The sequence below is a fragment of the Streptomyces sp. GSL17-111 genome, assembly GCF_037911585.1.
GTDB lineage: Bacteria > Actinomycetota > Actinomycetes > Streptomycetales > Streptomycetaceae > Streptomyces.
This window is the reverse complement of the sequence record NZ_JBAJNS010000001.1, coordinates 3,683,324-3,739,289: the sequence shown is the minus strand read 5'-3', so window position 1 is coordinate 3,739,289 and position 55,966 is coordinate 3,683,324. Positions and strand designations below refer to the sequence as shown.

Genomic DNA, 55,966 nt, shown 5'->3' with positions numbered 1-55,966 from the left:
CACGCGCTGGTGCAGGCCGCGTCCTTCGCCTCGGGCCGGGCGGACGGCGTGCTCGTCCCCGGCTCGCACCTCCCGCTGCCGGACGCCTTCCTCGACCGCGCCTTCGAGTGCTGGGCGCACGCCGCCGACGTCGCCGAGGCCGTCGCCTACCCGCACGGCAGACCGGCCGCCGGCCACCTGCACCTGCTCGTCGACTTCGCCGCGCGCACGCTGCCGAAGGTGCTCGCCGCCCGGCGCCGGGCCGGGCTCGCCGCGCCCGTCCGGCGGCTCACGGAGGCGGGGACGGCGGGCCGGTCGCTGCACCTGGAGATCGAGGGCGCGGGCGGCGGCCACTGGTACATCCCGCTGGACTCCCCCGGTGCGCTCGGCACCAAGGAGTCCGCCGTGGCGCACGTGGCCCTGGACGGGCTGGAGTTCTGCCAGTTGGCGGCGGGGCGGGTGAGCCCGCGTGACGCGGCGGCCGGTGCCGAGGGCGACTCCGAGGCCGTCCGCGACGTCCTCCTCGCCACGGCCTCGCTCTCCCGCCTGTAGGGGGTGCCGGGCGAGCCGGTCAGGCGAAGACGACCGTGCGGTTCCCGTTGAGCAGGACGCGGTGCTCGCTGTGCCACTTCACGGCCCGGGCGAGGGCCTGGCACTCGACGTCCCGGCCGATGGCGACGAGCTGCTCGGGGGTGACCTCGTGCCCGACGCGCTCGACCTCCTGCTCGATGATCGGCCCCTCGTCGAGGTCGGCCGTCACGTAGTGGGCCGTGGCGCCGATCAGCTTCACGCCCCGGGCGTGCGCCTGGTGGTAGGGCTTGGCGCCCTTGAAGCTCGGCAGGAAGGAGTGGTGGATGTTGATGATGCGGCCGGCCAGCGCCTTGCACAGGTCGTCGGAGAGCACCTGCATGTAGCGCGCCAGCACCACCAGTTCCACGCCCTCCTCCCGCACCAGCCGCAGGAGCCGCGCCTCGGCCTCGGCCTTGGTGTCCTTGGTGACGGGGATGTGGTGGAAGGGGACGTGGTAGGAGCCCGCCAGCTCGGCGAAGTCGGTGTGGTTGGAGACGACGGCGGCGATCTCCACCGGCAGCGCGCCGATGCGCGAGCGGAACAGCAGGTCGTTCAGGCAGTGTCCGAACTTGCTGACGAGCAGCACGATCCGCATCTTCGCGGCGGCCTGGTGCAGCTCCCAGTCCATCTGGAACGAGTCGCCGATGGCGGCGAAGCTGGCGCGCAGCTTCTCCAGCGTGACCGGCGGCTCCGCGCTGAAGTGCACCCGCATGAAGAACAGCCCGGTGTCGTGGTCGCCGAACTGCTGGCTGTCCTCGATGTTGCAGCCGGTCATGAACAGGTAGCTGGAGACGGCGTGCACGATGCCCTGCTTGTCCGGGCAGGACAGCGTCAGGACGTACTGGTCGGCTGCGGCGGCGGGCGGCGACGGGCTCATGGGCACAAGGGTGGCACACCCCGATCGGTCCGGCGGACCGGCCCACGGCCCGCCGGACGCGTCGGGGCCGTGGGCGGCGGCCCGGCCGTCAGGCGGAGCGCAGCATGATCGCCAGGACGTCGAGGGACTTCGGCGGCTCGTCCGGGTCCTCGCCGTCGTTGCCCGCCAGCAGGACGTGTGCGGCGCGGGCGGCCTGGAGCGCGTCCGGCCAGGCCGGGTGCTCCAGGTAGGCGGACACCGGTGCGTCCGCCCCCACCTGGTGCAGGATGCGCAGCACGCGGAGCACGACGGCGTCCACGGCCGCCGCCTCCCCGGCGTCGCGGAACACCGAGCCCACGTACTTCTCCGCGGACCAGTGGTCCAGCCAGGTGTCCTCCACCAGGCGGTAGACGGCGTCGGTGACGTCCCCGTAGCCGGGGCGCCCCTCCAGCCAGTGGGTCTGCTGGAAGACGGGATCGGAGAGCATGTGCAGGGCTGAGCGCACGTTGCTGCGCCAGCGCCACCACGGCATGTCGTTGACCGGCATGCCGCCCATGGTGCTGGACCGACGGGCGCGACGGGAAGAGCTGTCCTGTGCTTGCACGGTCATCGATCGTACGTTCGTCCGTGTCGCGGCCCGAGGGGAGGGGTCCGCGCTCTTCACCCGGAGGTCGCCTACCGTTCGGTGGACATCACTCATGCGTTACATGCCGCCCGGCAGGGTCGCTTGTCATGACCGCCTCGCGCGAGCCCCGTGCCCCCCGCCCCCGACTCCGGACCGCCGTCTCGGCCGCGCTCGCCGTCGCGGCCGTCGGCACCTCACTGACCGGCTGCGGCACCCTCTCCGCCGCCGAGAACGACCCGATCACCGTCATGACCCTGGCGCCGATCGACACCAAGGCCACCAACATGCCCGGCATGACGGCCACCGCCACGGCGTACGCCCGTTGGGTCAATGCCAACGGGGGCATCAACGGACGCGAACTGAAGGTCGTCACCTGCAACGAGGGCAACGACGGCGTGCAGGCCGCCGGCTGCGCCCGCAAGGCCCGCGAGGTCGGGGCCGTCGCCGTCGTCGGCTCCTACACGACCCACGCCCGCACGATCATGCCCGCGCTCGAACTGCACGGCATCCCCTACCTCGGCGGCTACGGCCTGACCGAGGAGGAGTTCTCCAGCCCGCTGTCCTACCCGGTCAACGGCGGCCAGCCCGCTCTGGTGGCCGGCAGCGGCCGGCAGCTCGCGGAGCTCTGCGACGAGGTCGCCCTCGTCCGGCCGGACACGATCGCCGGGGACGAGCTGCCCGGCCTGTTCAACGCGGGCCTCGCCACCCGGGGCGAGGCCGGGCCGGCCGTCGACGTCCCCGCGCCGGAGGACTCGGCCGAGTACACCCGGGAGGCGCGTACGGCGCTGCGGGCGGCGGGCGTCCCCGAGGCGTCCGAGGGTGCGGAGGCGTCCGACGCGGGCCCGGACACCGGAACGGGCCCGGGGAACGGCGGTTTCAGCACCATCGCCGACTCCGACGGCGCCGACGGCGCGTGTGTGGCCGCCGCCCTCGGCGGGCGCACCGGCACCTTCATCGACTCCTTCAGCCGGCTGCGGGAGACGTCCGCCGAGGTGACGTTCGCCTCGGTGCTCGGCAGCGTGGAGCAGTCCCTCGTCAACCGCACGGGCGGCGCGGACAGCATGCTGGAGGGCTCCTACGTCACCAGCTGGTACCCGGCGAGCCAGGAGCCGGTGTGGGACGAGATGCGCGCCGCCACCACCGAGCACGCCTTCGGTGACAACCGCATCGACACCGCCGATCCGGGCGTGCAGACGACGTGGGTCGCCTACACGGTGCTGCGGTCCGTCCTGGAGGACATGGAGGGGCAGGAGATCACCCACCGCACCGTGCACCAGGCGCTCGACGCCACCGGGCCCGTCAGCACCGGCGGCATCACCCCGGACCTGAGCTGGCAGTACGAGGACCTGCTCGGCTCCCCGAGCTACCCGCGCATCGTGAACTCGATGGTCAACTTCCAGCAGGTGCGCGACGGGCAGCTCGTCGCGGCGCGGCAGAACCCGGTGGACATCGGCCGCACGCTCAACCAGATCACGGTCGGCTGACCGACCCCGCCCGCTTCCGGCCGACGGCGCAGTCCGCAGGCACCGGCCCGCCTCGCGCGCCGGTGCCTGCGGACAGGTCAGAGCTGGGTCGGCTGGCGTTCGCTCAGACCGTGCTCACGGGCGATCGGGTTCCACAGCGCCGCCGCCTCCTCCTTCGCGGCCGTCGCCTCCCCGCTGCTGCGGTTGCCCGCGCCCAGCGCTTCCGTCGTCCTGGCCTCACCGCCGGGGCAGCCGCCGGAGCCCGCGACGTCGTCGGCCCACTGGGCGTAGTGGTCGTCGGCCTCGGCCGACGCCTTCCAGGCGGCCGTCAGCTGGTCGGTCAGCGCCTCGTGGTCCGGGAGGCGGTCCAGATCGAGCTCGTCGAGGCGGTCCACGAGGTCGTTGCGCTGCCCGGCGGCGTCCCGCAGGTCCTTCGCCGCCTTGCCGAGCTTCGTGCACTCCTTGATGTTCTCCACCGAACTGATCACGGTGTCACGGCTGTTGTTGCTGTCGGCGAGCAGGGCGTCGAGCGCCTCGGCCTGTTCGGCTGCCGTGTCACCGGCGGGTTCCTCCGGCTCGGTCGAGGGCGCCGCGCTCTGCCCCGGCTCCTCCGTGGGCTCCTCGTCCCCGCCGCTCAGCGCGGCGCCGGCGGCCAGTCCCGCGGCGACGATGACGAGGGCGGCGGCGGCCACGACCAGGAGCGGACTCCGGCGCCGCCCTTCGGTGCCGTACGGCTCCTCCGGTCCCTGCGGGCCGCCGGGACCGGGGCCGGGCACACCGGGGCCCGCCGGGCCGCCGGGCGGCTGGGCGTGGCCGGGGTGCGGCCGTCCCGGCTGCTGCGGGTAGCCGTAGCCGGAGCGGGCCTGCGGGTAGCCGTAACCGGCCCGGCCCGGCGCGGACGGGCGTCCGGGCGCGGCGGGCGCCGCTCCGTCGGCGGGGCGGAACAGGCTGTCGAACTCGGCCGGCGGCTGCCGGTCCTCCGGGGTTCCGGGCCGGATACCGAAGGGCTTCCCGGGCGGCGGCTGCTGGGCGGCGGGCGGCGGTGCGGCCTGCTGGGCGGACGGCTGGGAGCGGTGCTTCCCGGCCCGCTGCTGTCCGGGGACGCGGCGCAGCTGCTGCGTGCTCTCCGGACCACCGTGCGGACCACCGGACGACGCCGCGTCAGCTCCCGGGCCGGGCACGCCCTGCGGCGGCAGGAGCTGCGTCTCGTCGGCCGGGCCGGGAGCGGCCTGATACGGCGGCACGGAACCACCGTAGGACGGCCCACCGGACTGCTGCGGCGGCAGCAACTGCGTCTCGTCCGCCGGGCCGGGAGCGGCCTGATACGGCGGCACGGAACCACCGTAGGACGGCCCACCGGACTGCTGCGGCGGCAGCAACTGCGTCTCGTCCGCCGGACCCGGAACGGCCTGATACGGCGGCACGGGCTGCGTGCCGGGGTGGGGCGGCAGCAGTTGCGTCTCGTCCGCCGCGCCGACACCCGGGGTGGGCGGCGGCGGGCCGGCGGGCGCGGGCGGCGGGTGCGCGGGCGGCGGGCCGGCGGGCGGCGGCGGCACGGCGGCCGACGGTCCCCAGGGCTGCCCCCAGGGCTGCCCGCCCGCCGGCGGGGCCGGCTGCGCGTGCTCCTCGGTCCTCGGCGGCCACGGCTCGCTGTTCGACGGCAGGACGACACCCTCACGCGGCTCGTCGCCGTGCCCGCTGTGCGCTGTCACCGACGCACTCCTCACACCTTGCAGCTGTGCACCCGAGCGCTCATCCCACCGGCGCGGATGGCGCGTTGACCTTCGGCCCCGTGATCGGGGCATCGTCGGCTCACGCTACCGGGTGACTCGCACACACGACCACGTCGTCCCCCGCAAGCCCGCTCCGGCCCCGGCTCAGGCGGGCGGACCGGCGGCCGACCGCTCGGTGAACTCCCGCACGGCGGGCTCGGCGGCGAACGGCTCCAGGCGGCGCCGGAAGGCGTCCAGGTACTCCCGGCCGCGCGCGGAACGCAGCGTGCCGAGCAGGGTGAGGGCCTCGGTCCCGGTGTGGCACGCGAGGTCGATCTCGCGCTGCCCGGCCTGGGCGTCCGCGAGCAGCAGCAGTCCGATGGCGCGGCGCCGGGTACGGCCCTCCGGGTGCAGGGAGAGCGCCTCCTCGGCCCGGCGCCGGGCGGGGTTCGGCCGGCCGAGGTCGCGGTGGCAGTGGGCCAGCTCGTCGGCGAGGTAGGCGGCGTCGAAGTGCGCTATCCAGGGCGGGTCGTCCCCGGCGTCCGTCGCCGCCTCGGCACGCTCGAAGGCGGCGAGGGCCCGTCCGGCGGCCCGGCGGCAGGCGGCCGCGTCGCCCTGCACGGCGTGGCCGCGCGCCTCGGCGGCGTGGAACATGGCCTCGGTGCGCGGGGTCACATGGCCTCGGGCGCCCTCCTGCGCCGCACGGGCGAGCTGGGCGACCTCCCGGGGGCTGCCGAGCGACGCGGCGAGGTGGCTCATCCCCGCTGCCAGGACGTAGCCGCCGTAGGCCCGGTCACCGCCCGCCTGGGCGAGGCGCAGCGCCTGGATGTAGTGCCGCTGGGCCGGCCCGGGCCGGCCGGTGTCCACCGCCATGTACCCGGCCAGCTCGGCGAGCCGGGCGGCGGCGCGGAAGAGGGCACGGCCGACGGCGTCCCGGTAGGAACCGGTCAGCAGCCCGGCGACGACGCCGGCCAGGTAGTGGGAGAGGACCGGGCGTACGTGCCCGCTGCCGAAACGGTGGTCGAGCGCGGAGAGCGCCTCGGTCGTCGCCGTGACGGCCGCGACGTCCGCCATGCCGACGCGGGGTCCGACGGTCCGCTCGACGCCCGCGTCCGGCGGGCCGATCAGCCAGTCCCGGGAGGGTTCGACGAGGGCGGAGGCGGCCACGGGGCGTGCCGTGACCAGCTCCCGGCGGCCGGTGTCGAGCCGCCACAGCTCGCACGCCTCCTCCACGGCGGCGGCGATGTTCTGCTCGTAGCGCAGGCCGAGCCCGGCGGCGGGGTGGCGCGGACCCGCCATGCCGATCTCCTCCACGCTCACCGGGCGGCCCAGTTTGCGGGCCAGGGCCTCGGCGATCACGGCGGGCGCTCGGCCCCGTGGCTGCTGGCCGCGCAGCCAGCGGGCGACGGACGTCTTGTCGTACCGCAGGTCGAGCCCGTGCTCGGCTCCGACGAGGTTGACGCGACGCGCCAGCCCGGCGTTCGAGCAGCCGGCCTCCTCGATGAGCGACCCGAGGCGTTCGTTGGGCTGCCGGGCGGTCAGGTGGCGCGGGGTCGGTGGTGCGGTGGCCATGGCGGTCCCCTCGGTCCGACGACGTGCACCGGGGGTGGCTACCCACACGCACCGCCTCGGCCGGGTCTGCGCCCCCGTCCGTGCTTCCGTGCGCCGCGAGGACCTCCGCGTGCTCCGGCGTGCCCTGGGCTGCCCTGGCCATCCCTGGGCGGTGAGACTGCCGTAACGATGCACCTCCGGTGCGGTGCCGAGCGGCCGTAACCCCTGCCGTGGCGCGGAGTTGTGATGTGCGTGGAAGAGACGATCGCAGTCACCCCGGCGGGCACGCCCGCGCAGCCGTCCCCGCACGTGCCCCGCCAGCCGGCCCCGCCGCACGGCGACACACCGCTCGACCACGCCGTCCGGTACGCCGGGGAGCGGCACTGGGACGTCCTGCCCGGCACCTGGTTGGAGATCGTCGACGGCGTGCCGCGCTGCACCTGCGGCGCGACGGGCTGTCCGGCACCCGGCGCCCACCCCGCCGAGCCCGGCTGGGCCGCGCACGCGACGGGCAGCGGGTCGGCCGCGCGTCGGCTGTGGGAGCGGTCGCCGTTCGCCTCGGTGCTGCTGCCGACGGGCCGCACCTTCGAGGCCGTCGACGTGCCGGAGGTCGCCGGGTGCCTGGCGCTGGCCCGCATGGAGCGCATGGGGGTGCCGCTGGGCCCGGTGACGTGCACGCCGCTGGGGCGGATGCTGTTCTTCGTCCTCCCCGGTGCGGCGGCGAAGGCCCACGACCTGATCCGGCGGCTGGGGTGGTCGCCGGGAGCGCTGGACCTGACGACGCACGCCGCCGGGTCGTGGGTCGCCGCGCCACCCACCCGCGTCGGGGTGCGCGGCTCGGTGCAGTGGGCGCGGCGTCCGACGGCCGCGAACCGGTGGCTGCCGGACGTGGAGGAGCTCCTCCCGCAGCTGGCCTACTGCTGCGGTCAGGAGGCGGCGGCGTCCCGCCGGGGCTGACGGTGCACGCGCCGCCCTCGCCGTCCTCGTTGCCCTCGCCACCTGTGCCGAACCGGCGGCGGCGCGGTCAGGGCAGCGTCGCCGACAGGAAGGGCTCGACGGCCGAGCGCCACGCCTCCGGCTGGTCGTAGTGGAGGAGGTGCCCCGCGTCCGGCACCTCCGCGTACGCGCCGTCCGGCAGGACGCGGACCATCTCCTGCGCCTCGGCACGGCCCAGCTCCCCGTCGATGCCACGGACGACGAGGGCCGGGCAGCGGACCTGGGCCAACTCGTCCCAGTGCGCGTCGTGCACCCAGGCCTCACGGGCCATCAGCATCTGCCGACGGGAGAACACCGGACGCCAGCCGTCGGCCCGTTCGGCCATGACCTCGGCGTAGAACTCGCCCCGGGAACGGCTCGGCCGCTCCAGCGCCGGGTCGTCCTCACCGAACCACTTCCGCACGTCGGCCTGGGTGGCGAACGGCAGCGGCCAGGAGCGGTACCACGCCTCCCACTCGCGCTGGGACTGCTCGCCGAGGGCGGAGGCCCGCATGTCGGCGATGACCAGGGCACGGACGAGGTCGGGACGGCGCGCGGCGAGCTGCCAGGCGGTGAGCGCGCCCATGGAGTGGCCCACGAGCGCGACGGGCCCGAGACCGAGCTGCTCGACGACGGCCTCGGCGTCGGCCACGAAGGCGTCCCGGTCGAACGGGCCGTCCTGCGGCTTGTCGCTGCGCCCGTGCCCGCGCTGGTCGAGCCCGACGGCCCGGTAGCGGGACGACAGCCAACGGGCCGTCGTCGCCCAGTGGGACGCGCGGCCCATCAGACCGTGCAGTAAGAGCACGGCGGGCCGGTGCTGCTCCTCCGACGCGGACGCCGCCGGCCGTTCCCCGCCGGGGGGCGCCTTGGGCGGGTCGTCGAACTCCCAGGCGGCGAGGCCGACTCCACCCGCACCGGTGACATCGATGCGTCGCACCATGTGACCCGACACCCCCATCCGGAAACTGGCTGGAAATCCGCTCTACGACGCTTGCCCTGGCTCCGGGCGGGGAACCGCCCCGCGCCCTCGGGGCACACCCCACGGTATCGAACGACCATTCGAACATGCTCGGAAGGAGCGCAACTTCCCACCTTCGAGTGACGGCTGATCGCGGTTGACGCTCCTCCCGCCGGGGAGAGACGTAGTGGGAGGCGGGCGCCACACGGAACCGGGAGGTATCGGGCGCCCGAGGGAGGTGGCCCGGGATGCTCGGGGATCCGGGCCGCGCCCGGCCGGGGGGGTGCAGGGAAGCGGGGCCCCGGTCGCGTGCGGCGCCGGGGCCTCCGTGACGAGCCGTCCGACCACGTCTCCCCCTTCCGCCCGACCGGTGCGTCAGATGCGTTCAGGTGCCAGGGTGTCACGCCACGCACTCGGCCGGACGCAATCCGGTCAAGTGCCCGAGGAAAATACGCCTGTTGACGCAGCGTCAGCCCCGCCGAGACACCGCCGAGACGTCACCGAGGCATCGCCGCAGGTCGGGCGACCCGCGCCGCCTCGGCGTCCCCCCGGAGCGGGCGCCTGAGCTCAGCGCTTGGCGACGAAGACGTGGGACGCGACCTCCCCCTGGAGCTCGGCGGCCTCGCCGCCGCTGCCAACGTGCACGGCGCCCCCCGAACCCGGCGTCACCGTCACCACGGAACCGGGCTGCACGCCCGCTCGCCGCAGCGTGTACATGAGCTGGGAGTCCGTCTGGATCGGCTCGCCGATGCGCCGGACGACGACGGTCTTGCCGTCCGGACCCGGGGCCAGGTCGGCGAGGCTCACCATCGCGTCGGCCAGGAACGGCTCACCGTCCCCCGACTCCCCCAGCTCCTCCAGGCCCGGAATCGGGTTCCCGTACGGGGACTCGGTGGGGTGCCGCAGCAGCTCCAGCACCCGGCGCTCCACGGCCTCGCTCATCACGTGCTCCCAGCGGCACGCCTCGGCGTGGACCTGCTCCCACTCCAGCCCGATGACGTCGACGAGCAGGCACTCGGCGAGCCGGTGCTTGCGCATGACGCGGGTGGCGAGCATGCGGCCCTCGCCGGTCAGCTCCAGGTGGCGGTCCCCGGCGATGGTCAGCAGACCGTCCCGCTCCATCCGGGCCACCGTCTGGCTGACGGTCGGACCGCTCTGGTCCAGGCGCTCGGCGATGCGGGCACGCATGGGCACGACGCCTTCTTCCTCCAGCTCCAAAATGGTGCGGAGGTACATCTCGGTGGTGTCGATGAGTCCTGACATCTGGTCTACGTGCCCCTCGTCAGCTGGTGCGGTGGCCCTGGCCTCAATTCTGACGCATGCGGCCGACAACCGTTGCCACCGTGGGCACACGACGGGCGGGCGGTGGGGGCGCGCCGACGCCACGCGGGGGGCGCGCACCGGCGGTGCGGGCCCTCTGGTCCAGACCTCTTCGGTCCTCTAGCGTGAGCGCCATGAGCGCGAGTGAGCTTGCCGACCGGTTCTTCGACGGTGCGATCGGCCTGCTGGAGCAGGTCAGGAAAGGGGAGGCGGAGTCCGTCACCGCGGCGGGCACGCTGCTGGCCGACACCGTGGCCGACGGCGGCCGGCTGTTCACCTTCGGCGCCGGGCACTCCTCGCTCGTCGCCCAGGACGTCGTCTACCGGGCCGGCGGGCTGGCCGTCGTGAACCTGCTGACGGTCCCCGGTGTCGTCGGCGTCGACGTCCGCCCCGCGACGCTGGGCAGCGCCCTGGAGTGCGTCGACGGCCTGGCCACGGCCACCCTGGACGCCTCCCCCGCCCGCGCCGGGGACGCCCTCGTCGTCGTCTCGCTCTCCGGCCGCAACCCGCTGCCCGTGGAGATGGCGCAGCACGCCCGGGAGCTGGGGCTGCGGGTGATCGGTCTGACGTCGGCCGCCTACGCGCGGGAGACGGCCTCCCGGCACGCCTCGGGCACCTTCCTCAAGGACCACTGCGACGTCGTGCTCGACTGCCGCGTCCCCGTCGGCGACGCCACCCTCACACATCCCGGCATCCCCGCGCCCTTCGCCCCCGCCTCCACCGTCGTCGCCTGCGCCCTGCTCCAGGCCGCCGTCGCCACGGCGGCGGGCGTCCTGGCCGAGCGGGGCCTCACCCCGCCGCTGCTGCGCTCCGGCAACGTCGACGGCGGGCACGCCTGGAACGAGCGCGTGATGACGGAGTACGCGGACCGGATCTTCTACCGCGACTGAGCCGCCGGGCCGCCGCGCGGGCGGCGCTCCCCGCGCACCGCCTGCGACAGGTCCACGGCGGCCGCGATCCGCACCGCGATGTCCTGCGCGTACACGGTGTCGGCCCGGTCGAAGTTGCGCCGGGCCGGACCGCGCAGGAAGGTGACGACGCCCAGCGTCCGGCCCCTGCTGCGCAGCGCCGCGCACAGCCCGTACGCCGTCCCCTCCGGCCACGAACGGGCCGCCGCCCACTCCGGTGAGGTGCTTCCGCCCGCCCCCGCGCGCACCGGGCCGCCGTGCTCGAACGCCTGGAGGGCCGGGTGGTTGGCCATGTAGGGGACCGGCAGACCGCTCTCCGGCGTCGGGTGCCAGGCCGAACCGCCGGGCGCGTGCGCCGTCCGCACCAGCCGCGCGCCGGCGGCCAGGTCCAGCAGGGCGTGGTCGGCGTACCCGGCGAGGGCGAAGTCCAGGTGGGCCGCCGCCGCCTCCATCGGGTCCTCGCACTCGGCCGCCGCCCGCGCCGCCCGGTGCAGCTGGCTGTCGCGGAAGCGCAGCCGGGCGGCCTGCTGCTCGGCCAGCTTGGTCTCGGTGATGTCGTGGAACAGCCAGGCCACCCCCAGCGGCACCGGCTCCTCCGCCAGCGGCGAGGACAGCCGCAGGAACCCGCTGCGCCAGCACCGCCGCAGCGGCGGGTCCACCGGGCCGTCGCCGTGCGGCCGCAGCGTGACCCACAGGTCCGCCGGGGCGGGCGGGGTGCCCTCGGCCAGCACGTGCTGGAGCGCGCTCTCCAGCTCCTCCAGGCCGTTGCTGATGGCGTCGCCCAGCGGCCGGCCCAGCAGCGTCGAGCGCCGCACCCCGAAGGCCCGGGCCGCGTGCTGGTTGACGACGGCCGGGCGCAGGTCGGCGTCGACGAGCACCACGCCCCACGAGGCGTCGTCGAACAGCGCCTCGCTCAGCGCCACCGACCGCTCCAGGTCGATCTGCGTGTGCACCTCGCTGAACGCGCAGTAGACGCCCGCCGGCTCCCCGGCCGCGTCCCGCACGACGGAGGACTGGGTGCGCACCAACACCCGGCCGCCGTCCTTGGTGACCAGCGCGAACTCGTACACCTGGCGGCCCGCCGTGCGCATCGGCGCCAGCAGCCGCTCCTCGACGTCGGCGGCGTCGGCCGGACGGACCGCCCAGCCGCTCAGGCCGCGCCGCCCCACCGCCTCCTGCGGGCTCCAGCCGAGCATCCGCTCGGCCTCGCGGTTCCAGTGGGTGACGACGCCGTCGCCGTCCAGGGCGAACAGCGCGGCGTCCATGCCGTCGAGCAGTGCGGCGAGCAGACAGGAGCCGTCCGGGCCCTCGGGGGCGGCGGAGGTGCCCTCGCCGCCGTCGGCCGTCGGTTCGGAGTGGGTATCGGGTTGAGCGGACATCTGCACCCCCGGCGGCCCGGCTCGTGACCGTGCCGCTCTGCTGCTCGAAGCGGTGGACTCCTGGGCCCGCGTGTACGGGCGATTACGTGCACGGGGCACGCACCCTCATTCAACGCGAACGTGACGCAACGCACACCCCGTTCGGGGAAATTGTTGCGCCTCCGAAATTTCGTTGCCCGCTCCCGGGGAGCGGAGTTAGCGTGCGGGCACACGAGAAAGGAGGTGATCCGGAGAATGTATGACCACCGGACGCGTGAGGTGACTGCGGCCTAAGGGCCTGCCGTCTCGCTCAGCGCAGCCGGCTCAGCCCGGCTCATATCCACGCAGTCACCCGGCCTGCGGGTCGCCGGTACGTCCGACCGGCCCCCTGCCGCCACGGCGGTCAGGGGAAGCGACCCGCAGGCCGTCTGCGTTCCCGTGGCTCCCTGCGCCCCTGCGGCGCTCACGGGCACAGCCGCTCGACCGTCCAGCCCCCGCCCTCGCGGCGGTAGCGCAGCCGGTCGTGCAACCGGTTCTCCCGGCCCTGCCAGAACTCCACCGTCTCCGGGACGACGCGGAAGCCGCCCCACTGCGGCGGCGCGGGCACGTCCTCCCCCTCCGGGTAGCGGGCGGCCAGCTCCGCGTAGAGCGCGTCCAGCTCCTCCCGCGACGCCACCGTGGACGACTGCTCGCTCGCCCACGCCCCGAGCTGCGAGCCGTGCGGACGGGTGCGGAAGTACGCCGCCGTCTCGGCCCGGCCGATCCTGGCCGCCCGGCCCGCGACGATCACCTGCCGGGCGATGCCGTGCCAGGGGAAGAGCAGCGACACCTGCGGGTTCGCTTCGATGTCTCGGCCCTTGCGGGAGCCGTAGTTGGTGTAGAAGACGAACCCGGCCGCGTCGTACGCCTTCAGCAGCACCGTGCGGGAGCTCGGGCGGCCCTCGGCGTCCACGGTGGCCAGGACCATCGCGTTCGGCTCGTGCAGCCCGGCCGCCTCCGCGTCGTGGAACCAGTGGCTGAACTGCTCGGCCGGTTCGGCGGCCAGATCACGTTCCAGGAGGCCGGCGCTGCGGTAGTGGGCCCGCATCGCCGCCGGGTCCAGCGCGCGGCGGGCCCGCGCCGCGGCGGACTCGGCGACGTCCGCCGCAGCCTGCGCCACGAAGGCGGCCTCGATCGACGGGTCTGCGTGGTGAGGGTGATCCTGGGCGTGAGACACGCCTCTCATCTTGCAGCAACGTTCCGGCCCGGGGACACGGGACCAGGGGCCGGACGGAGGATGCGGACGGTCACGACACCGGACGCCCGCGGGCTCGCCCGCTCGCAGGGCCCGCACCGCTGATCCGTCTGTGATGGCCCAGTCTTCCCCTTCTCCACACGCTCTACACCCGGGAGAACCCGATCACCGCGTGTGCCCCTTCTCACTCACCTCCCCGAGGTGACGAACCGGCGAAAATCACCGACCGTGAAGGGACCGGGGGCGCCGGGCGCGGCTATCGTGTTCGACCGCGCCCGAGGCGGGGAGATCACCCGCGCGCGCACCATCCGGATCTCGGCAATGGACCGCAAGCCCTCGGCACAGTCGGCAGCGGAGCCGTTCCGACCCACGCAGAGGAGCCGCCTGATGTCCGATTTCGTCCCCGGACTCGAAGGAGTCGTCGCGTTCGAAACGGAGATCGCCGAACCCGACAAGGAGGGCGGCGCCCTCCGCTACCGGGGGGTCGACATCGAGGACCTGGTCGGCCACGTCTCCTTCGGGAACGTCTGGGGGCTCCTGGTCGACGGCGGCTTCAACCCCGGACTGCCCCCGGCCGAGCCCTTCCCCATCCCCGTCCACTCCGGTGACATCCGGGTGGACGTGCAGTCCGCCCTCGCGATGCTCGCCCCCGTGTGGGGCCTCAAACCGCTGCTGGACATCGACGCCGAGCAGGCCCGCGACGACCTGGCCCGCGCCGCCGTCATGGCCCTGTCCTACGTCGCCCAGTCCGCCCGTGGCCAGGGCCTGCCCATGGTCCCGCAGCGCGAGATCGACAAGGCCGACACGGTCGTCGAGCGGTTCATGCGCCGCTGGCGCGGCGAGCCCGACCCCAAGCACGTCGCCGCCGTCGACGCCTACTGGACGTCGGCCGCCGAGCACGGCATGAACGCCTCCACCTTCACCGCCCGCGTCATCGCCTCCACCGGCGCGGACGTCGCCGCCGCCCTCTCCGGGGCCGTCGGCGCCATGTCCGGCCCCCTCCACGGCGGCGCGCCCTCGCGCGTCCTGGGCATGATCGAGGAGATCGAGCGCACCGGCGACGCCACCGCCTACGTCAAGCAGCAGCTCGACAAGGGCGAGCGGCTCATGGGCTTCGGGCACCGCGTCTACCGTGCCGAGGACCCGCGCGCCCGCGTCCTGCGCCGCACGGCCAAGGAGCTCGGCGCCCCGCGCTTCGAGGTCGCCGAGGCCCTGGAGCAGGCCGCCCTGAGCGAACTGAAGGCCCGCCGCCCCGACCGCGTCCTCGCCACCAACGTGGAGTTCTGGGCCGCCATCGTCCTCGACTTCGCCGAGGTACCGGCGCACATGTTCACCTCCATGTTCACCTGCGCCCGCACGGCCGGCTGGTCCGCGCACATCCTGGAGCAGAAGCGCACCGGACGCCTCGTGCGCCCCTCCGCCCGCTACACCGGCCCGGGCCGCCGCGGCCCGGAGGAGATCGACGGCTTCTCCACCGTCGCCCGCTGACCCCTCCCGCGCCCGTCCCCCGGCCGTGACCCGTCCCCCGGCCGGGGGACGCCGCCGCCCGCGCCGTCCGCCAAGCCGGTGGCCGCACCGCGTGGCGCTCACCGGCCCGTGCCACCGCCTGGTTACCTCACCGGGGCGATGTGACGCGCGGGCTCCGGCGGCTTCCCCTTCCCGCCCGTGCGGTCGGCGGAGACGAGGGAGACGGACATGTCCACCACGCTGCTCACCGGCGGCACCGTATGGGACGGGCTCGCGGACCGGCCGATCGGCGCCCGGGACGTCCTGGTCGAGGACGGCCGGATCAGCCGGATCGCCGAGCACGTCGCCGCACCGGAGGGCGCGGAGGTCGTGCCCCTGTCGGGTCTGACGGTCACCCCCGGGTTCATGGACTGCCACACCCACGTCTCGATCACCCCGGATCTCCTGTCGGTCCTCGCGCTCTCCTCGGCGGCCGGGGTGCTGCGGACGCTCCCGGTCCTGCACACGCTGCTCATGAACGGGTTCACCACCGTGCGTGACCTCATGGGCGCCGACCCCGGCTTCGGCCTCGTCGCCCTGCGCGACGCCGTCGCCGCCGGGATCGTGCCCGGCCCGCGCCTGCTCGTGGCACCGCACATGATCTCCGCCCGAGGCGGGCACGGCGACTACGCGGCCGTGCTCAACCCCGACCTCCAGGGCCGGCCGCGCCTGCTGGAGCTGGCCGCCGCCGACGGCCCCGACGAGATCCGCACCCGCGTGCGCGAGGAGATCCGGGGCGGGGCCGACTGGATCAAGTTCGCCGCCACCGGCGGCTTCTCCAGCCCGTCGGACGACCCCGCGCAGACCACCTACACCCAGGAGGAGATGAACACCCTCGTCGAGACCGCCCGCGACCTCGGCCGCCCGGCGACCCCGCACGGCTACGGTGACGAAGGCGTGCAGCGTGCCGTACGCGCCGGGGTGCGCAGCGTCGACCACGGGAACCTGGCCTCGCGCGACACGCTGTGGATGATGGCCGACGAGGGCGTCTACCTGGTCCCGACCCAGTTCACCGTCCTCCACAGCGCACGGAACGTCGACGACGACGCCTACTGGGTGGGCAAACCCGCGAGCAAGCGCCGCAAGTTCGCGCGGTACCGGAAGGCGCTCTTCGCCTCCGCCGAACACCTCGCCGCGAGCGAGGTGAGGATCGCCTTCGGAACCGACGCCGGGATGTTCCCGCACGCGGAGAACTGGAAGGAGTTCCCGATGATGGTGTCGAACGGGATCGACCCCGCCCGCGCGCTACGGGCGGCGACCAGCGTCGCGGCGGAACTCCTCGGCCTGGACGACCTCGGGGTCCTCGCGCCGGGCAGGATCGCCGACATCATCGCCATGCCCGGCGACCCCTTCACCGACCCCGAGGTCACCGGGAAGGTCGCCTTCGTCATGAAGGAAGGCGTCATCCACAAGCGGCCCCGGCCCCCGGCCTGACCCTTCCGCCCGCCCCGGACGTCTCAGGACGTCTCAGAACGTGGTGGAGGATGGCCACCATGCCGACCGAGCCAGCCGACATCCCCCTGAGCGAAGACGAACTGCGCGGCGTCACCGGCTACGCGGCGGAGTGCGCGCGGAGAGTGCTGCCGGTCTTCGAAGCACACGTCCCCGGCGACGCCCGCCCACGCGAAGCCGTCGACGCCGCGTTCGTCTTCGCCGAGGGCGGGCGGCGCACAGCGGCGCTGCGCCAGCGCGCCTGGGCCGCCTACAAGGCCGCCCAGGAAGCCGCGCCGGCCGCCGCCGTCGACGCGGCACGCGCGGCGAGCCATGCCGCCGCCGCGGCCTACCTCCACCCCAAGGCCAGCGCCCACCAGGTCAAACACGTCCTCGGCGCTGCGGCCCACGCCGCCCGCGTCGAGGAGCTGACGTCCGGGGAGCACGAGGACGTCCCCACGGGAACGCTCGACTGGGCGCGCGACCACGCGCCGCCCGCCGTCATCGCGGTCCTCGGCCGCCTCCCGCACGCCCCCTCCGGAGGCGGCCGCGTCGGCGAACTCCTGCGCACCCTCGACTCCGCCCTCCGCACCCACCCGACACCGACCGGCCCCTAGGACGCTCGGGCGCCCCGAAACCCTGAGGTCTGCACGTCAGCGGCCGACCGGACACCAGAGCAGCGGGGACCCGTACACGACGCCGGCCGCCCATCACCCGCCGTCAGGCGCGGGGCTGCTCAGCCGGTGCCCTCAAGCCCCATGAGGACCGCGTACGCGGACTCGGCCCGGCGGCCGGGTGCGGCGTCGGGGCGTGCGTGATCCAGGAAGCTGTGGGTCTCACCGTGGTGGAGGATGCGGCCCTGGTCCATGAGCGAGACGGTGTCCGCCTCATCGGCCAGATCGGCGATGTCATGGGTGGACATCAGAACCGGGATCCTGCCCGCGACCTCCCGCACCACGTCTCGGAACACGGTGCGCTGATGCGGGTCCAGACCGGCCGTGGGCTCGTCGAGAAGGATCACCCGCGCGTCGTGGGCCAGGGCACAGGCGATGCCGACCCGGCGGAGCTGGCCTCCGGAGAGCTTGGCCGTCCTCCGAGCGCTCTGCTCGGCGAGACCGACCTGGTCGAGGGCGGTCTCGGCGCGCTCCCACGCGCGGGCCCGGCTCTCGCCCTTCAACCACGCCACGTAGGCGACGTATTCACGAGCGGTCAACTGCCGTGAGGTCGGGACCCGCTGAGGCAACCAGGCCACATGGCGCCGGTACTCCCGGTCGACCGACGTGAGGGCGGAATCCTTAAGCCGGACACGGCCGGCCAGGGGCTCCACCGTTCCGGCCAACAGGGACATCATGGTGGACTTTCCCGCCCCGTTGGGGCCGAGCAGAATCGTCAGGCCGCTGCCGGGGACTTCGTAGGTGAAGCCGGACAGGACGGGACGGTCCCAACGGTGGTACCGGAAGGTGACACGGTCGAGCAGCAAAGTCATCGGTCGGTCCTAGAGGCGAAGCAGCGGAGGGAGAGGATCCCGGCCAGGAAGACCGCGGCGGCCGTCACGGCGGCGTGGGTGACGTGAGCCGCCTCGGTGACGATGACCCACGGGTAGGGGTCGTTGCGACTGCGGCCACCGAGGAACATGGCCTGAGTCATCCAGAAGACCGGGAGCAGGGGCGCGCGGTGGCCCATCAAGGGCCACGCGCCGAGGGCGAGCCCGCAGAAGAGCAGGTTGTTCCGAGCAGCCATCAGCATGGCTTCCGAGCCCAGAAGGGGCATCACCGCGGCCACTGCCGTCGCGACGACGGCGAATCCGGACACGAGCACGAGGTCGCGCGTATCGATGCGGCGGACGGCCGAGCGCTCCACCGAAGGCATCCGCCGTTCGAGGCAGGCGATCAAAGCGACGCTCGGGATGAGGGCGACGAAGTTGCTGAGCTCCGTCGCCATGGCGTGACTCCCCATGAACGAAGGGAAGACCACCGCCACACCACCGGTCATACCGACACCCAGCACGAACGCGAGGAGAGCCCCGGGCAGCAGCCCCAGGACGCCTCGTTGCCGTAGCCACCAGGTCATGGTCAGCGACCCCCCGCACAGGCCGATTGAAGCTGTTGGACGTACCACTGCCTCTGCTCCCGTAGCGGCAGTCCGTTGACTCTGGCCATCTCGGACAGCAACTCTTCCTTGGTTTGGCCTTGGCTGAACTCCCGGGTCTCCCGGGCGAGCCACGCCATGTAGTGCTTCTCGACCCCTATGGTTCGGGCCACCCAGAGGGTGTTGAAGTGCAGCACGTCCCAGTTCGGTTTCTCGCACGGCGTGCCGACCACGGAAATGGCCACGCCCTCCCGAAGGACTTGATGCGCGCTACCAGGCACCAGGTCGAGCGTCCAATCCTCCCCGTCGGTATCGATCTCTCGGACGTCTGCCACGGAGATGTCGGTGATGCGTCGGGGCTTCTGAACGATGATCCCCCCGGCCGCCAACCGGTCAACCATTGCGCGCAGTTCGATGTGTACGTCACCGATGTGATCGGAGCCGGCTTCCGGCAGGCAGATCGTGGGTTCGTCCCCCTCGCAGACGACAGGAGCCAACCCCTTGGCGGTAGGCGGGGCCGAGCGCCAGTCCAGCGTGATGCCCCAGGCACCGGCCAGGCCGCCGACTGCGATGGCGAGCGCCAAGGCGACGGAGCGGACATGATGCCCGCGCGGACCAGCCAGCACGACGCAGGCAAGGGCCAGACTGACCGTCGGCAGAACCGCTGCTGCCGTCATGGCCTGGGAGTAGGCCTCGCCGAATCCCACCCACCCAATGGATCCCGTGACATGGTGCGCCCAGAACCGGTCCGTACCGAGCGGAAAGCTGACGCCGATGAAAACCGCCACCGATACGAGGGGTGCGGAGTACAGGGCGTGAAGTCGGCGCCCGACCACGAAGCCGATCACGGCATGAGCGGTGAGGAGAACCACCACGATGGCCAGGAGGTGCAGTGCGTACAGATCGGGCAGCACCCCGACCACCCAAAGCCCACCTGCCATGACTCCGCCGGTCAGCAGCGACAAGGACACGACGGTCACGAGGACCGGTCGCGCTGCGATGCGCCACGTGGGTTGAGTGGCGCCCACCTCCCAGGTACCGAGCGCCCTGAGCCGGGACGCCTCCACTGCGCTCAGCCCTGCCGCGGCAGCGAGGGCCATCGGAACGGGGGCATGGAGCGCGTACGACGCTGCCTGAGCCGCCCACGGCAACTCGATGAGATGCTCGATGTTCCGGGTACTCGTGAGAAACACGTAGGCGAAGAAGAGGCCGATGAAGGGAATGGCCAGCACGGCGGGGTGGGTACGCAGAGAAGTCGAGAATCGCATGAGGCCTCATATGGACAGCAGGAACGGGCCTCCGGGTGCCCTGTGCGGAGGCGCGGCAGGATCAGCCGGCCCGGGTGGTGTCATCGTGCAAGGTGTGTGACGTGGGCGGCACACGCACTCCACCCGGAAATCCGGACGATCCCCCGATGAAGCCCACCTGTGCGGAACGGCCGCCTCCCGGCGTTGTGTGAGCCACACGTTGGCCCGTTCCCCAGCCCCTGCGTCGATGTGGAAACCCCGAGCCCGCCCTCGTCACCATGGATCTGCACGCGGTGATGTGCTGTGCGTTGTGCACGGTCACCTGTACGCGATGCTGAGCTGCACCGTTGATGGGGAGTCGAACCCCGCGCTGCCCTCCACGCGCCAGGAGTGAGCCGGAATCCGCCGGCTCCCGGTATGTGCACGCCTCCGTGACGACTACCTGCTCCACATCGTGGCGCTCTGCCAGAACGCTCACTCCAGCAGATCGACCTCCCAGTTCGTGCGCTGGATGCGCACATCGAGCTCCCGGATCTCCCGTGCCAGTACGTCAGCCTGCTGGCGCAGTTCGGCAACCGGGAGTGCGGAGAGCATCTTCAACTCGGAACGGAGTTGCCGACCGTATCCCCGCTCACCCGTACCCGCCGCCGCGTCCGCCGCAGCAGTGACCACCGAGTGGCGGAGCCGCAGCGTGTCCCGTCGAGCGAGCGCGTCGGTGAGTGTGCCGTCCCGGCCCATGCTCGTTGCCGCGTTGGTGCGGTTGATCCGCCTGATCAGCCCTTCGAGGCCGGTCAGGACCTCACCGACCTCGCTCAGCAACTGGGCCGCGTCCTCGGCCGGGCTCTCGCCCTCCTGATGCCGCGCGCTGTTCACGATGCGCGTACGTAGTTGCTCCACACGACGCGCCGCCTCGGCCCGTTCCGCCAACGCTTCCGCGAGCTTCACTGTTCCGTTGCCTTGTTGTTCCTCAACATCGCCCGAGAATACGGAACACGGTTCGAGTCCACGGCTCCGGGTTGACGATGCCCGCCCTCCGGCCGCTCGGTGGCACGGCCGCTTCAGCGGCCGACGGGGCGCCGGGGCAGGGGGGACGAGTAGACGACACTCGTCGTGACGGGACCCAGGCCGCCGAGGCGGCCGGTCACCTCTTCCAGGTGGCGCATGGACCGCACCGCGACCTTGATGACGAAGCAGTCGTCGCCGGTCACGTGGTGGGCCTCCAGGACCTCCGGCATCACCGCGACGAGGTCGTGGAAGGGCTTGTAGTTGCTGTTCGGGTAGCGCAGCCGCACGAACGCCATGATCGTCAGCCCGACCTTCTCCGGGTCCACGACCGCCGCATACCCGCTGATGACCCCCGCCTCCTCCAGCCTGCGCACGCGCTCGGTCACCGCGCTCGCCGACATGGAGACGGCACGCGCGAGGTCGGCGAAGCTGGCCCGCCCGTCGCGCTGGAGGACGTCGAGAATGCGCCAGTCGATGGCGTCGAGGGAAAGCCCGGTCATAAGCGGAGTCTTCCAGGGATTCCCCGGCCAGATCAAGAACAGGCCGTGGGATCGACCTTCGAAACCCTTCCTGTGCTCCGTAGATTCACGGTTGTCCATGTCAGCCGGGCCATGCTGCCCGGCCTCAGGAAAGGCCCGAACCATGACGACGACCGTCCCGAACGCCGTCCTGCGCGTCGCCCCCGCAGACCCCGCCGAGGCCGTCGCCCACTTCCGCAGCTCACTGCGCCTCTACGCCGACGTGTCCGACGTCGCCGCCGCACTCGCGGCCGACGCCGACCCTGGCTTCGTACTCCTCGACTCCCGCTCCCCGGACTCCTGGGACCAGGGACACATCCCCGGCGCCGTCCACCTGCCCACCGCGCTGATCTCCGAACAGGCCGCGGACCTGCTCGCCCCCTCGGTTCCCGTCATCACCTACTGCTGGGGCCCCGGCTGCAACGGCGCCACCCGAGCCGCCCTGGCCCTCGCCGAACTCGGCTACCAGGTGAAGGAGATGCTCGGCGGGTTCGAGTACTGGGTACGCGAGGGCTTCGCCTACGAGACTCCCCAGGGCCCCGCACAACCCACCCCCGACCCCCTCACCGCCCCCGCCACCGGCCACTGCGCCTGCTGACCCCACGGCTCTCGGCGCCCGTCGCCGCCTACGCCGAGGCTTCTCCGGCAGCCCGTTCACTCCGTCGCACGCTCAGCGGCGGAGTGACGGCACGTGGAACTGTCCCGCAGCCGGGACGTCCAGCAATCACACGCACGCCGACCACAACAGCAGGCCCCGCTCCGAAACTTGACGCGATCACCATCAGGAGCTTGCGCACCCGGTGGCCGAGACGTCCGTGAGCCGCGCTGCGTGACCCACAAGAGACACCGACCGCCTGAACTCGTCAGGTAAATCGAACACAAGCCTCCGGATACCAATTACCACAATTAGATGGCGGCATTCCGGTAGAACCTCGCTCTGCACCCGAATAGACTCTCGGAAACACCATGCACGCGCGCTACGCGCAACGGGGGAGGACTCAGAAGGAGGAAAACTTGAAGAACGCAGCACGGCGCAGGCGTTCACCCCGTATCGGGTTAGTTGCGGCGGCAGCTCTCGGATTGTGCGTGACGACGGCCACATCCGCGAGCGCTCACTCGGTGTACGAGACCGATACCCAGTGGCACAATTCTTCCGGAAACCACTGCATGCTCAACAAGAGCCAGGTGAGCAACGGATCGAGCGGCGGTGGCCGGTTCGACGGGTGGACCGAGTCCGGGTACAACGAGATAGTTCCGTTCGTCGACTGCGAATTCCCGCGTGAGCGGCCGATCAACCACTTGGCCGGCGGGATGCAGGTCTGGAAGTACTCCACGGCAGTCAACGACTGGGTGCTGTGCGCCCGAACGGACAAGACCTACTACAACAGCAATCCGACCTTCTCGCTGAATCTGTACTGGAACGCACCGTCCGAGGGACTGTGCGGCCCCGCCAGCTACGGTCTCTACAACCACTCAGCCATGCACTCTGATGGCGGGTGGACACCAACGTTCAACAATCCGATCTACTCGGGTACACACTCTGACCTGGGGAGCTGGGGTGCCACCTCCGCGGCTGAATCACGGCAGCCCGGCTGGGTGAACGAGGACGGTACCGTGGACCTGAGTAAGCTTCCGAGGAAGGCGAAGGTCGCGGACTCCAACGGCGACATCGTCACCGATGAGGCAGGCGAGCCGGTCATGGTGGACACTCGCCTGGTCCGCACTCCGCCCACCCAGGCTCCGGACGACAGCGGCAAGCATGAGCGGACGTTCGTGAACAACGAGGACGGCTCAACAACCGAGAAGGTCGAAGTGGACATGGTCCGCGTCGCCAGCACTCTGTAGGAGGGGCTTCACTTGACGGGACACGGTCGCGACCATGCAGGAGGAGCACGGCGAGCGGCCGTGTCCCGGGCAGCCCGAACGATACCCGCCCCTCTTCCGGTCGTGCGCTTCCTCGCCGGCATGGTCGCATGCGCCACCTTCGCCCTGATCCTGCTCATGGCTCTGTTCACCTCAGCGACAATGCGCTCTGCGGCATTCGGTAGCGGAGCGATAATTCCGGTGATTTTCATCTTCACCATGAGCAGTGCGACGTGGCTGCTCTTGAGGTTCGGAGGCCGCAGCGCATCCTGACCGGGAATACGAGCAACGCGGTCACCGGGTAGTCGCTCACTGGAGCGGTACGGGCGCGCCTTCGGCACCGTCTCGGATCATGCTGTGCCGCACCGCCGGTTCACCGTTGGGGGCTCGGCCTGATCGACCGGGCGCGGCACACGTCCGTCGCTACGCGTCGGCTCCCGGCGCGCGGCCGACGGCGAGGAGGTGGGAGCTCGCGGCCAGGAGTTCCGGGTACGGCTCGGCCATCCGGGCGGCCGTCAGTACCGAGTCGAAGAGGGCGTCGGACGGACGTGTGCCCGACTGTTGTTCCACCGCCTTGAGGGCCGACCACGCCGGGCCCTCGATGCCGTAGACCTGTACGTCTCTCAGCCCGGAATCCCGCAGTTCCTCCGCCAGTTCCTCGGCACGGTGGAAGTACGCGAGTGTGAAGCCACGCTTGCCGTCGTGGACGGCGGTGCGAAGGATCGTCGCAATGGAGTCCCGAAGCCGTGGAGCGTGCAAGTGCGCGTAGGTGACGTGCTCGAACAGCGACGCGTACCGGTTGATCGCCGCTGCGGCCACCAGCCCACCCGGCTTGACCACCCGACGCGCCTCGGCGAGTGCTTGTCGACGGTCCTCCGCGTGGGGCAGGTGGTAGAGCGGGCCGAGGAGCTGCACCACGTCGTACGTGGCATCTGCAACGACCAGCTTTCGGGCGTCACCCAGTGAAGCGTCACAGATCTGCGCCGCCCGCTCCACATGCCGGACCACAGGGTCGATCAGCTCCACGTCGTAGCCGTCGGCGACCAGCCACCGGGCGTGCACTCCCGTGCCGCCGCCCACGTCCAGGACCCGGGCCGGGGGTGCCGGAAGAAACCGTCTCAGCAACTCCTGCGTCCGCAGCAGCTCCAGACGTCCGTCAGCCGACATGCTGAGCCGGGCGCCCTCATCGATCACCTCGGCGTAGAAGCGCTCGACCTCGGGCGCAAGGGTGGGGTTCGATATGGCGGCCAGTATGGCGACCTCCGGTGCAGCATGGGCGGTGCCCTGAGCGCCTGGCGTCAGAACTCGTACTGCACCTCGTACAGATGCCCGGCCTTGGCCATGACGGTCGCCTCGACGGGACGGTGCCTGCCGTCGCTCTCGCTGTAGACCACGCGGAACGTACGCAGAATCGGCAGATCACCCGGCAGCCGCAGCGCCTCGTACTGCGCCTGGGTCGGCACCCGCGCGGAGACGCGGTCCACCGTCCGGCGCGGCGGCAGGCCCAGGCCCGCCAGCAGCGTCGGCGTGCCACCGCGAATGCGGCGTGACTCGACGAGCGCCGTCCCTGTCGCGATGTCCATCGGGTAGTAGCACTCAGCCAGTTCCACCGGCTCACCGTCATGCTGGAGGAGCTGGCGTCGGAGCACGGCCGTGCCCGTCTCGCCCAGCTCCAGCGCCTCCGCCACCTCGGCCGGAGGCCGCACCTCGGCGACGTCGAGCAGAGTGATCGTTCCGCGCTTGCCCTGCTGCTCTGCAACGCTCAGCCACCGGTACGGCTCCCCCGGCCCGACCGGCGCCCCGCTGTCAGTGGGCCGCACCGTCTCCTGACGTCTCGGTCGGACGGAGAGGTCGGTGTGGGGGCCACTCGGCGTGAGCAGGCCCTCTTCGATGAGGAGGGCGATCGCCTGCGCCATGGCGGACTCCTGGACCCCGTGGAGCTGAGCCAGCTCGGACGTGGAGGGGTGGGCCGTTTCCGGGGGCCATGTGCCGCAGAGGATCGCGTCCCGCATCGCGGCGGCTGCTCGCACGTGTGGCGCACGCGGGTCGGCGCCGCCTTCCGTAGATGGGGGCAGGGGCATGGCTCGCCTTTCTGGTCGGTCGGTGCGAACAGAGGGCAGCGGTCGCCGGCCGGTCAGGGGGAGTCGCGGTACGGGGCGTAGTAGTCGGTGAGCATCTCCGTCGGCCAGGACGGCTGGTGCTGCGGGCCCCGAGGCCCCATCTCCGCGAACCAGGGCTTGATGTCGAGGACAGGAGTCCCGTCGATCGCGTCCAGATCTTCCACGTGCAGGTCGAGTCCGTCCACGTCGAGCAGGCGGCAACGCGATACGCCGAGCCAGTTGAGCCGGCGCATGTTGCGGTGCCCGAAGGTGCCGACCTCGGGCCAGGCGGGGTTGTCGCGAGGACGACGTGCGCCGAGGTGCAGGTCGTCGGGGTCGGTGAGATGGAACCGGAAGACGACCTCCAGGTGCGAGAAGTCCTCCAGCCCCTTCGTGGCGTCAGAGGTGTAGCGAGGATCATCAATACGGATGATGGCCCGTGTGCCGCCCCAGAAGTCGTCGGTCGGTTTCTCACGACCACCCACCACGTGGGCCAACGCCTGCACGGTGTAGTTCTCTTCGCCCATGCGCACTCCTCGCTCCGCGAGTGGTTTTCTGGTCAGTGTGTGCCCATCAGGTGCACGGCAGCTCGTGCGTCGAGTTCCAGCGCGACGCCAATCCGTCGCCCCCGGTACGGCGACAGCGTTCTCCGGAGATCCACCACGACCTGTCGCGTTCTCCCGGACCGTACGCCCTCCATCGCGTCCAGTGCGCGGTGCCATGTGGCGCAGGCTTCCTCCACGTCTCCTTGGCGCGCCTGCACCTCTCCCAGATACCCCAGGGTCACGGCGTGCGTGCGGGTGAACGTGGCCGCCTTCCTCGTACGGACACTGCGACTGAACTCGTCCTGCGCACTCTTCAGATCACCGAGGTCCCGCAAGGCGCAGGCGGTCTCATGAGCGAGTGAGGCTTCCCCGAAGAAGAAGACACGTGCTGGTTCGTCGTCGCCTTGGCCCGCTGCGGCGAGCTCGTTCTCAGCACGGAGCAGTGCGGTAGAAGCGCCTGCTCCGTCACCCGTTGCGACCCGTGTCCTGGCGTGGACTACTTCCAGCAACGCTCGCTCGCGCGGAGTGGCCTTCGCATACCGGTCCCCTTCCACCGATGCCTGGGCCAGCCGTAGCGCCTGCCGCGGGTGCCCGAGGTCAAGGGCCTGGTGCGCGAGTGCGCGGAGGATGTGCCCGGCCAACGGTGCATCGGCTGCTTCAGCGGCGAGCTTGACGCCCAGCAGGAGGTAGCGCTGCGCCGTACCGTGCTCACCGCTGTCGAATGCCATCCAGCCTGCCAGATAGGCCAGTTCTCCAGCGCTGGAAAGCATTCCACGGCGAACGCCCTCATCGGCGTAGGAACCCCGCAGGTAGGAAGCCACATCCGCCATGAGGTACTGGACAACGGCGGAACGGGCGTGCCCGCCTCCTCGACGCTGGTCAACTCGCTGGAACAGCTCGATCATGTCGTGCACCGCGTCGAGCTCTCCCTGACCGATGCGACGCGAACCTTGAGCCCCGCTGGGCTGGGACGTGCGTTCCTGCTGTCGCCACCACGTTGATGCTGGGACGGCGAGACCCGCAACCGAGTAGGTCGCCTTCCCTAAGAGATCTCTGCGGTCCACGTCGAGGTCTGCCCTTCCGAGTCCGGCCAGAGCAGTCAGCGTATCCGCATCCCACAGTGAGGCATACGGAGGGAGATCTCCACCGTCCCCAAGTCCGAGATCAAGCGGAGTGACGGAGCGGCCCAACCGACGCGAGAACGCCTCGGAAAGGACCTGTGGTGCACGTCCTGACGGCTTGGTGCCGCGTACCCAATGGGAAACGTGTGAGCGCCCGATTCCCAGGAGGTCCGGTACACCGTTCTCGCGCGCGACGCGCAGGACTGCTGCGGCGAGTTGCGCGTGGGTCCAGCCCGCCTCGGCGAGGTGTGATTCGAGCTTGCTGTTACGACCTGGGGTCAGCGCCACAGCGCTCCTTCGTCGCGTGATCTTTCACGGCTTTCACCATGCCCGCAACCGCGTCCGCGTGCCCACGCAGTGTCGTTCGGTGTTCGCTAAGCGTATCCGCCGTCAAAGGGTGGCGAGGGACTTCGTGCGGCTTTGTGGAGGTATTCATGAGTGGGTGTGTGGAGTGTGCGCGGTGGCGGGAGAGGGAGGAGCGGGCGCGGCGGAGGGGGGACCACTCGGGGGCGGTGGACTGCCGGATGTTGCTGCGGCGGCACCGCGCCGTGTGTCCCGTCGGGCGGGCGGGCGCCGAGCGGCGGAGGGGGGGAGCGGTGAGCGGGAGGACGGTAGGGGGCCGGGTGGGCGTGCGGCCGGGACGGTGTTCCGCGCGCCGGGTGTGGGACGTGGCCGTCACGGCGCGGGACGTCGAGCGGTGGCGGCGGGAAGTGGCCGACGCGGTAAGGGGGTTGGGCGGCGGGCTGGAGGCCGTGGCGGTGGCCCGGCTGGGGGTGTCGGAGCTGCTGAGCAACGTGGTGCGGCACGTGCCGGACACGCGGTGCCGTATCGAGGTGGAGCGGTGCGGGGACGCGGTGGTCGTGCGCGTCGTGGACCGGTCGCCGCATCCGCCGGTGGTGTCGGAACCGGCGTGGGACGCCGAACGCGGGCGGGGGCTCTGGCTGTTACGGCAGATGGTCGCCGCGTTCGGGCATAGCCGCACCGGGGAGGGCAAGACGGTGTGGTTCCGCTGTCCGCCGGACGGCGACGCGCGGGGCGGGCACGGCGGGTGGGGGACGTGACGCGGGCCTACCGGGCGGAGCTGGTCGCCTACCAGAGCGAGCCGGAGGCGCGGATGTACCACCTGGGCGACGCGTTCGGGCTCGCGGCGCGCGAGGTGCAGGGCTGGGCCCGCGAGCGGGCCCTGTGCGTGGCGGAGACGCTCGGGGACGACGACGAGGTCGCGGGCGTCTTCCGCGACTGGAGCGGCGAGGCCGCGGGGGACGAGACGCGGCGGCGGCTGGAGAACGGCGAGCCGCTGTTCCGCCACCACGTCGGCCGGGACTGCGCGTGGGAGTTGACGCTGCGGCCCGTCCCGGTCACCGGACAACGAAGCGGTACGGAACGACGAGAGGAGACGTCCCATGGGATGGGGAACCGGTAAGGGCGGCAGCGGCGGCGAGGGAAAGCACGCGGGAGGCAAGGACCCCGGCACGGCGAAGCCGTCGCCGGACACCCAGCACCCCCGGAGCGAGCCCAAGCACCGGGGCAAGGAGGCGCGGTGACGTACGAGTACGGGGCCGCCGAGCGGGCCGCCGCGCGCGGCCTGCTCGACCGGCTCGGCGCGACGCGTCCGCTCGCGCCCGAGTGGCGGGCGGCGTTCCACGGCGTGCCACGGCACGCGTTCCTCCCGGGGACGGTGTGGCTCGGCGACGGCCTGACCGCGTGTCGCCGGGCGGATGCGCCGGAGGCGTGGCTGCGGGCGGCCTACGCCGACGCGCCCGTCGTCACGCAGGTCAACGACGGCGCGGACCCGGGGCCGGACGGCGAGCGGTGGGCGTCGTCCTCCGCGTCCGCCCCGGGGGTTGTCCTCCGCATGCTCGACCTGCTGGCGCTGGAGGGCGGGGAGCGCGTCGTGGAGGTGGGCACGGGCACCGGGTGGAACGCGGGGCTGCTCGCCCACCGGCTGGGCTCGTCGCTCGTCACCTCGGTGGAGGTGGACGCCGGGCTGGCCGCGCGGGCGCGCGCCAACCTGGCGTCGGTCGGCGTGGAGCCGCGCGTCGTCACGGGGGACGGCGCGGCGGTCGCGGCGGACGGCGCGGAACGCCTCGTCGCGACGTGCTCGGTGCGGCGGGTGCCGGGGCGCTGGGTCGCGGGTGTGGCACCGGGCGGGGTGATCCTGACGCCGTGGGAGTCGCCGTGGCTCTGCTTCGGGCTGCTGCGGCTCACCGTCGGGCTGGACGGCTCGGCCTCGGGCCACTTCCTGCCGCACGCGGCGTTCATGCTGATGCGCGGCCAGCGCACGGACCTGCGGATCTTCCGGGACGTGGTCCGCGACGCGCACGTGCCCGAGGAGTCCACGTCGACGCTCCCGCCCCGGGACGTCACCGGGGAGCGCTGGGCGGCCGGCTTCGCGATCGGGCTCCGGCTGCCGGACGTGTGGTGGGCCTGGCACCACGACCCGGACGTGCCGGGGGTGCGCTCGCGCCTGTGGGTGGCGACGACGGACGCCGCGTCCTGGGCGGCGGTCGACGTCACCGGCGCGGAGGCGGGAACGTTCACCGTCTGGCAGCACGGCCCGCGCCGACTGTGGCGGGAGGTGGAGGCGGCCCACCGCTGGTGGGCGGAGGCGGGACGGCCGGGCCCGGAGGCGTTCGGCATGACGGTGACCCCCGACGGCCGCCACACCGCCTGGCTGGAGCATCCCGGCCGGACGGTTCCGCGCCGCGCGTGACGGGTGGCCAGGGCCGGCCGTTGGTCACGTGGGGCGTTCCGTCGACGGAAGGAGCGGCGCGGTGGATGACGAGCCGCTGAAGGACTGGGCCGAACGCCGGGACGGGCGCATCGGCCGACTGCGTGCCGTAAACGCCGTCACCGGAGAGGGCCCGCAGGGGGCACACGTCGACCCGGAGGCGCCGCGCGTCGTCGAGCGGTGGAACGGCTACGCGTGGGAGCCGCACCTGTTCGCGGCGAGCCTCGCCGAGGCGAAGGCCGTCCTGTATCCGCAGGTGGAGGAGGCGCCCTCCGGGCAGCCGGGGTCGGGAGCGCAGCCGCTACGGCCCGGGCGCGGGAGACATCGGAAGCCCCGGGCCGGGGAGCCGGACGGGCGAGGAGGGGCATAGGCCGGGGAAGGGGTCTCAGTAGGTCTTGATCGTCTTCATGGGCAGGTGGGATTCGAGGCGGAGGACGGCGGGGAGGCCGCTGAGCTTGCCGGTGAGGAAGGCCTCGTAGGCGGCGTGGTCGGCGACGGTGACGCGGATGAAGTAGTCCGGGCGGCCGTACATGCGGCGGAACTCGATGACCTCCTCGTACGCGGCGACCGTGTCCTCGAACTCCTCGACGGTCTTGCGGTCGTTGGCGTAGATCTCGACGTCGATGAGGACCTCCAGGCCGCGTCCCATCGCGGCGGGGTCGATGACGGCGTGGTAGCCGGTGATCACCCCGCTCTCCTCCAGGCGCTTGACGCGGCGCAGGCAGGGCGGCGGCGTCAGACCGACGCGCCTGGCCAGCTCGACGTTGGTCAGCCGACCGTCCTGGCGCAGGTGGAAGATAATTTCACGGTCTATGGCATCAAGAGGTGCTTCATTGCTCACAGGAGCATCGTACGGCCATGTGTGGTCACCAAATAAGGCGCGATTCTTTCTAAAGTGTCGGGCATGGGTATACGCACTGCTGTGGCCGATCGGCCGACCGCGTTCGGCCCCTCGGCGCCCGCGCGACAGGGGCGGTCGGAGGCGCGGCGCGCGGTCGAGGAGTCCGCCGCCGTCGGCCTGGGATTCATTCCGCTCGGGGTGGCCTTCGGTGCGCTCGTGACGCAGTCCGGGCTCGACTGGTGGTGGGCGGGCCTGTCCGCCGCGCTGATCTACGGCGGCTCGTTCGAGTTCCTGCTCATCGGCCTGGTCGGTGCCGCCGCACCGTTGGCGACGGTCGCCCTCACCGCGTTCCTGGTGAACGTCCGGCACGTCTTCTACGCGCTGTCGTTCCCGCTGCACCGGGTCCGGGGCCGCCTCGGCAAGGCGTACAGCACGTTCGCGCTGACGGACGAGGCGTACGCGCTCACCGGCACGGCGGGGGCGCGGGCCTGGCCGGGGAAGCGGGTGCTGTGGGTGCAGCTGCTCCTTCACCTGTACTGGGTCGCGGGCGCCACGGCGGGCGCGCTGCTCGGGGCGCTCATCCCGGACGGCGTCGTCGGGCTGGAGTTCGCGCTGACGGCGCTGTTCACCGTGCTGGCCCTGGACGCCCTGCGCGAGCGGCGCCACGACCTGCCGACGCCGCTGCTCGCGCTCTGCAGCGCGCTGCTCGCGTGGATCGTCGCGCCGGACCAACTGCTGGTCGTCGCCTTCGCGTTGTTCACCGCCGCACTGCTGGCCCGGCACGCGGCGGCCCGTCGGGAGGCCGGCCGTGCCTGACACCGGCTACGCCGTCACGGCGGTGCTCGTCGCCGCCGCCGTCACCTGGGCCCTGCGGGCCCTGCCCTTCGCGGCCCTCGCGCCCCTGCGGGCGAGCGGCACCGTCCAGTACCTCAGCACCCGGATGCCGGCCGGGGTCATGGTGATCCTCGTCGTCTACTGCCTGCACGACGTCGAGGTGACGCAGGCCCGCGCCCTGGCCCCGCTGGCGGCCCTGGCCGTGACGGTCTGGTTGCACGTGCGGTGGCGCAACGCCCTGCTCAGCATCCTCGGCGGCACGCTCGCCCACGTCACCCTGGCAAGCACCCTGTTCGGCGCCTGACCACGCGCCTCCCGGGGGCCGGAGACCGCCGGACTCCTCCGGGCGTCGGAGGCGAACGGGGCGCTGCTGGTCGCCACGGTGCACACGGTGCCGTCGGGGACCCGCGCGTACCCACGTGTTCGGCGTATCCGACCCCGAAGGAGTTGCGGCGACGGGCGTCGTGGAGGCGCTGGCCCACTGCATGACCTGTCCCAGGGGGTTGAAACTCGGCTGGAGACCGCCCGCCGAACAGTGTGAGCGTCTGATCGTCCGTAGACATGCCCTCATGTGCCTGTGGGTGGGGACTGCCACCCACAGGTCCCTTGTCCAAGCTGGGAAGCTCGCCACACCTGCCCACTCATCTACGATGTCCCGGCGGAACCGTGCATGAGCCGGCGCCCGACTGAGTGGCACGTTCACATGGTCGGCACCCTGGGCACGGCAGTGGCCAGTCGGCATCCAAACCGACTCGTCAAACCCATGACAGGGCAAGGAGAGTTCATGCGGCCTCCCGTGATCGAGGCGATCAAGATTGAGAACTACCGCGTCCTCCAGGACGTGGATATCAAGAAACTCAAGCCCTTCACGGTGCTCGTGGGTCCCAACGGCAGCGGAAAGTCGACGCTTTTCGATGTCTTCGCCTTTCTGGAGACCTGCTTCACTCGCGGCGTCCGTAGCGCCTGGGATCGACGGGGCGGGGCACGGGAGCTGCGTTCGCGTGGTGCGAGTGGGCCGGTGGCCATCCAGATCTCCTACCGAGAAAACCCGAAGGCCAAGCTGCTGACCTACCGGCTGGAGCTTTCGGAGTCCAAAGGCCGTCCGGTCGTCAGTCGGGAGCAGTTGCGCTGGACACGGGGTGCGGCTCAGGGAAGGCCGAGCCATATCCTCGACTTCCAATCCGGCCAGGGCTATGTCATGGACGAGGAGACCGGCGCGAAGACGATGGAGTACCTGGACAGCCCGGACACACTCGCGGTGAACGCGCTGGGTCAGTTCCGGTCGCATCCACGCGTCATGGCTCTGCGCCGCTTCATCTCGGGTTGGTACCTCTCCTATCTCTCCGTAGCCGAGGAACGCAAATCGCCCGCCGCCGGCCCCCAGGAACGGCTCTCCCAGTCGGGTGACAACATCACCAACGTCCTCCAGTACCTCAAGGAGAACCATCCCAGCCGATTGACCACCATCATCGAGGCACTGACCGATACCGTCCCCGCGTTGGAGAGCGTCGGCTACGAGAGCTCACCTGACGGCCGACTCATCCTGTTCATCAAGGACGCCCCTTTCGAGAATCCGGTGCTGGCCAGCAATGCCTCGGACGGGACGCTCAAACTTCTCTCCTACCTCACACTCCTCTACGACCCCGACCCGGCACCCTTCATCGGCATCGAGGAACCGGAGAACCACCTTTACCCCACGGTTCTGCCCGGCCTCGCTGATCAGTGTCGGCTGTCCAGCGCAAAGTCCCAGGTATTGGTGACCACGCACTCACAGGAGTTCATCAACTCCTGCAAGATCGATGAAGTAGTGGCGCTCTACCGTGACGAGTCCGGATTCACGCAGGTGATCCGCCCGAACGAACTTCCCACGGTCATTGACATGATGGACAACGGAGCACAGCTGGGAAACCTCTGGCAGGAAGGCTACTTCGACAACCTGCCGGAGCCGAGGACGTCCGTGAACGATCCAGGAGCTGAGGAGTGAAGGGGTCAAAGGGCCGGCGGGCGCAGAAGGCGGGTGCACGTCCGACGGTCGAGCTGGAGGTGCTGGTCGAGGAGGAATCCGCGAGCGAGGCCCTCAAGCCGTTACTCGCCAGGGTTCTCGAGGACAGCCATGTCCGGTTGCGGGTCCGAAGGTTCCAGGGGAAACCCGACCTGCTGAAGAAGCTGCCGGACCGGTTGCGCGGCTATGCCGCCGCTCGCCGCCGCGGTAGCGATGTCCGGGTGGTCGTGCTGCTGGACCGGGACAACGACGACTGCGCCACGCTCAAGAAGGATCTGGACCGCTACGCACGACAGGCCGGTCTCACGCCGCGGGTGGACTCCGACGACGCGGGGTGCTTCGACGTTCTGAACCGCATTGCCATACGCGAGTTGGAGAGCTGGTACTTCGGCGACTGGGGCGCCGTACGCGAGGCGTTCCCCAAGGTCGCCCGGGAAGTACCCAGGGCGTACCGGGACAACCCGGATCTTCCTGCGGGTAAGGCCTCCGACGCCTTCGAGAGGGCATTGAGCTCCAGCGGCGTGAGGATCGCCTCCAAGCCGGAATGGGGACGTCGGATCGGCCCCAGGCTGAGCGTCGAGAAGAACAGGTCTCCCAGCTTCCGTACCTTCCTCAGTGGCGTACGGGCGCTCACCGCCGACGCTGCGCGAGATCGCTAGAGCTGCTCGCCTCTGTGATGCTTCAGGACACCTCAGCTCCGGTTCCGTCAGCGCGCCGAGGGCGGCCGGGAGGGGTGGGCGGGGAGGGGTCAGGGCAGGACGTCGTCCAGGAGGGTGGCCCACTGGGTGACGACGCGGGCGCGGCGGGCGCTGTCGTCGGTGAGGAGGTTGGCCAGGCCGAGGCCGCGGGCCATGTCGAGGAGGCCCTGCACGGTCTCGCGGACGCCGGGGCGGGTCTCGTCGGCGCCCAGGAGGCGCAGCGCCATGCGGTGCGTCTCGCGGCCGATGCGGGCCTCCAGGTCGGTGACGCGGGGGCGGAGCTGGGGTTCGTTGGAGGCGGCGACCCACAGCTGGAGGGCGGCGCGGAAGAGGGGGCCGGTGTAGAGGCCGACGAGGGCGTCGACGGCGGCGTGGGTGCCGTGCTCGCCGTCAAGGGCGCGCAGCTCGGCGGAGCGCTCCTCGGCGACGTACTCGACGGCGGCGGTGAAGAGGTCCTCGCGGGTCGGGAAGTGGTGCTGGGCGGCGCCCCGGGAGACGCCGGCGTGCTCGGCGACGACGGTGACCGTGCTACCCGTCCAGCCGTGCTCGGCCAGGCAGGTCACGGCCGACTCCAGCAGGCGCTGCCGGGTGGCCCGGCTGCGGTCCTGCTTGGGGGTCGTCACTGCGCCCACGTGGGTTCCCGTCGTTCGAGGAAGGCGGTCATGCCCTCGCGGGCCTCGGCCGAACCGAACAGTCGCGCGGACATGCTGGCGAGGTTATCGGTATCGCGGTCGAAGGCGCGCAGCACCTCCGCGGTGACCAGCTGCTTGGCCGCCGCGAGGCCCTGGGGCGAGCTGCGGCGCAGGGCGTCGAGGACGGGGGTGAGGGCGGCGTCGACGTCCTCGGCGGCCTCGGTGACGAGCCCGATGCGGGCGGCCTCGGCGGCGTCGAACCGTTCGCCGGTGAGGTAGTAGCGGGTCGCGGCGCGGGGGTCGAGGCGGGGCAGCAGGGGCAGAGAGATGACGGCGGGGGCGACGCCGATGCGCACCTCGCTGAACGCGTAGCTGGACGTGGCGCTCGCGGCGAAGGAGAGGTCGCAGGCGCCGAGCAGGCCGAGGCCGCCGCCGCGCACGTGGCCGGTGACGCGGGCGACGACGGGTTTGGGCAGTTCGACCAGGGCGCGCAGCAGGGCGACGAGGTCGTGCGGGGTGCCGCCGCGTCCGCTGAGGTCGGCGCCGGCGCTGAAGGTGTTGCCGGTGTGGGTGAGGACGACGGCGCGGACGGCCGCGTCGGCGGCGGCGCGGGCGAGGGCGTCCCGCAGGGCGGTCATGAGGGGCAGGGAGAGGGCGTTGCGGCGCTCGGGGGCGTTGAGGGTCAGGGTGCGGACCCCGCGCTCGTCGGCGCTGAGCACGAGGTCCTGCGGCTCGGGAGTGACGTCCCGGGTGGCGTCGGTCATGGCGGGCGGCACCTTCGGCGGGGGTCGGGAGGACGGCGGGGTCAGTAGGACTTGGGCAGGCCGAGCGACTGGTGGGAGACGTAGTTGAGGATCATCTCCCGGCTGACGGGCGCGATGCGGGCCACGCGGGCGGCGTTGATGAGCGCGGCGAGGCCGTACTCGGTGCTGAGCCCGTTGCCGCCGAGGGTGTGGACGGCCTGGTCGACGGCCTTGATGTTGGCCTCGGCGGCGGCGTACTTGGCCATGTTGGCGGCCTCCCCGGCGCCGGTGTCGTCGCCCGCGTCGTAGAGGGCGGCGGCCTTGAGCGTCATGAGCCGGGCGAGTTCCAGCTCGATGTGGGCCTGGGCGAGGGGGTGGGCGATGGCCTGGTGGGCGCCGACGGGCTGCTTCCAGACGGTGCGGACCTTGGCGTACTCGACGGCCTGGGTGAGGGCGTAGCGGCCCATGCCGAGGGCGAAGGCGGCGGTCATGATGCGTTCGGGGTTGAGCCCGGCGAAGAGCTGGAGGAGCCCGGCGTCCTCGTCGCCGACGAGGGCGTCGGCGGGGAGCCGGACGTCGTCGAGGACGAGTTCGAACTGCTTCTCGGGGGCCTGGAGTTCCATGGGGATGAGGTTGCGCACGAAGCCGGGGGTGTCGCGGGGGACGACGAACAGGCAGGGCTTGAGCGTGCCGGTGCGGGCGTCCTCGGTGCGGCCGACGATGAGGGTGTCCTGCGCGATGTCGACGCCGGAGACGTAGATCTTGCGGCCGGTGAGGAGCCAGTCGCCGGTGGCCTGGTCGCGGCGGGCGGTGGTGGTGATGCGGTGGCTGTTGGAGCCGGCGTCCGGTTCGGTGATGCCGAAGGCCATCTTGCGGCTGCCGTCGGCCAGTCCGGGCAGCCAGCGGCGCTTCTGCTCCTCGGTGCCGTAGCGGGCGATGACGGTGCCGCAGATGGCGGGTGAGACGACCATCATCAGCAGCGGGCAGCCCGCCGCGCCCAGCTCCTCCAGCACGGCCCACAGTTCGCGCATGCCGCCGCCCCCGCCGCCGTACTCCTCGGGGAGGTTGACGCCGAGGAAGCCGAGCTTTCCCGCCTCGGCCCACAGGGCGTCGGTGTGGCGGCCCTCGCGGGTGACGGTCTGGAAGTAGGTGCGTCCGTAGGACCGGCCGAGGGCGGCGACGGACGCGCGGAGGTCCGTCAGTTCGCGGGACTCGATCAGCGCGTTCTGCGGAAGGGCGTGCGGGACGGCGGTCATGGCTGCGTCTCCTTCGCGGGCCGGTGCGCGGGGGCGTCGCCGGAGGGTTCCGTGACGACGGCGAGCAGGGTGCCGACGTCGACCTGGCGGCCGGGCTCGGCGTGCAGTGCGGTGAGCGTCCCGGCGGCCGGGGCGGTGACGCGGTGCTCCATCTTCATGGCCTCCAGCCACAGCAGCGGCTGGCCCTCCGTGACGGCGTCGCCGACGGTGAGGCCGTCGGCGACGCGGACGACGGTGCCGGGCATGGGGGCGAGCAGCGAGCCGGGTTCGGTGCGGGCCGTGGGGTCGGGGAAGCGGGGCAGGGCGGTGAACGCGTGGGCGCCGAGCGATGAGTCGACGTGGACGACCGGGCTGCCGGGCCCGGCGCCGGGGAAGCTGCCGGGGTAGGTGGCGACGTCGAAGGTGCGGCGGACGCCGTCCACCTCCAGCACGACGCGGTCCGGTGCGGCGTGCAGCAGCCGGACGCCGGGGAAGTCCTCGGCGGTGAGCCCGTCGCGGGTGCGCAGGTAGCGGATCTCGTGTTCGGTGCCGTCGGGTTCGGCGCGGTAGGTCTTGCGCTGCGGCTGGGAGGGGACGTTGCGCCAGCCGCCGAAACGGGAGCGTCCGGCGCTGTCGGCCAGGGCGGCGGCGAGGGCGGCGAGGCCCTGGCCGGCTGCGTCGGGGGCGGTGAGCGCGGCCAGGTGCCGGTCGTAGAAGCCGGTGTCGAGGCGGGCGGCGGCGAAGTCCGGGTGGCGCAGGGAGCGGACGAGCAGGGCGCGGTTGGTGACGGGGCCGTGGACGTGGGCGCGTTCGAGAGCGTGGGCGAGGGTGCGGACGGCCTCCGCGCGGGTGGGCCCCCAGGCGACGACCTTGGCGAGCATGGGGTCGTAGTGCGGGGTGACGGTGTCGCCGTCGCGCACGCCGGTGTCGAGCCGGACGCCGCCGGGGACGGCGAGCCGGTGCAGCGTGCCGGTCTGCGGCCGCCAGTCGCGAGCGGGGTCCTCGGCGTAGAGGCGGGCCTCGACGGCGTGGCCGTGCGGCGGCGGGGGCTGCGCCTCCAGGGGCCGCCCCTCGGCGACACGGATCTGGAGGGCGACGAGGTCGACGCCGTGGACGGCCTCGGTGACCGGGTGCTCGACCTGGAGGCGGGTGTTCATCTCCAGGAAGTACGGCCGTCCGTCGGCAGAGAGCAGGAACTCGACGGTCCCGGCGCCGACGTAGCCGACGGCGCGGGCCGCGTCGGTGGCCGCCGCGTGCAGCTCGGCGCGCAGGGCGCCGGTGAGGCCGGGGGCGGGGGCCTCCTCGATGACCTTCTGGTGGCGGCGTTGGAGGGAGCAGTCCCGGGTGCCGAGCGCCCAGACGGTGCCGTGCGCGTCGGCGAGGATCTGCACCTCGACGTGCCGACCACGTTCGACGTAGGGCTCGACGAAGACCTCCCCGTCGCCGAAGGCGGCGGCGGCCTCGGCGCGGGCGGCGGTGATCCCGCCGGGCAGCGCGGCGCGTTCGCGGACGACGCGCATGCCCCGGCCGCCGCCACCGGCCGCCGCCTTGACGAGGACGGGCAGGTCGGCGTCGGTGACGGCGTCCGGGTCGAGGGGGTCCAGGAGCGGCACCCCGGCGGCGCGCATCAGCTCCTTGGCGCGGGTCTTGGAGGCCATCGCCTCGATCGCCTCCGGGGGCGGGCCGATCCACACCAGCCCGGCGTCGGTGACGGCGCGGGCGAAGTCGGCGTTCTCGGAGAGGAACCCGTAGCCGGGGTGGACGGCGTCGGCACCGGCCGCGAGGGCGGCCTTGATGACGAGGTCGCCGCGCAGGTAGGTGTCGGCGGGGGCGTCGCCGGGGAGCCGGACGGCGGCGTCGGCCTCGGCGGTGTGCGCCGCGCCGGAGTCGGCGTCGGAGTGCACGGCGACGGTGGCGATGCCCAGCTCCCGGCAGGTGCGGAAGACGCGGCGGGCGATCTCGCCGCGGTTGGCGGCCAGCAGTGACGTGATCGGCTGTTCCCTCATGCGTTCCTCACATCCGGAAGACGCCGAAGCCACCGCGCGCCCCCTGGACGGGCGCGGTGTGGACGGCGGACAGGCACAGGCCGAGGACGGTGCGGGTGTCGCGGGGGTCGATGACGCCGTCGTCGTAGAGCCGCCCGGAGAGGAACATCGGCAGCGACTCGGTCTCGATCTGCTCCTCGACCACGGCCCGCAGCGCCGCGTCGCCCTCCTCGTCGTACGGCGTGCCCCTGGCCGCCGCCGACTCGCGCATGACGATCGACAGCACCCCGGCGAGCTGCTGCGGCCCCATGACGGCGGACTTGGCGCTGGGCCAGGCGAACAGGAAGCGGGGGTCGTAGGCGCGTCCGCACATGCCGTAGTGCCCGGCGCCGTAGCTCGCGCCGAGGAGGACGGACAGGTGCGGCACCGTCGAGTTCGACACCGCGTTGATCATCATGGCGCCGTGCTTGATGATGCCGCCCTGCTCGTACTGGCTGCCGACCATGTAGCCGGTGGTGTTGTGCAGGAAGACCAGCGGGATGTCGCGCTGGTTGGCGAGCTGGATGAACTGCGTGGCCTTCTGCGACTCCTCGCTGAACAGCACACCCTGGGCGTTGGCCAGGACGCCGACGGGGTAGCCGTGCAGCCGGGCCCAGCCGGTGGTGAGGGAGGGGCCGTAGCGGGGCTTGAAGGCGTCGAAGTCGGAGCCGTCGACGAGGCGGGCGATGACCTCGTGCGGGTCGAAGGGGGCCTTGAGGTCGGCGGGGACGAGGCCGAGCAGCTCCTCCGCGTCGTACTTCGGCGGCTCGGCGAGGGGCGGATCGGGTTGCGCCTTGCGGTGGTTGAGGCGGGCGACGACGCGGCGGGCCTGGCGCAGGGCGTCCGGCTCGTCCTGCGCGAAGTGGTCCGCCAGCCCGGAGGTGCGGGCGTGCATGTCGGCGCCGCCCAGCTCCTCGTCGTCCGCGACCTCGCCGGTGGCCATCTTCACCAGCGGTGGGCCGCCGAGGAAGACCTTGGCGCGCTCCTTGACCATGATGACGTGGTCGGACATGCCGGGGATGTAGGCGCCGCCCGCCGTGGAGTTGCCGAAGACGACGGCGACCGTGGGGATTCCGGCGGCCGACAGCCGGGTGAGGTCCCGGAACAGGGCGCCGCCGGGGATGAAGATCTCCTTCTGGCTGGGCAGGTCGGCGCCGCCGGACTCGACGAGACTCACACAGGGCAGCCGGTTGGCGTGGGCGATCTCATGGGCGCGCAGGGCCTTCTTCAGCGTCCACGGGTTGCTGGAGCCGCCGCGCACGGTCGGGTCGTTGGCCGTGATGACGCACTCCACGCCCTCGACGACGCCGATGCCGGTGACCAGCGAGGCGCCGACCGTGTAGTCGCTGCCCCAGCCGGCCAGCGGCGACAGCTCCAGGAACGGCGTGTCGGGGTCGATCAGCAGCTCGATGCGCTCCCGGGCGAGCAGCTTGCCGCGTTCGCGGTGCCGGGCGACGTACTTCGCGCCGCCGCCCGCGACGGCCTTGGCGTGTTCGGCGTGCAGGGCGCCCAGCTTCTCCAGCATCGCCGCGCGGTTCGCGGCGTGCTCGGGGGCGGTCGGGTCGAGCCGGGTGGGCAGGACGGTCACAGCAGCACCTCGGGTATCTCCAGGTGGCGGGAGCGCAGCCACTCCCCCACCGCCTTGGCCTGCGGGTCGAAGCGGGCCTGCGCGGCCACGCCCTCGCCCAGCAGGCCGTCCACGACGAAGTTCAGCGCGCGCAGGTTCGGCAGGACGTGCCGGGTGACGGGCAGGGCGGCCATCTCGGGCAGCAGGGCCCGGAAGCGGTCGACGGTCAGCGTGTGGGCGAGCCACCGCCAGGCGTCGTCGGTGCGGGCCCAGACGCCGACGTTCGCGCTGCCGCCCTTGTCGCCGCTGCGGGCCCCCGCGACGGCGCCGAGCGGCGCGCTGCGCAGCGGCCCGGCAGGCAGCGGCGCGGGCAGCGGCGGCTCGGGGACGGGGGCGGGCCCGCGGGTGGCGCCGGGCGGCGGGACGGGGACGCGGCGGCCGTCCGGCAGCACCGCCGTGTGCGGGACGTCGGCGGCCGGGACGTGCGCGGCCTCGAAGACGCCGTAGGGCGCGCCCTTCCCCGGCGGGGCCGTGAGGTGGAAGCCGGGGACGCTGGCGAGGGCCAGCTCGACGGCGGCCCCGCTGACGGCCCGCCCGACGGCGTCGGCGTCCCGGTCCCGGACGACCAGCCGCAGCAGCGCACTGGCCTCCTCCTGGACGGCGGCGTCCGGCCGGTCGGTGCGGACGAGTTCCCAGCGGACGTTCTCCGGGCGTTCGTTGCCGAGTGCGGCCTCCAACTGCTCCCGGACGAGCGCCGCCTTGGCCTCGATGTCGAGCCCGGTCAGCACGAAGACGACCTCGCTCCGGTGGCCGCCGAGCCGGGTGAGGCCGACCTTCACCGTCGGCGGTGGCGCCTCGCCGCGCACCCCGTCGACGCGGACGCGGTCGGTGCCGTCCTGGGTGAGCCGCACCGTGTCGAGCCGGGCGGTGACGTCGGGGCCGAGGTAGCGGGCGCCGTCCGTCTCGTAGAGGAGCTGCGCGGTGACGGTGCCGACCGTGACGCCGCCCCCGGTGCCGGGGTGCTTGGTGATGACGCTGCTGCCGTCGGCGGCCACCTCGGCGAGCGGGAAGCCGAAGGGCGGGCCCTTGGGCAGCTCCTGCCAGAAGGCGTAGTTCCCGCCGGTCGCCTGCGTGCCGCACTCCAGGACGTGCCCGGCGACGACGGCCCCGGCCAGCGCGTCGAGGTCGCCGTCGGACCAGCCGTGGTACCAGGCCGCCGCTCCGCTGACGAGCGCGGCGTCGGTGACGCGTCCGGTGACGACGAGGTCCGCGCCGCCGCGCAGACAGGCGGTGATGCCGCCGCCGCCCAGGTAGGCGTTGGCCGTGAGCACGCCCGCGCCCCAGCCGCGCGGGAGCCCGGTGAGATCGTCGCCCTCGACGTGGGCGACGCGGGTGGGCACCCCGAGGCGTTCGGCCAGCTCCCGCACGGCGTCGGCCAGGGCGGCGGGGTTGAGCCCTCCGGCGTTGACGACGAGTTTGACGCGGCGGTCCCGGGCGAGCGCGAGGCTCGTCTCCAACTGCCGCAGGAAGGTGCGGGCGTAGCCGCGCCCGGGGTCCTTCAGGCGGTCCCGGCCGAGGATGAGCATCGTGAGTTCGGCGAGGTAGTCGCCGGTCAGGACGTCGAGCGGGCCGCCGCTCAGCATCTCCTCGACGGCGGTGAACCGGTCACCGTAGAACCCGGACGCATTGCCGATCCGCAGCACGCGAACCCCCTCCCGCCTGGACGCCCGCTCAGCGTGGCACCCCGGGAAGAAACAATCAAGCGTGCTTGCTGGATTTTATCGGTCCGCCCACCGCCCCTCCCGAGCGCGGAACGTGCGCCGGTAACTCTGCGGCGTGACGCCCAGCCGCCGGACGAAGTGGCCGCCGGAGGCCGAGCCGCGTACCGCTCGTTCGAAGACCCTCCGATGGCCCCGGCGGGGTGGTGGTCTGCGGGGGTGAGGCACATGGTCGACAGGACGGCATCCACACCTCAGAAATGGAGCGATCCCTTGCAGCGCACCGGACAGATCTCGTCCCGGGCCGTGGAGTCGATCTCGACGCCCGAGCGGGTCGAGACGCGCCTGGGCACTCTGGAGTTCCCGCTGGGTGTGCCCACCGAGGAGACCGCGAAGCGCGTCTACGACCATGTGGACCACGTGCGGGCGGTCAGCGCCTTCCTCGACGCGTATTCCGGCGTCAGCCTGTGGGCGGCCCGCCGGGGATTTCTGGAGGCGGGGATCCAGGACCACGACGTCCTGCTCTTCTCGGAGTTCCTGGATCCCAAGACGCTCGTGCTGACCGGGAACGCGGACACCGTCTACTTCATGAGCTTCCTCGACCTGACCGAGGGTCCGCTGGTGGTGGAGGTGCCGCCCCTCGCCCTGTGTTTCCTCAACGACATGTGGTTCCGCTGGGTCACGGACCCCGGCATGGCCGGTCCGGATCGCGGAGCGGGCGGCAGGTACCTCTTCGTGCCGCCCGGTCATGAGGGCCCTCTGCCCGAGGGCGGCTTCTTCACGCTCCGCACCCGCACCACGCGGCTCGTCCTGGGCGGGCGCGCTTTCCTGGAGAACGACGACCCGAAGCCGGCGGTCGAGCGGATCAAGGAGGGCCTGCGCATCCACCGTTACGTCCCCGGGTACTACGGAACCAGCATCGGGGAGATCGTGACCGGCGGCACGGCCCCGCCGCTGCCATGGACCGCCCGGACCTGGACCGCCGCGCTGCACAGGCCCGACCCGCCGCGCTTCGTCGAGGGCTCCGGACTTCCCGTGAACACGGTTCCGCCCGCGGACGCGACGTACTTCGACTTCGCGAGCGAACTCGTGCACGACCAGCCGGCCGAGGCGCTCGACCCCGAGATCGCCGGTGCGCTGGCCGCGGTCGGCATCGTCAAGGACCGACCGTTCGAGCCGGACGCGCGGATGCGGGAGATCCTCACCGAGGCGGCCGCGGTCGGCAACGCCACGGCCCGTACCCTCGCGTTCAGTCCGCGCCCGGCCGAGGGGGCGCACTACTACGGCACCTCCTCCCGGTGGCTCAACGGCCTGCTGGTGGCCGGCCACGAGTTCCTGGCCCCACCTGCGGACATCACCGACAGGGGCGTCAAGCCCCGCCCGAACGACGGCGCCCGGAAACTCAACCTGCGGACCTGGTGGTGGTACCTGGCTGTGGGTATCAGCCCGGCGTTCACAGCGCCGCTACCGGGCGTCGGCTCCCAGTACGTGTTCTCCCTCGCGGACTGGGAGGGCCGGGCCCTCGACGGCGGCACGTACTACCGTCTCGTGCTTCCACCGGACATTCCCGCCGCCCGGTTCTGGTCGGTCACCGTCTACGACAACCAGACGCGGTCGATGCTCGACACCCCGCAACGGTTCCCCCGGGCCGGCAGCCAGGCCTATCCCACCCCGGCAGCGGTCCCCGGCCCGGACGGCACGACCACGGTGCACTTCGGGCCCGACCGGCCCGACGGTGTACCGGAGGGGAACTGGATCCAGACCGTGGCGGGCCGGGGATGGTTCGTGGTCCTGCGGCTCTACAGCCCGCTGCAGCCGTTCTTCGACAAGACCTGGAAGCCGGGTGAGATCGAGGCGGTGAGATGACCTCGCCCGACGGCACGGCCGCAGACGGTACGGACGGTGAGGTGCACGGGCACGACCGGATGGGGAGCTGGAACGACGATGCGTCCACGACGACGACGTCCGGGAGTACTCCTAGACCGACTGCGCGGAGCGGGCACACGCGGCGGCCGAGAGGGACGGCTGGACGACGGTCAGCGTGAAGGACGACTGGAACGTGGCTTTCAAGGAATGACTCCCCAGGAGGACCGCAGTGCCCCATATCAGCGAAGCCCCCAGCCCGGGCGCATCAGCCGAGACCATGGCCTCGATCCGCAGCCCCGACCGGCTGGAGACGGTCTTCGGCCCGATGGACTTCTTCGACGGCATGCCCATGCCCGACACGGTCACGCGCAGCTATGACACGCTGGACCTGCTACGCGGGATCGAGGCGTTCCTCAACTGCGTACCCGGCGCGTCCATGGTGGCGATGCGACGCGGGTTGCGGAGCGTTGGCGTCGACTCCCGCACGATCGGCTACACGGCCCCGCGATGCACCTCGGCACCGGTGCTCCTCACGGGCAACACGGAAACCACGTACGGGATGACCTTCCTGGCGCTCGACGAGGACGGACCCACCGTGGTCGAGGCGCCGGGGAACTCGCTGTGCATCGTCAACGACATGTGGCAGCGCTACGTCACCGACATGGGCATCGCCGGGCCGGACCAGGGAGAAGGGGGCACATACCTCTTCCTGCCCCCGGGCTACGAAGGTGATGTTCCCGACGGCTACTTCGTCGTCCGCCCGGAGACGTTCGGCTCCTGGGTACTGCTGCGCGCACTGGGCGGCACCCAGAGCCTGCTCACGGCACGGATCTACCCGCTCTCGGCCGCGGCGGACCGGCCCGAGCAGCGCTACGTCAACTGGGCGGAATCGGACTTCAACACAGTCCACGCGAACGACTTCTCCTTCTTCGAGGAGATCGACACCATCGTCCAGGCCGAGCCGCCCGGTTCGCTCGATCCGGAGCGTGCCGGTCAGCTCGCCGCGCTCGGCATCGTGCACGGCGAGCCCTTCCGGCCGGACGACCGTACGCGCTCGATTCTCGACACCGCCGCACGGATCGCCTCGGGCATCGTCAGGACGCTGGCCTTCAAGCCACGTGACCCGGGCTTCTACTTCTACCCCGACGGGTCGTGGAAGACCCCGTTCCCCACACGCAGTCACGAGTTCCTGTCGCCGGAAGGCGCCCGCCTGCTGGACTCCCGCGCGGTGTTCTACTACTTCGCGGCCGCCTCCTCGCCCGCGATGGTGACGGCGCCCGTCGGCACCGGATCGCAGTACGCCTACACGGCGGAGGACTCCACGGGCGCGTGGCTCGACGGCGGACGGTTCTACACGCTCACCCTGCCGAGCGGCATCCCGGTGCGGAACTTCTGGGCGGTCACCGCCTACGACCCGCAGACCCGGTCGCTGCTGCGCACGGACCACCCCTACCCGAGCGTCAACAGCCAGTCGGAAGGCGTCCGGCCCGAGAGCAACGGCGACACGGTCGTCCACTTCGGCCCCACCCCGCCGGACGGCTCGGAGGCGAACTGGGTCCAGACCGTACCCGGCAAGGGATTCTTCGTGATGCTGCGGCTCTACGGCCCGCTGGAAAGCTGGTTCGACAGGAGCTGGCGGCCGGGCGAGATCGAACCGGCGTGAGGTAGGCGGCCGTGGGTGAGGCGATCGGTCAGATTCTGCCCTACGGCATCGCCGTGGCGCTGAGCGCGTTCCCGATCATCGGTGTGGTGCTGATGCTCGCCACCCCCAGGGCGCGTTCCAACGGGCCGGCGCTGCTCCTGGGCTGGGTTCTGGGGCTGGCTCTGGTCGGCACGCTCGTGCTGCTGGTCTCCGGCGGCGCCGGCCCGAGCGACCAGGGGCAGCCGGCCGGCTGGGTCAGCGCGCTCGACCTGGCTCTCGGGGTGCTGCTGCTGTGGGTGGCGGTGAAGGAGTGGCGTGGCCGACCGCGAGGCGACGAGGAGGTGACGTTGCCGAAGTGGATGAGGACGGTCGACTCGTTCACCCCTCGTAAAGCGTTGGCACTCGGAACGGCGCTGTCCGCCCTCAACCCGAAGAACCTGCTGCTCTCGATCGCCGCGGCGTCGGCGATCGCGCGCACGGACACGGCCGCCGGCGCACAGGCCGTGGCACTGGCGGTCTACGTGGTGCTCGGGTCGCTCGGGCCCGGAACACCGGTCGTGCTCTACTTCGCCCTCAAGGAACGCTCGAAGCACATCCTCGACGGTCTCAAGCACTGGATGGAACGGAACAACACGGCGATCATGACCGTGGTCTGCCTCCTCTTCGCCGCGAAGCTGCTGGGCGACGCCGTCAGTGATCTCTCCTCGTGAGGGCGGACATGCACTGGCTGTTCCCCTCACTGCGCGGTTACCGGCGCCAGTGGCTGGGCCGGGACGCCCTCGCCGGGATGACCGTGTGGGCGGTGCTGGTGCCCGAGGCACTCGCCTACGCGGCGATCGCCGGCGTCTCGCCCGTCGTCGGCCTCTACGCCGCGCCGGCGGCCCTGCTCCTCTACGCCGCCTTCGGCAGCTCCAGACACCTGGTCACCGGGCCCATGGCGGCGACGGCGGCACTTTCGGCGGCGATCGTCGGCGACACCGTGGACGGTTCGAGTGCGGACTTCACCACGATGACGGCGGCCCTGGCCGTCACGGTCGGCATCGCCGCGCTCCTCGCCGGTCTCCTGCGCCTGGGCTTCGTCGCCAGTTTCATCTCCGAGCCCGTGCTGAAGGGCTTCGTCGTCGGCCTGGCGCTGACGATCATCGCGGGCCAGCTGCCGAAGCTGTTCGGCGTCGAGGGAGGGTCCGGGAACTTCTTCGAGAAGATCTGGACCCTGATCGGAAACCTCGGCGGCACCGGCGGCTTCACCGTCCTGCTCGGCGCCGGGAGCCTCGCCCTGATCCTCGGTCTCAAGCGGGTCGCCCCGAGGGTCCCCGGCTCGCTGGTCGCGGTGGCGCTGGGAATCGTCCTGGCCGCAGCCTTCGGCTTGGAGGAACGCGGTGTCGACGTCGTCGGCAGCATCGGGACCGGTCTGCCCTCGTTCGGCTTCCCCGACGTCTCGGTCGACGACCTCGGCGGCCTCGCCGCCGGAAGCGTCGGCGTGACGCTCGTCGCCTTCGCCGAGGGACTCGGTGCGGCGAAGAGCTACGCCGCCCGCGACCACTACGAGATCGACGGCAACCGCGAGCTGATCGGGCTCGGTGCCGCCGGCCTGGGAGCCGGCCTGTCCAGCGGCATGGTCGTCAACGGCAGCCTGTCGAAGACCGCCGTCAACCGGTCGGCGGGCGCGCGCACCCAGCTTTCCGGGATCCTCGTGGCCGCTCTGACCGTGGTCACGCTCCTCTTCCTCACCGGCCTCTTCGAACAGCTCCCTGAGGCGGTGCTCGCCGGGGTGGTGATCGCGGCGGTGGTGGAGCTGGTCGACATCCACTCGCTGGTCCCCCTCTACCGCGTCTTCACTCGCAGACTCGGCCAGGCCTACGGCGTCGCCGCGCGGCCGGACTTCACGGCCGCGATCGCGGCCATGCTCGGGGTGCTGGTCTTCGACACGTTGCCCGGCCTCTTCATCGGCATCGGCGTCTCCCTGCTTCTGCTCCTGTACCGCTCCTCCCGACCCGTCATCAGCGAACTGGGGCAACTACCCGGGAACGGACGCTTCGCCGCACTCGACAGGCACAGCGAGAGCCACAGAATCCCAGGGGTGGTCGTGCTGCGCGTCGAGGGTGGCATCTACTTCGCCAACGCCGAGCGGATCCGGTCCGAGGCCCGAAGAGCCGCCGCTCGTGAAGGGGTGACGGCGGTCGTGATCGACGCGGAGACGGTTCCCTTCGTCGATGTCAGCGCCGTGCACATGCTCGACGACCTGGCCGAGGAACTCGAGGCCCTCGGAGGCCGGCTCCTGCTCGCCCGCGACGTGGGCCAGGTGAGGGACGTGTTGCGCACCTCCGAAGGCAGGACGGAGCTGAGACGTGTGCATCCCACCGTGCGGGAGGCGGTCGACGCGGCCAGGACCGGCGGATGACCTGACCTTCGGCACGACGTCTGTCGAGCCGCCGGCGCCGGCGGGTCACCGGCGGTCTCCGCCGCCCGTCTCCCCGGAGCCGCCGGGCAGGTGCTCGGCGAGGACTTCGGCGAGGTGACGGCTGCGGGTGCCGGAGAGCTGGTCGAGCTGGGTGCGGCAGCTGTAGCCGTCGGCGAGGACCTCCGCGTCGGCGGGGGCCCGGCGGACGGCCGGGAGCAGCTGCTCCTCCGCGCAGGCCACCGAGACGTCGTAGTGGCCCGCCTCGAAGCCGAAGTTCCCGGCGAGGCCGCAGCAGCCGCCCGCCAGCTCCCCGGTGAGCCCGGCCCGCTCCCGCAGCCTGCGGTCGGCGGCGTCGCCGAGCACGGCGTGCTGGTGGCAGTGCGTCTGCCCGGTGACGGGCCGGCCGACGTGCGGCGGCCGCCAGTCGGGCGCCTGCTCCTCCAGCGTCTCGGCGAAGGTCCGGACGAGCCCCGCGAGGGCGGCGGCGCGCGGGTCGTCCGGCAGCAGCTCGGGCAGGTCGGTGCGCAGTGCGGCGGCGCACGGCGGCTCCAGCACGGTGACGGGCAGCCCCGCGTCGATCGCGGGCCCGACGACGTCCAGGGTGCGGCGGAGCACCGCGCGGGCCTGGTCGAGCTGGCCGGTGGAGACGTACGTCAGGCCGCAGCACACCGGGGACGGCGGCACGGCGAGCCGCAACCCGGCGTCGTGCAGCACCGCCACGGCGGCGGAACCGGCCTCGGGGGAGAGGTGGTTGGTGAAGGTGTCCGGCCACAGGACGGTCGTCGGGCCGGCCGGCTGGGCGCTGCGGTCCCGCGCCCGCCACCAGCGGGTGAACGGCACGGCGGCCAGCGGCGGAATGTCCCGCTCCGGGGCGATCCCGGCGGCCCGCTTGGCCAGGGCGGCCAGCGGCGTCCGCGCCGCCGCGTTGAGCAGCGGCGCCGCGCGGGTGGCGGCGGCCAGCCGCAGCCACTGAGGCAGCCGGCCCATGGCGTAGTGGGCCATCGGCCGGCGCCGCCCGGCGTAGTGCTGGTGCAGGAACTCCGCCTTGTAGGTGGCCATGTCCACCCCGACCGGGCAGTCGCTGCGGCAGCCCTTGCAGGACAGGCACAGGTCCAGCGCCTCGTGCACCTCGGCGGAGCGCCAGCCGTCGCGGACGACGTCCCCGGCCAGCATCTCGTGCAGCAGCCGCGCCCGGCCCCGCGTCGAGTGCCGCTCCTCACCGGTCACCCGGAACGACGGGCACATGACGGCCGTCCCGGACACCGACGCGTCCCGGCACTTGGCGACGCCGACGCAGCGGCGGACGGCGGCGGAGAAGTCGCCGCCGTCGTGCGGGTAGGCGAAGGCGGTCGGCACCGGCTCCCGGGGCAGGACGGCGAAGCGCAGGTTCTCGTCCAGGCGCTGCGGGCGGGCGAGCACACCGGGGTTGAGGCCGCCCTCGCGGTCCCAGGCGTCCTTGAACCGCTCGAAGAGGGCGACCGTCTCCCGCCCGTACATCCTCGGCAGCAGCTCGGCGCGGGCCAGCCCGTCGCCGTGCTCGCCGGAGAGCGAACCGCCGTGCCGGACGACGAGTTCGGCCAGGTCGGTGGAGAAGGCGCGGAAGCGGGCGACGCCCGGCGCCGTCAGCAGGTCGAAGTCGATGCGGACGTGGATGCAGCCGTCCCCGAAGTGGCCGTAGGGCAGGCCGCGCAGGCCGTGGTCGCGCAGCAGGGCGCGGAAGTCCTTCAGGTAGGCGCCGAGCCGGGCGGGCGGCACGGCGCAGTCCTCCCAGCCGGGCCACGCCTCACCGCCGTCCGGCAGCCGCGTCGCCGTGCCGGAGGCGTCCTCCCGGACGCGCCACAGCGCGCGCTGCGCGGCGGGCGCTGTGACGAGCGTGTGGTCGGTGGTGCCGGACGCCGCCGCCCGGCACAGCCGCGCCGCCTCGGCCTCCGCCTCGGCCGGGGTGTCGCCGCCCACCTCGGTGAACAGCCAGGCGCCGCCGCGCGGCAGCGAGGCGCGGGCGGACGCGCCGACGAGGTCGCTGGCCATGCCCTCGACGGTGAGCGGCCGGTGCGGCAGCAGCCCGGCGGCGGCCTCGGCGGCGGCGCTCTCGTCCGGGTAGCCGAGGACGGCCAGGACGCGGGCGCCGGGGGTGGGCACGAGCGTCACCGTGGCCTCGGTCAGGACGCCGAGGGTGCCCTCGCTGCCGGTGAACGCCCGCGCCCAGTCCTCGCCCCGCTCGGGCAGGAGGGCGTCGAGCGCGTAACCGGAGATGCGGCGCGGCAGGTCGGGGAAGCCCGTCCGCAGTCGGGCCAACTCACCCTGGACCAGGGCCCGCACCTCGCTGCGCAACGGCTCGGGCACCCCGTCGCCGCCGGGCGTCAGCCGCGCGCGGTCACCGTCGTACGTCAGTACCTCCAGGGCGCGCACGTTGTCGGCCGTCGTGCCCCAGGCCACCGAGTGCGAACCGCAGGAGTTGTTGCCGATCATCCCGCCGAGGGTGCAGCGGCTGTGGGTGGAGGGGTCGGGTCCGAACGTCAGCCCGTGCGGCGCCGCCCGGTCCCGCAACACGTCGCAGATCACGCCGGGCTGGACGACGGCCGTGCGCGCGTCGGCGTCCAGCTCCAGCACGGCGTTCATGTGCCGGGTGAAGTCCAGGACGACGCCGGTGCCGGTGGCCTGCCCGGCGATGCTGGTCCCCGCGCCCCGGGCCACCACGGGCACCCCGTGCTCCCGGCAGACCGCGAGCGTGGCGGCCACGTCGGCGGCGTCCCTCGGCGCGACGACGCCGACGGGCACCCGGCGGTAGTTGGAGGCGTCCATCGTCGTGAGCGCCCTGCTCGCGGCGTCGAACTCGACCTCGCCCTGCACGGCCCTGCGAAGCTCCGCTGCCAGTCCCATCCCCCCAGCCTGCACCCTGCACACGGCACGACGCGACGCCTTCGCGACGGCGCGTTGCCCGCGCGCGGCGCACGGCGGGAGGCCCCCGATCCGCCGACGGGGAGGCCCTGGACGCTCTCCCGCCCCCGCGCGTCGCGCTCGATGCTCGCTTCCATGCCATAGCAATCTGGGGCAAGCCGGTCGGACAGCCAGTCCGCCGCATCCCGGCGCCCCGGAACCGAGCGAGGACACACCGTGCAGAACAGCCTGATCATCAACGGCCACCAGCCCCACGAGGTCTCCCCGGGCACCCTGAACCGCACCCTGGCCGCCCGCGCGGCCGGACACCTGGAGAGCCTCGGCCACCAGGTCCGGGTGACCGAGGTCGCACGGGGGTACGACGTCGACACCGAAGTCGCGCTGCACCAGTGGGCGGACACCGTCATCATGCAGTTCCCCGTCAACTGGATGGGTCTGCCCTGGTCGTTCAAGAAGTACGTGGACGAGGTCTACACGGCGGGGATGGACGGCCGCATGTGCGCCGGTGACGGTCGTGCCGCGGAGAACCCCAAGGCCGACTACGGCACCGGCGGTTCCCTGACCGACGCGCGCTACATGCTGTCCGTGACCTTCAACGCCCCGCGCGAGGCGTTCGACGACGTCTCCGAGCCGCTCTTCCGCGGCGCGTCGGTCGACGACATGCTGCTGCCCGTGCACCTGAACGCCCGGTTCGTCGGCCTCTCCGCGCTGCCGACCTTCGCCGCCTTCGATGTGGAGAAGAACCCCGAGACCGAGGCCGACCTCACGCGCTTCGACCACCACCTGGGCACCGTGTTCGGCACCCCCGCCTCACTGGCCGCGGGAGCGGTCTGACCTCTGCGGACCGATCCGCCCGATCCGCCCGTTCCGCCCGTTCCGCCTGCCCAACGCTCCCGGCCGCACCCGTGTGCGGTCGCCGACGAGCCGACATGGCGGTCGCCGTCGCGGAGCCGGCGTCGGGGCGGACGGTCGGGGTCGTCGCCCGGCGGTGACCCGGGGCCGGTGGCGTCAGGTGCGCGGCTCGGGGCCGGGGGCGGGGGTGTCCGGGGTGGGGGCGGGGCGGGCGGCGGCGCGGCGGATCGCGGCCTCGCGGCGGCGGCAGTACCAGAGCCCGACGAGGCCGCCGCAGCCGCCGACGAGGCAGGTCCACACCCACCACGTGTGCCCGTGGTCCGCGAACCAGCCGTAGAAGGGGAGCTGACCGAGGAAGAGGGCGAACCACACGACGGTGCCGACGGTGACCGTCAGCACGACGTTGCCCTCCAGCGGCTCGGGCGCCTCCCGGTCGCCGTCCAGCCAGGTGCTCAGACGCATCGCGCTCGGCGCCTCCCCTTCCCCGTGCCCCGGGCGGCCGGGGCGGTCGTCCACCAGGATAGTCAGCCGGAGCGGCGCCCGGGCCCGCGCCCCGGCCCGGCGGGTGGGTGGGTGGGACGGGTGTGAGGAGCGCCGCAGTACAGTGCCGGGGTTCGCCCTCACGGGGCTTGTCTGTTCATACTGCAACCATCCCCCGTTGGACGACGTTCGTCGTAGTTTCCTCCAAGAGGTATCCGCATGTCCGCTCCGGCTGCCGCCACCACGGCCGACGGCACTTCCCCGCCGCCCACCGGCCCGCTCGACCGCTTCTTCGGCATCACCCGGCGCGGGTCGACGCCGGGCCGGGAGGTGCGCGGCGGTCTGGCCACGTTCTTCGCGATGGCCTACATCATCGTGCTGAACCCGATCATCCTGGGCGCCGGCACGGACAAGTACGGGCAGCAGCTCGACAACGCGCAGCTCGTCACCGCGACCGCGCTCATGGCGGGCCTGACGACGATCCTCATGGGCGTCATCGGCAACGTGCCGATCGCGCTGGCGGCCGGGCTCGGCATCAACGCCGTCGTCTCGCTCCAGCTCGCGCCGCAGATGAGCTGGCCCGACGCGATGGGCATGGTGTGCCTGGCCGGGATCACGCTCATGGTCCTGGTCGCCTCCGGTCTGCGGGAGCGCGTGATGGACGCGATTCCCGGCGGGCTGCGACGGGCCATCGCCATCGGCATCGGCCTGTTCATCACCCTGATCGGGCTGGTGGACTCCGGCTTCGTCACCCGCAATCCGGACGCCGCCCACACCACCGTCCCCCTCGGCCTCGGCCAGGGCGGTCAGCTCCAGGGCTGGCCGGTCGTCGTCTTCGTCGTCGGCCTGGCGCTGATGGCCGTGCTCGTGGTGCGCCGGACGAAGGGCGCGATCCTGCTGAGCATCGCCGCCACGACGGTGCTGGCCGTCGCCCTCAACTCCGTGGCCTCCGTCCCCGACGCCGCCTGGGGCCTGGCCGTGCCGACGCTGCCGGAGCAGGTCGTCAGCGCGCCGGACTTCGGCCTCGTCGGCGACGTCAGCCTCTTCGGCGGCTTCGCGGAGGTCGGCGTCCTGACCGGGTGCCTGTTCGTCTTCACCGTGCTGCTGTCCGGCTTCTTCGACGCGATGGGGACGATCATCGGCGTCGGCGAGGAGGCCCGGCTGACGGACGAGGACGGGCGGCTGCCGGGCATGGGCCGCATCCTCATGACGGACGGCGTCGCCGTGGTCGGCGGCGGCTTCGGCTCCTGCTCGGCGAACACCTGCTTCGTGGAGTCCACGGCGGGCGTCGGCGAGGGCGCCAGGACGGGACTGGCCAACCTGGTCACCGGCGGGCTGTTCCTGCTGGCGCTGGTCTTCACGCCGCTGGCCACGGTGGTGCCCTCGCAGGCGGCCACCCCGGCGCTCGTCGTCGTCGGCGTGCTGATCATGGCGGCGAACGTCAGGGAGATCGACTGGAGCGACCTCACGATCGCCGTGCCGGCCTTCCTGACGATGATCGCGATGCCGTTCACCTACAGCATCACCAACGGCATCGGCATCGGCGTCCTGGCCTTCATCCTGCTGCGCGCGGGAACGGGCCGGATGCGCGAGGTGCCGTGGCTGCTCAACGCCGTCGGTGTCTGCTTCCTCGTCTACTTCCTCCTCGACCCGATCGAGCAGCTCCTCGGCATCGGCTGATCCCCGGCATCGGCTGATCCTTCGGCTTCGGCTGACGGCCCCGCCCGGCTCCCCGGACGGGGCCCGGTCGCCCGGCCGGGGAGGACCGCTCAGCGCAGCAGCCACCGCTGGGTCAGCTCCAGGACCTGCTCCCTGGAGCGTCCGACGTGGTCGGCGGCGATGTAGTGGGTGCCGATGCGCACCGAGAAGGTCATGAGGCAGCGCACCTCGACGTCGTCCGGGTCGGGGCAGAACGCGGCGAAGAGGGAGCGCAGGTACTCCATCCGCCGGTTGTCGACGCGCCGCAGCCGCGCGGCGACGTCCGCGTCGCGCCGCGCCCAGTCGCGGACGGCGAGCTCCACGCCGGTGTCCGTCAGGGGCAGCCGGTCCGACCCGACCAGGGAGAACAGGCGGTCCAGCAGGGCCCGCGCGTCCCCGCCGTCCCGCTCGACCTCCTCGATCACGCGGTCGGTGACGCCGCGCTCCCAGACGTCCAGCATCTCGGTCAGCAACGCGCCGCGGTTGGCGAAGTACCCGTAGAAGCCGCCCTTGCTGACGCCGAGTGCCTGCGCGAGCGCCTCCACGCGCACGGCCTGCGGGCCCCCGGCCGCGAGGGCCCGCAGGCCTTCCTCGATCCAGCGGCCGCGCGGCGTGCGAATCACGCCCATGCTGTGTCTCCCCTCACGTCGGCCGCCATCTATACGGCACCGTATGGCTCTGCTGCTAGCCTGCTCTGTGTACGGCATCGTATAGATAGGGGCCCGCCCATGAGACTCCCCAGGACCGCGCACACCGTCCGCCCGTGGCGCATCCACGAGATCGCCGACGACTTCCACATCGAGGACGTGTGGGCCCTGCCCACGCCCGGCGGCCCCGACGACTTCGCCCACCTCGTGCGCCAGATGCACGACGGCGACGGCGCACACACCCACTCCCCGCTGTCCCGGGCACTCTTCGCCGTCCGCTGGAAACTCGGCGAGATCTTCGGCTGGGACGACATCCGCGCCGGCCGGGCGGGCGTGCCGACCCTGCGGGACCGACTGCCGGAGGACCTGCGGGACAGCTGCCCCGCCACCGACCTCAAGGCCGTCCCCTTCACCTCGATCTACCAGACGCACGACGAGTGGGCCGCGGAGATCGTCAACCGGACCGTGCACGCGGTCATGCACCTCGGCTGGGTCTCCGACAGGAAGGGCGGGTACCACGCGCGGATGGCCGTCCTCGTCAAGCCGAACGGCGTGCGCGGCGCCCTCTACATGGCCGCCATCAAGCCGTTCCGCTACCTCGGCGTCTACCCGGCCCTGCTGCGCTCGATCGGACGACAGTGGGACGCGGACGTCGCCAGGCGCGCGGCGACCTGATCACCGCGCCCGCGCGGTGGCCGGAAGGCGCCGCACTCGTCCGGGGGTCCGAAGACCGTGGTCTTCGGACCCCCGACCGCGTTCCCGGGCGGCGGGAGCCCGCCCGTCAGCTTCCGTAGAAGCGCTCGGTTCGCTCGACGGACGCCCGGAAGCGCTGGTCGAAGTCGTCCCGCGCGAGGGTGCGGACCACGTAGTCCTGGAGGGTCATGCGCCGCTGGGCGGCGTGCTGGGTCAGGCGCTCCAGCAGCGCGCCGTCCATCCGCAGGGTGAGTACGCGAGACGTCATGCCCCCACCGTCGGGGCCCCTCCGGTGTGATGGTCCGGCTTTTACCGCGATGTCACCCGTACGTGTGATGCGGCATACCGGAAACCCGGTAGTCGTTAGGCGAGGTAATGAGTTAACCTAACAACATGCCGGATCTGACCCATGGCGACGACGCCGAAGCCGTGAACGCCCTCCGCGCCTCGGTCATGCGGCTCTCCCGCCGCCTCAAGCACCAGCGGGTCGACGAGTCGCTGAGCCCGACGGAGATGGCCGTGCTCGGCACCCTCGCCCGCTGCGGCTCCGCGAGCCCCGGCGAGCTGGCCCGCCGCGAGCACGTCCAGCCGCCGTCCATGACCCGGATCGTGGCCATGCTGGAGGGCAAGGGGCTCGTCCGCCTGGACCCCCACCCGGAGGACCGGCGGCAGAAGATCGTGACACAGACCGAGCGGGCGGAGTCCATGCTGGCCGCCGCCCGCACCAAGCGGAACCGCTGGCTGGCCGACCTGGCCGGTGGCCTCGACGAGGACGACTGGGCGAAGCTGCGCGACGCGGCGCCCGTCCTGGAGAAGCTCGCGCAGCTCTAGG

Annotated in this window: 54 protein-coding genes (1 of these 54 only partly in view); 26 read left to right on the top strand and 28 right to left on the bottom strand. The window is 72.4% G+C overall.

Going from position 1 to position 55,966, the window contains the following annotated elements; genetic code table 11:
• Positions 1-531, top strand: partial view of a zf-HC2 domain-containing protein gene (locus tag V6D49_RS16655; protein WP_340560651.1) — the 3' portion only. The gene continues 765 nt to the left of window position 1, outside the view; 531 of the gene's 1,296 nt are visible here — the last part of the coding sequence; its start codon lies off the left edge, out of view; it ends in the stop codon at positions 529-531.
• 19 nt (positions 532-550) lie between these two features.
• Here the strand turns inward: V6D49_RS16655 and purU are convergent, their stop codons facing one another.
• Positions 551-1,426, bottom strand: coding sequence for a formyltetrahydrofolate deformylase (purU, locus tag V6D49_RS16650; protein WP_340560649.1), 876 nt, complete (start codon positions 1,424-1,426; stop codon positions 551-553).
• Positions 1,427-1,514: 88 nt separating this feature from the next.
• Complete coding sequence (locus tag V6D49_RS16645; protein ID WP_340560648.1) at positions 1,515-2,015, bottom strand: SCO4402 family protein; 501 nt, start codon at positions 2,013-2,015, stop codon at positions 1,515-1,517.
• A gap of 122 nt (positions 2,016-2,137) precedes the next feature.
• On the opposite strand from V6D49_RS16645, the gene V6D49_RS16640 reads away from it, so the two are divergent.
• Positions 2,138-3,514 carry an ABC transporter substrate-binding protein gene (locus V6D49_RS16640; protein WP_340560646.1) on the top strand — a complete coding sequence of 459 codons (1,377 nt, stop codon included), beginning with the start codon at positions 2,138-2,140 and terminating at the stop codon, positions 3,512-3,514.
• Between the two features lie 77 nt (positions 3,515-3,591).
• On the opposite strand, the gene V6D49_RS16635 is transcribed toward V6D49_RS16640, so the two are convergent.
• On the bottom strand, positions 3,592-5,205 hold the full coding sequence (locus tag V6D49_RS16635) for a hypothetical protein (RefSeq protein WP_340560644.1): 1,614 nt from the start codon (positions 5,203-5,205) through the stop codon (positions 3,592-3,594).
• Between the two features lie 165 nt (positions 5,206-5,370).
• Positions 5,371-6,777, bottom strand: a complete 1,407-nt coding sequence (locus V6D49_RS16630) for a transcriptional regulator (RefSeq protein ID WP_340560642.1) — start codon at positions 6,775-6,777, stop codon at positions 5,371-5,373.
• Positions 6,778-7,002: 225 nt separating this feature from the next.
• Here V6D49_RS16630 and V6D49_RS16625 point away from each other — a divergent pair, with 225 nt between their 5' ends.
• A complete protein-coding gene (locus V6D49_RS16625) occupies positions 7,003-7,713 on the top strand; it encodes a bifunctional DNA primase/polymerase (RefSeq protein ID WP_340560640.1) in 711 nt (236 codons plus the stop codon).
• Between the two features lie 67 nt (positions 7,714-7,780).
• Here V6D49_RS16625 and V6D49_RS16620 read toward each other — a convergent pair whose 3' ends face one another.
• Positions 7,781-8,671: an alpha/beta fold hydrolase gene (locus V6D49_RS16620; protein WP_340560638.1), complete on the bottom strand. Its 891-nt coding sequence runs from the start codon at positions 8,669-8,671 to the stop codon at positions 7,781-7,783.
• 585 nt (positions 8,672-9,256) lie between these two features.
• Entirely contained in the window at positions 9,257-9,952 is a 696-nt protein-coding gene (locus V6D49_RS16615) for a metal-dependent transcriptional regulator (RefSeq protein WP_340560636.1), read from the bottom strand.
• Between the two features lie 191 nt (positions 9,953-10,143).
• On the opposite strand from V6D49_RS16615, the gene V6D49_RS16610 reads away from it, so the two are divergent.
• Entirely contained in the window at positions 10,144-10,899 is a 756-nt protein-coding gene (locus V6D49_RS16610; protein ID WP_340560634.1) for an SIS domain-containing protein, read from the top strand.
• Here the strand turns inward: V6D49_RS16610 and V6D49_RS16605 are convergent.
• Together V6D49_RS16605 and pdxH are read right to left on the bottom strand one after the other, a co-directional pair.
• Positions 10,887-12,296: a PAS domain-containing protein gene (locus tag V6D49_RS16605; RefSeq protein ID WP_340560633.1), complete on the bottom strand. Its 1,410-nt coding sequence runs from the start codon at positions 12,294-12,296 to the stop codon at positions 10,887-10,889. The two genes, V6D49_RS16610 and V6D49_RS16605, sit on opposite strands and share 13 nt — an antisense overlap.
• 442 nt (positions 12,297-12,738) lie before the next feature.
• Positions 12,739-13,362: a pyridoxamine 5'-phosphate oxidase gene (pdxH, locus tag V6D49_RS16600; RefSeq protein ID WP_340564084.1), complete on the bottom strand. Its 624-nt coding sequence runs from the start codon at positions 13,360-13,362 to the stop codon at positions 12,739-12,741.
• Positions 13,363-13,896: 534 nt separating this feature from the next.
• Here pdxH and V6D49_RS16595 point away from each other — a divergent pair.
• From V6D49_RS16595 to V6D49_RS16585, 3 genes are all read left to right on the top strand, one after another.
• On the top strand, positions 13,897-14,997 hold the full coding sequence (locus tag V6D49_RS16595) for a citrate synthase 2 (RefSeq protein ID WP_340560631.1): 1,101 nt from the start codon (positions 13,897-13,899) through the stop codon (positions 14,995-14,997).
• A 207-nt stretch (positions 14,998-15,204) separates the two neighbouring features.
• A complete protein-coding gene (locus V6D49_RS16590; protein ID WP_340560629.1) occupies positions 15,205-16,449 on the top strand; it encodes an amidohydrolase family protein in 1,245 nt (414 codons plus the stop codon).
• Positions 16,450-16,508: 59 nt separating this feature from the next.
• Positions 16,509-17,063, top strand: coding sequence for a putative immunity protein (locus tag V6D49_RS16585; RefSeq protein WP_340560627.1), 555 nt, complete (start codon positions 16,509-16,511; stop codon positions 17,061-17,063).
• A gap of 119 nt (positions 17,064-17,182) precedes the next feature.
• Here the strand turns inward: V6D49_RS16585 and V6D49_RS16580 are convergent, their stop codons facing one another.
• The 5 genes from V6D49_RS16580 to V6D49_RS16560 form a co-directional block, all read right to left on the bottom strand.
• A complete protein-coding gene (locus V6D49_RS16580) occupies positions 17,183-17,932 on the bottom strand; it encodes an ATP-binding cassette domain-containing protein (RefSeq protein WP_340560625.1) in 750 nt (249 codons plus the stop codon).
• Complete coding sequence (locus tag V6D49_RS16575) at positions 17,929-18,387, bottom strand: hypothetical protein (protein WP_340560623.1); 459 nt, start codon at positions 18,385-18,387, stop codon at positions 17,929-17,931. The genes V6D49_RS16580 and V6D49_RS16575 overlap by 4 nt, the downstream gene beginning before the upstream one ends.
• A gap of 131 nt (positions 18,388-18,518) precedes the next feature.
• The gene (locus V6D49_RS16570) at positions 18,519-19,802 is read right to left on the bottom strand and encodes a DUF7224 domain-containing protein (RefSeq protein WP_445330536.1); all 1,284 of its coding nucleotides are present in this window, start codon (positions 19,800-19,802) and stop codon (positions 18,519-18,521) included.
• 453 nt (positions 19,803-20,255) lie between these two features.
• The gene (locus V6D49_RS16565; RefSeq protein WP_340560620.1) at positions 20,256-20,726 is read right to left on the bottom strand and encodes a DIP1984 family protein; all 471 of its coding nucleotides are present in this window, start codon (positions 20,724-20,726) and stop codon (positions 20,256-20,258) included.
• A 113-nt stretch (positions 20,727-20,839) separates the two neighbouring features.
• Complete coding sequence (locus V6D49_RS16560; RefSeq protein WP_340560618.1) at positions 20,840-21,286, bottom strand: Lrp/AsnC family transcriptional regulator; 447 nt, start codon at positions 21,284-21,286, stop codon at positions 20,840-20,842.
• 142 nt (positions 21,287-21,428) lie between these two features.
• On the opposite strand from V6D49_RS16560, the gene V6D49_RS16555 reads away from it, so the two are divergent.
• Positions 21,429-21,902 (top strand): rhodanese-like domain-containing protein, encoded by a 474-nt coding sequence (locus tag V6D49_RS16555; protein WP_340560616.1) that lies wholly within the window; start codon positions 21,429-21,431, stop codon positions 21,900-21,902.
• A 416-nt stretch (positions 21,903-22,318) separates the two neighbouring features.
• Positions 22,319-23,149, top strand: coding sequence for a hypothetical protein (locus V6D49_RS16550; protein ID WP_340560614.1), 831 nt, complete (start codon positions 22,319-22,321; stop codon positions 23,147-23,149).
• A gap of 441 nt (positions 23,150-23,590) precedes the next feature.
• On the opposite strand, the gene V6D49_RS16545 is transcribed toward V6D49_RS16550, so the two are convergent.
• The 4 genes from V6D49_RS16545 to V6D49_RS16530 all read right to left on the bottom strand — a co-directional run bounded on the left by V6D49_RS16545 (position 23,591) and on the right by V6D49_RS16530 (position 26,725).
• Positions 23,591-24,409: a class I SAM-dependent methyltransferase gene (locus V6D49_RS16545; protein ID WP_340564082.1), complete on the bottom strand. Its 819-nt coding sequence runs from the start codon at positions 24,407-24,409 to the stop codon at positions 23,591-23,593.
• Positions 24,410-24,465: 56 nt separating this feature from the next.
• The gene (locus tag V6D49_RS16540; protein ID WP_340560613.1) at positions 24,466-25,083 is read right to left on the bottom strand and encodes a UTRA domain-containing protein; all 618 of its coding nucleotides are present in this window, start codon (positions 25,081-25,083) and stop codon (positions 24,466-24,468) included.
• A gap of 218 nt (positions 25,084-25,301) precedes the next feature.
• Positions 25,302-25,793, bottom strand: coding sequence for an SAM-dependent methyltransferase (locus V6D49_RS16535; RefSeq protein WP_340560611.1), 492 nt, complete (start codon positions 25,791-25,793; stop codon positions 25,302-25,304).
• Between the two features lie 32 nt (positions 25,794-25,825).
• On the bottom strand, positions 25,826-26,725 hold the full coding sequence (locus tag V6D49_RS16530) for a Tat pathway signal protein (RefSeq protein ID WP_340560609.1): 900 nt from the start codon (positions 26,723-26,725) through the stop codon (positions 25,826-25,828).
• 875 nt (positions 26,726-27,600) lie between these two features.
• On the opposite strand from V6D49_RS16530, the gene V6D49_RS16525 reads away from it, so the two are divergent.
• From V6D49_RS16525 to V6D49_RS16505, 5 genes are all read left to right on the top strand, one after another.
• Positions 27,601-27,993, top strand: coding sequence for an ATP-binding protein (locus tag V6D49_RS16525; protein WP_340560607.1), 393 nt, complete (start codon positions 27,601-27,603; stop codon positions 27,991-27,993).
• A complete protein-coding gene (locus V6D49_RS16520) occupies positions 27,990-28,355 on the top strand; it encodes a hypothetical protein (protein ID WP_340560606.1) in 366 nt (121 codons plus the stop codon). The genes V6D49_RS16525 and V6D49_RS16520 overlap by 4 nt, the downstream gene beginning before the upstream one ends.
• Positions 28,336-28,476: a hypothetical protein gene (locus tag V6D49_RS16515; protein WP_340560604.1), complete on the top strand. Its 141-nt coding sequence runs from the start codon at positions 28,336-28,338 to the stop codon at positions 28,474-28,476. The genes V6D49_RS16520 and V6D49_RS16515 overlap by 20 nt, the downstream gene beginning before the upstream one ends.
• Positions 28,473-29,645: a methyltransferase gene (locus V6D49_RS16510; RefSeq protein ID WP_340560602.1), complete on the top strand. Its 1,173-nt coding sequence runs from the start codon at positions 28,473-28,475 to the stop codon at positions 29,643-29,645. The genes V6D49_RS16515 and V6D49_RS16510 overlap by 4 nt, the downstream gene beginning before the upstream one ends.
• A gap of 61 nt (positions 29,646-29,706) precedes the next feature.
• On the top strand, positions 29,707-30,033 hold the full coding sequence (locus V6D49_RS16505) for a DUF6087 family protein (protein WP_340560600.1): 327 nt from the start codon (positions 29,707-29,709) through the stop codon (positions 30,031-30,033).
• 15 nt (positions 30,034-30,048) lie between these two features.
• Here the strand turns inward: V6D49_RS16505 and V6D49_RS16500 are convergent, their stop codons facing one another.
• The gene (locus tag V6D49_RS16500) at positions 30,049-30,504 is read right to left on the bottom strand and encodes an Lrp/AsnC family transcriptional regulator (RefSeq protein ID WP_340560598.1); all 456 of its coding nucleotides are present in this window, start codon (positions 30,502-30,504) and stop codon (positions 30,049-30,051) included.
• 63 nt (positions 30,505-30,567) lie between these two features.
• On the opposite strand from V6D49_RS16500, the gene V6D49_RS16495 reads away from it, so the two are divergent.
• The 4 genes from V6D49_RS16495 to V6D49_RS16480 all read left to right on the top strand — a co-directional run bounded on the left by V6D49_RS16495 (position 30,568) and on the right by V6D49_RS16480 (position 33,999).
• Positions 30,568-31,320, top strand: a complete 753-nt coding sequence (locus V6D49_RS16495; RefSeq protein WP_340560596.1) for an AzlC family ABC transporter permease — start codon at positions 30,568-30,570, stop codon at positions 31,318-31,320.
• Entirely contained in the window at positions 31,313-31,642 is a 330-nt protein-coding gene (locus V6D49_RS16490) for a branched-chain amino acid transporter permease (RefSeq protein WP_340560594.1), read from the top strand. The genes V6D49_RS16495 and V6D49_RS16490 overlap by 8 nt, the downstream gene beginning before the upstream one ends.
• 480 nt (positions 31,643-32,122) lie before the next feature.
• Complete coding sequence (locus V6D49_RS16485; protein ID WP_340560592.1) at positions 32,123-33,322, top strand: AAA family ATPase; 1,200 nt, start codon at positions 32,123-32,125, stop codon at positions 33,320-33,322.
• A complete protein-coding gene (locus V6D49_RS16480; protein ID WP_340560590.1) occupies positions 33,319-33,999 on the top strand; it encodes a DUF4276 family protein in 681 nt (226 codons plus the stop codon). The genes V6D49_RS16485 and V6D49_RS16480 overlap by 4 nt, the downstream gene beginning before the upstream one ends.
• 89 nt (positions 34,000-34,088) lie before the next feature.
• On the opposite strand, the gene V6D49_RS16475 is transcribed toward V6D49_RS16480, so the two are convergent.
• From V6D49_RS16475 to V6D49_RS16450, 6 genes are read right to left on the bottom strand one after another with little or no spacing between them, the layout of a single operon-like run.
• Positions 34,089-34,670, bottom strand: a complete 582-nt coding sequence (locus tag V6D49_RS16475; protein WP_340560589.1) for a TetR/AcrR family transcriptional regulator — start codon at positions 34,668-34,670, stop codon at positions 34,089-34,091.
• A complete protein-coding gene (locus V6D49_RS16470) occupies positions 34,658-35,434 on the bottom strand; it encodes an enoyl-CoA hydratase family protein (protein ID WP_340560588.1) in 777 nt (258 codons plus the stop codon). The genes V6D49_RS16475 and V6D49_RS16470 overlap by 13 nt, the downstream gene beginning before the upstream one ends.
• Positions 35,435-35,475: 41 nt before the next feature.
• The gene (locus V6D49_RS16465; RefSeq protein ID WP_340560587.1) at positions 35,476-36,669 is read right to left on the bottom strand and encodes an acyl-CoA dehydrogenase family protein; all 1,194 of its coding nucleotides are present in this window, start codon (positions 36,667-36,669) and stop codon (positions 35,476-35,478) included.
• Positions 36,666-38,654 carry an acetyl/propionyl/methylcrotonyl-CoA carboxylase subunit alpha gene (locus V6D49_RS16460; protein WP_340560585.1) on the bottom strand — a complete coding sequence of 663 codons (1,989 nt, stop codon included), beginning with the start codon at positions 38,652-38,654 and terminating at the stop codon, positions 36,666-36,668. The genes V6D49_RS16465 and V6D49_RS16460 overlap by 4 nt, the downstream gene beginning before the upstream one ends.
• 7 nt (positions 38,655-38,661) lie before the next feature.
• Positions 38,662-40,260 carry an acyl-CoA carboxylase subunit beta gene (locus V6D49_RS16455; protein WP_340560583.1) on the bottom strand — a complete coding sequence of 533 codons (1,599 nt, stop codon included), beginning with the start codon at positions 40,258-40,260 and terminating at the stop codon, positions 38,662-38,664.
• Positions 40,257-41,942, bottom strand: coding sequence for an acyclic terpene utilization AtuA family protein (locus tag V6D49_RS16450; RefSeq protein WP_340560581.1), 1,686 nt, complete (start codon positions 41,940-41,942; stop codon positions 40,257-40,259). The genes V6D49_RS16455 and V6D49_RS16450 overlap by 4 nt, the downstream gene beginning before the upstream one ends.
• Before the next feature lie 288 nt (positions 41,943-42,230).
• Between V6D49_RS16450 and V6D49_RS16445 the strand changes: the two genes are divergently transcribed.
• The 4 genes from V6D49_RS16445 (at position 42,231) to V6D49_RS16430 (ending at position 47,866) form a co-directional block, all read left to right on the top strand.
• The gene (locus V6D49_RS16445) at positions 42,231-43,823 is read left to right on the top strand and encodes a DUF1254 domain-containing protein (protein WP_340560579.1); all 1,593 of its coding nucleotides are present in this window, start codon (positions 42,231-42,233) and stop codon (positions 43,821-43,823) included.
• A 229-nt stretch (positions 43,824-44,052) separates the two neighbouring features.
• Positions 44,053-45,486: a DUF1254 domain-containing protein gene (locus V6D49_RS16440; protein WP_340560577.1), complete on the top strand. Its 1,434-nt coding sequence runs from the start codon at positions 44,053-44,055 to the stop codon at positions 45,484-45,486.
• 11 nt (positions 45,487-45,497) lie between these two features.
• Complete coding sequence (locus tag V6D49_RS16435) at positions 45,498-46,175, top strand: GAP family protein (RefSeq protein WP_340560576.1); 678 nt, start codon at positions 45,498-45,500, stop codon at positions 46,173-46,175.
• A gap of 8 nt (positions 46,176-46,183) precedes the next feature.
• The gene (locus V6D49_RS16430) at positions 46,184-47,866 is read left to right on the top strand and encodes a SulP family inorganic anion transporter (RefSeq protein WP_340560575.1); all 1,683 of its coding nucleotides are present in this window, start codon (positions 46,184-46,186) and stop codon (positions 47,864-47,866) included.
• A 45-nt stretch (positions 47,867-47,911) separates the two neighbouring features.
• On the opposite strand, the gene V6D49_RS16425 is transcribed toward V6D49_RS16430, so the two are convergent.
• Complete coding sequence (locus V6D49_RS16425; RefSeq protein ID WP_340560573.1) at positions 47,912-50,746, bottom strand: FAD-binding and (Fe-S)-binding domain-containing protein; 2,835 nt, start codon at positions 50,744-50,746, stop codon at positions 47,912-47,914.
• A 234-nt stretch (positions 50,747-50,980) separates the two neighbouring features.
• Here V6D49_RS16425 and V6D49_RS16420 point away from each other — a divergent pair, with 234 nt between their 5' ends.
• Positions 50,981-51,598, top strand: a complete 618-nt coding sequence (locus V6D49_RS16420; protein ID WP_340560572.1) for an NAD(P)H-dependent oxidoreductase — start codon at positions 50,981-50,983, stop codon at positions 51,596-51,598.
• A gap of 174 nt (positions 51,599-51,772) precedes the next feature.
• Here V6D49_RS16420 and V6D49_RS16415 read toward each other — a convergent pair whose 3' ends face one another.
• Positions 51,773-52,078 (bottom strand): DUF2530 domain-containing protein, encoded by a 306-nt coding sequence (locus tag V6D49_RS16415; RefSeq protein WP_340560571.1) that lies wholly within the window; start codon positions 52,076-52,078, stop codon positions 51,773-51,775.
• Positions 52,079-52,315: 237 nt separating this feature from the next.
• Between V6D49_RS16415 and V6D49_RS16410 the strand changes: the two genes are divergently transcribed.
• Complete coding sequence (locus V6D49_RS16410) at positions 52,316-53,776, top strand: NCS2 family permease (RefSeq protein WP_340560569.1); 1,461 nt, start codon at positions 52,316-52,318, stop codon at positions 53,774-53,776.
• Between the two features lie 89 nt (positions 53,777-53,865).
• Here V6D49_RS16410 and V6D49_RS16405 read toward each other — a convergent pair whose 3' ends face one another.
• On the bottom strand, positions 53,866-54,423 hold the full coding sequence (locus tag V6D49_RS16405; protein ID WP_340560567.1) for a TetR/AcrR family transcriptional regulator: 558 nt from the start codon (positions 54,421-54,423) through the stop codon (positions 53,866-53,868).
• A 99-nt stretch (positions 54,424-54,522) separates the two neighbouring features.
• Between V6D49_RS16405 and V6D49_RS16400 the strand changes: the two genes are divergently transcribed.
• The gene (locus tag V6D49_RS16400) at positions 54,523-55,116 is read left to right on the top strand and encodes a DUF2867 domain-containing protein (protein ID WP_340560565.1); all 594 of its coding nucleotides are present in this window, start codon (positions 54,523-54,525) and stop codon (positions 55,114-55,116) included.
• A gap of 106 nt (positions 55,117-55,222) precedes the next feature.
• Here V6D49_RS16400 and V6D49_RS16395 read toward each other — a convergent pair whose 3' ends face one another.
• Complete coding sequence (locus tag V6D49_RS16395) at positions 55,223-55,402, bottom strand: ribbon-helix-helix protein, CopG family (protein WP_340560563.1); 180 nt, start codon at positions 55,400-55,402, stop codon at positions 55,223-55,225.
• A 125-nt stretch (positions 55,403-55,527) separates the two neighbouring features.
• Between V6D49_RS16395 and V6D49_RS16390 the strand changes: the two genes are divergently transcribed.
• Positions 55,528-55,965: a MarR family winged helix-turn-helix transcriptional regulator gene (locus V6D49_RS16390; RefSeq protein ID WP_340560561.1), complete on the top strand. Its 438-nt coding sequence runs from the start codon at positions 55,528-55,530 to the stop codon at positions 55,963-55,965.
• The last annotated feature ends 1 nt before the right edge of the window (position 55,966 follow it).

What these genes read in the sequence shown, in the direction of transcription:
- purU (WP_340560649.1), bottom strand. Translation starts at nt 1,426, where the DNA reads ATGAGCCCGTCGCCGCCCGCCGCCGCAGCCGACCAGTACGTCCTGACG.
- V6D49_RS16645 (WP_340560648.1), bottom strand. Translation starts at nt 2,015, where the DNA reads ATGACCGTGCAAGCACAGGACAGCTCTTCCCGTCGCGCCCGTCGGTCC.
- V6D49_RS16640 (WP_340560646.1), top strand. Translation starts at nt 2,138, where the DNA reads ATGACCGCCTCGCGCGAGCCCCGTGCCCCCCGCCCCCGACTCCGGACC.
- V6D49_RS16630 (WP_340560642.1), bottom strand. Translation starts at nt 6,777, where the DNA reads ATGGCCACCGCACCACCGACCCCGCGCCACCTGACCGCCCGGCAGCCC.
- V6D49_RS16625 (WP_340560640.1), top strand. Translation starts at nt 7,003, where the DNA reads ATGTGCGTGGAAGAGACGATCGCAGTCACCCCGGCGGGCACGCCCGCG.
- V6D49_RS16620 (WP_340560638.1), bottom strand. Translation starts at nt 8,671, where the DNA reads ATGGTGCGACGCATCGATGTCACCGGTGCGGGTGGAGTCGGCCTCGCC.
- V6D49_RS16615 (WP_340560636.1), bottom strand. Translation starts at nt 9,952, where the DNA reads ATGTCAGGACTCATCGACACCACCGAGATGTACCTCCGCACCATTTTG.
- V6D49_RS16610 (WP_340560634.1), top strand. Translation starts at nt 10,144, where the DNA reads ATGAGCGCGAGTGAGCTTGCCGACCGGTTCTTCGACGGTGCGATCGGC.
- V6D49_RS16605 (WP_340560633.1), bottom strand. Translation starts at nt 12,296, where the DNA reads ATGTCCGCTCAACCCGATACCCACTCCGAACCGACGGCCGACGGCGGC.
- pdxH (WP_340564084.1), bottom strand. Translation starts at nt 13,362, where the DNA reads ATGCGGGCCCACTACCGCAGCGCCGGCCTCCTGGAACGTGATCTGGCC.
- V6D49_RS16595 (WP_340560631.1), top strand. Translation starts at nt 13,897, where the DNA reads ATGTCCGATTTCGTCCCCGGACTCGAAGGAGTCGTCGCGTTCGAAACG.
- V6D49_RS16590 (WP_340560629.1), top strand. Translation starts at nt 15,205, where the DNA reads ATGTCCACCACGCTGCTCACCGGCGGCACCGTATGGGACGGGCTCGCG.
- V6D49_RS16585 (WP_340560627.1), top strand. Translation starts at nt 16,509, where the DNA reads ATGCCGACCGAGCCAGCCGACATCCCCCTGAGCGAAGACGAACTGCGC.
- V6D49_RS16580 (WP_340560625.1), bottom strand. Translation starts at nt 17,932, where the DNA reads ATGACTTTGCTGCTCGACCGTGTCACCTTCCGGTACCACCGTTGGGAC.
- V6D49_RS16575 (WP_340560623.1), bottom strand. Translation starts at nt 18,387, where the DNA reads ATGGCGACGGAGCTCAGCAACTTCGTCGCCCTCATCCCGAGCGTCGCT.
- V6D49_RS16570 (WP_445330536.1), bottom strand. Translation starts at nt 19,802, where the DNA reads ATGCGATTCTCGACTTCTCTGCGTACCCACCCCGCCGTGCTGGCCATT.
- V6D49_RS16560 (WP_340560618.1), bottom strand. Translation starts at nt 21,286, where the DNA reads ATGACCGGGCTTTCCCTCGACGCCATCGACTGGCGCATTCTCGACGTC.
- V6D49_RS16555 (WP_340560616.1), top strand. Translation starts at nt 21,429, where the DNA reads ATGACGACGACCGTCCCGAACGCCGTCCTGCGCGTCGCCCCCGCAGAC.
- V6D49_RS16540 (WP_340560613.1), bottom strand. Translation starts at nt 25,083, where the DNA reads ATGGCGCAGGCGATCGCCCTCCTCATCGAAGAGGGCCTGCTCACGCCG.
- V6D49_RS16535 (WP_340560611.1), bottom strand. Translation starts at nt 25,793, where the DNA reads ATGGGCGAAGAGAACTACACCGTGCAGGCGTTGGCCCACGTGGTGGGT.
- V6D49_RS16515 (WP_340560604.1), top strand. Translation starts at nt 28,336, where the DNA reads ATGGGATGGGGAACCGGTAAGGGCGGCAGCGGCGGCGAGGGAAAGCAC.
- V6D49_RS16495 (WP_340560596.1), top strand. Translation starts at nt 30,568, where the DNA reads ATGGGTATACGCACTGCTGTGGCCGATCGGCCGACCGCGTTCGGCCCC.
- V6D49_RS16485 (WP_340560592.1), top strand. Translation starts at nt 32,123, where the DNA reads ATGCGGCCTCCCGTGATCGAGGCGATCAAGATTGAGAACTACCGCGTC.
- V6D49_RS16470 (WP_340560588.1), bottom strand. Translation starts at nt 35,434, where the DNA reads ATGACCGACGCCACCCGGGACGTCACTCCCGAGCCGCAGGACCTCGTG.
- V6D49_RS16465 (WP_340560587.1), bottom strand. Translation starts at nt 36,669, where the DNA reads ATGACCGCCGTCCCGCACGCCCTTCCGCAGAACGCGCTGATCGAGTCC.
- V6D49_RS16460 (WP_340560585.1), bottom strand. Translation starts at nt 38,654, where the DNA reads ATGAGGGAACAGCCGATCACGTCACTGCTGGCCGCCAACCGCGGCGAG.
- V6D49_RS16430 (WP_340560575.1), top strand. Translation starts at nt 46,184, where the DNA reads ATGCACTGGCTGTTCCCCTCACTGCGCGGTTACCGGCGCCAGTGGCTG.
- V6D49_RS16425 (WP_340560573.1), bottom strand. Translation starts at nt 50,746, where the DNA reads ATGGGACTGGCAGCGGAGCTTCGCAGGGCCGTGCAGGGCGAGGTCGAG.
- V6D49_RS16415 (WP_340560571.1), bottom strand. Translation starts at nt 52,078, where the DNA reads ATGCGTCTGAGCACCTGGCTGGACGGCGACCGGGAGGCGCCCGAGCCG.
- V6D49_RS16410 (WP_340560569.1), top strand. Translation starts at nt 52,316, where the DNA reads ATGTCCGCTCCGGCTGCCGCCACCACGGCCGACGGCACTTCCCCGCCG.
- V6D49_RS16405 (WP_340560567.1), bottom strand. Translation starts at nt 54,423, where the DNA reads ATGGGCGTGATTCGCACGCCGCGCGGCCGCTGGATCGAGGAAGGCCTG.
- V6D49_RS16400 (WP_340560565.1), top strand. Translation starts at nt 54,523, where the DNA reads ATGAGACTCCCCAGGACCGCGCACACCGTCCGCCCGTGGCGCATCCAC.
- V6D49_RS16395 (WP_340560563.1), bottom strand. Translation starts at nt 55,402, where the DNA reads ATGACGTCTCGCGTACTCACCCTGCGGATGGACGGCGCGCTGCTGGAG.
- V6D49_RS16390 (WP_340560561.1), top strand. Translation starts at nt 55,528, where the DNA reads ATGCCGGATCTGACCCATGGCGACGACGCCGAAGCCGTGAACGCCCTC.